Annotated in this window: 59 protein-coding genes (1 of these 59 running past the window's edge); 42 read left to right on the top strand and 17 right to left on the bottom strand. The window is 60.9% G+C overall.

All coding sequences use genetic code 11. The features are described 5' to 3' along the window. Positions 1-104: 104 nt before the first annotated feature. The 6 genes from rapA2 (at position 105) to G9X67_RS25940 (ending at position 6,145) form a co-directional block, all read left to right on the top strand. The gene (gene rapA2, locus G9X67_RS25965) at positions 105-815 is read left to right on the top strand and encodes a calcium-binding lectin RapA2 (protein ID WP_138334544.1); all 711 of its coding nucleotides are present in this window, start codon (positions 105-107) and stop codon (positions 813-815) included. 193 nt (positions 816-1,008) lie between these two features. Beyond that, complete coding sequence (locus G9X67_RS25960) at positions 1,009-1,197, top strand: hypothetical protein (protein WP_138334545.1); 189 nt, start codon at positions 1,009-1,011, stop codon at positions 1,195-1,197. 86 nt (positions 1,198-1,283) lie between these two features. Further along, positions 1,284-2,576 carry a LuxR C-terminal-related transcriptional regulator gene (locus G9X67_RS25955; RefSeq protein ID WP_171600005.1) on the top strand — a complete coding sequence of 431 codons (1,293 nt, stop codon included), beginning with the start codon at positions 1,284-1,286 and terminating at the stop codon, positions 2,574-2,576. 304 nt (positions 2,577-2,880) lie between these two features. After that, on the top strand, positions 2,881-4,371 hold the full coding sequence (locus tag G9X67_RS25950) for a DUF4173 domain-containing protein (protein WP_138334548.1): 1,491 nt from the start codon (positions 2,881-2,883) through the stop codon (positions 4,369-4,371). Positions 4,372-4,418: 47 nt separating this feature from the next. Beyond that, positions 4,419-5,123 (top strand): response regulator, encoded by a 705-nt coding sequence (locus tag G9X67_RS25945; RefSeq protein WP_138334549.1) that lies wholly within the window; start codon positions 4,419-4,421, stop codon positions 5,121-5,123. After that, positions 5,123-6,145 (top strand): HAMP domain-containing sensor histidine kinase, encoded by a 1,023-nt coding sequence (locus tag G9X67_RS25940; RefSeq protein WP_138334550.1) that lies wholly within the window; start codon positions 5,123-5,125, stop codon positions 6,143-6,145. Before G9X67_RS25945 ends, G9X67_RS25940 begins: the two co-directional genes overlap by 1 nt. 152 nt (positions 6,146-6,297) lie before the next feature. On the opposite strand, the gene G9X67_RS25935 is transcribed toward G9X67_RS25940, so the two are convergent. From G9X67_RS25935 to otsB, 7 genes are all read right to left on the bottom strand, one after another. Further along, on the bottom strand, positions 6,298-7,062 hold the full coding sequence (locus tag G9X67_RS25935; RefSeq protein ID WP_138334551.1) for an SDR family NAD(P)-dependent oxidoreductase: 765 nt from the start codon (positions 7,060-7,062) through the stop codon (positions 6,298-6,300). Positions 7,063-7,105: 43 nt separating this feature from the next. Beyond that, complete coding sequence (locus tag G9X67_RS25930) at positions 7,106-7,834, bottom strand: SDR family oxidoreductase (RefSeq protein ID WP_138334552.1); 729 nt, start codon at positions 7,832-7,834, stop codon at positions 7,106-7,108. Positions 7,835-7,860: 26 nt separating this feature from the next. Beyond that, positions 7,861-9,120: a sugar ABC transporter permease gene (locus G9X67_RS25925; protein WP_130722804.1), complete on the bottom strand. Its 1,260-nt coding sequence runs from the start codon at positions 9,118-9,120 to the stop codon at positions 7,861-7,863. Next, positions 9,117-9,938 (bottom strand): ATP-binding cassette domain-containing protein, encoded by an 822-nt coding sequence (locus G9X67_RS25920; RefSeq protein ID WP_042954202.1) that lies wholly within the window; start codon positions 9,936-9,938, stop codon positions 9,117-9,119. The genes G9X67_RS25925 and G9X67_RS25920 overlap by 4 nt, the downstream gene beginning before the upstream one ends. 71 nt (positions 9,939-10,009) lie before the next feature. Continuing rightward, entirely contained in the window at positions 10,010-11,083 is a 1,074-nt protein-coding gene (locus G9X67_RS25915) for a sugar ABC transporter substrate-binding protein (protein ID WP_171600004.1), read from the bottom strand. Positions 11,084-11,304: 221 nt separating this feature from the next. Next, positions 11,305-12,189: an AraC family transcriptional regulator gene (locus G9X67_RS25910; protein ID WP_138334554.1), complete on the bottom strand. Its 885-nt coding sequence runs from the start codon at positions 12,187-12,189 to the stop codon at positions 11,305-11,307. 200 nt (positions 12,190-12,389) lie between these two features. Continuing rightward, positions 12,390-13,169 carry a trehalose-phosphatase gene (gene otsB, locus G9X67_RS25905; RefSeq protein WP_171600003.1) on the bottom strand — a complete coding sequence of 260 codons (780 nt, stop codon included), beginning with the start codon at positions 13,167-13,169 and terminating at the stop codon, positions 12,390-12,392. 124 nt (positions 13,170-13,293) lie between these two features. On the opposite strand from otsB, the gene G9X67_RS25900 reads away from it, so the two are divergent. From G9X67_RS25900 to repC, 5 genes are all read left to right on the top strand, one after another. Continuing rightward, on the top strand, positions 13,294-14,379 hold the full coding sequence (locus G9X67_RS25900) for an ROK family protein (RefSeq protein ID WP_138334733.1): 1,086 nt from the start codon (positions 13,294-13,296) through the stop codon (positions 14,377-14,379). 693 nt (positions 14,380-15,072) lie between these two features. After that, positions 15,073-15,390 carry a hypothetical protein gene (locus G9X67_RS25895; protein WP_138334556.1) on the top strand — a complete coding sequence of 106 codons (318 nt, stop codon included), beginning with the start codon at positions 15,073-15,075 and terminating at the stop codon, positions 15,388-15,390. 291 nt (positions 15,391-15,681) lie between these two features. Next, a complete protein-coding gene (repA, locus tag G9X67_RS25890) occupies positions 15,682-16,899 on the top strand; it encodes a plasmid partitioning protein RepA (RefSeq protein WP_017958286.1) in 1,218 nt (405 codons plus the stop codon). Next, positions 16,896-17,909 (top strand): plasmid partitioning protein RepB, encoded by a 1,014-nt coding sequence (gene repB / locus G9X67_RS25885; protein ID WP_138334557.1) that lies wholly within the window; start codon positions 16,896-16,898, stop codon positions 17,907-17,909. The genes repA and repB overlap by 4 nt, the downstream gene beginning before the upstream one ends. Positions 17,910-18,083: 174 nt before the next feature. Then, positions 18,084-19,364 carry a plasmid replication protein RepC gene (gene repC, locus G9X67_RS25880; protein WP_138334558.1) on the top strand — a complete coding sequence of 427 codons (1,281 nt, stop codon included), beginning with the start codon at positions 18,084-18,086 and terminating at the stop codon, positions 19,362-19,364. Between the two features lie 29 nt (positions 19,365-19,393). Here the strand turns inward: repC and G9X67_RS25875 are convergent, their stop codons facing one another. Then, positions 19,394-19,720 carry a type II toxin-antitoxin system RelE/ParE family toxin gene (locus G9X67_RS25875; protein ID WP_138334559.1) on the bottom strand — a complete coding sequence of 109 codons (327 nt, stop codon included), beginning with the start codon at positions 19,718-19,720 and terminating at the stop codon, positions 19,394-19,396. Further along, positions 19,720-20,001 carry a type II toxin-antitoxin system Phd/YefM family antitoxin gene (locus G9X67_RS25870; protein WP_138334560.1) on the bottom strand — a complete coding sequence of 94 codons (282 nt, stop codon included), beginning with the start codon at positions 19,999-20,001 and terminating at the stop codon, positions 19,720-19,722. The genes G9X67_RS25875 and G9X67_RS25870 overlap by 1 nt, the downstream gene beginning before the upstream one ends. Before the next feature lie 220 nt (positions 20,002-20,221). On the opposite strand from G9X67_RS25870, the gene G9X67_RS25865 reads away from it, so the two are divergent. From G9X67_RS25865 to G9X67_RS25790, 16 genes are all read left to right on the top strand, one after another. Beyond that, positions 20,222-21,214, top strand: coding sequence for an LLM class flavin-dependent oxidoreductase (locus tag G9X67_RS25865; RefSeq protein WP_138334561.1), 993 nt, complete (start codon positions 20,222-20,224; stop codon positions 21,212-21,214). Between the two features lie 24 nt (positions 21,215-21,238). Continuing rightward, positions 21,239-22,588, top strand: a complete 1,350-nt coding sequence (locus G9X67_RS25860) for an LLM class flavin-dependent oxidoreductase (protein ID WP_138334562.1) — start codon at positions 21,239-21,241, stop codon at positions 22,586-22,588. Positions 22,589-22,605: 17 nt separating this feature from the next. Further along, the gene (locus G9X67_RS25855; protein ID WP_138334563.1) at positions 22,606-23,805 is read left to right on the top strand and encodes a M20 aminoacylase family protein; all 1,200 of its coding nucleotides are present in this window, start codon (positions 22,606-22,608) and stop codon (positions 23,803-23,805) included. Beyond that, complete coding sequence (locus G9X67_RS25850; RefSeq protein WP_171600002.1) at positions 23,802-24,359, top strand: GNAT family N-acetyltransferase; 558 nt, start codon at positions 23,802-23,804, stop codon at positions 24,357-24,359. The genes G9X67_RS25855 and G9X67_RS25850 overlap by 4 nt, the downstream gene beginning before the upstream one ends. Before the next feature lie 37 nt (positions 24,360-24,396). Further along, positions 24,397-26,172, top strand: coding sequence for an amino acid ABC transporter permease/ATP-binding protein (locus tag G9X67_RS35330; RefSeq protein ID WP_171600001.1), 1,776 nt, complete (start codon positions 24,397-24,399; stop codon positions 26,170-26,172). 92 nt (positions 26,173-26,264) lie between these two features. After that, positions 26,265-27,209 carry an ABC transporter substrate-binding protein gene (locus G9X67_RS25840; RefSeq protein ID WP_171600000.1) on the top strand — a complete coding sequence of 315 codons (945 nt, stop codon included), beginning with the start codon at positions 26,265-26,267 and terminating at the stop codon, positions 27,207-27,209. A gap of 68 nt (positions 27,210-27,277) precedes the next feature. Next, positions 27,278-28,213, top strand: coding sequence for an ABC transporter substrate-binding protein (locus G9X67_RS25835; protein ID WP_138334567.1), 936 nt, complete (start codon positions 27,278-27,280; stop codon positions 28,211-28,213). A 30-nt stretch (positions 28,214-28,243) separates the two neighbouring features. Continuing rightward, positions 28,244-29,278 (top strand): LLM class flavin-dependent oxidoreductase, encoded by a 1,035-nt coding sequence (locus G9X67_RS25830; RefSeq protein WP_138334568.1) that lies wholly within the window; start codon positions 28,244-28,246, stop codon positions 29,276-29,278. Between the two features lie 55 nt (positions 29,279-29,333). Continuing rightward, positions 29,334-29,930, top strand: a complete 597-nt coding sequence (locus G9X67_RS25825; RefSeq protein WP_171599999.1) for a DsbA family protein — start codon at positions 29,334-29,336, stop codon at positions 29,928-29,930. Between the two features lie 176 nt (positions 29,931-30,106). Continuing rightward, positions 30,107-30,667, top strand: a complete 561-nt coding sequence (gene msuE, locus G9X67_RS25820) for an FMN reductase (RefSeq protein WP_171599998.1) — start codon at positions 30,107-30,109, stop codon at positions 30,665-30,667. Positions 30,668-30,679: 12 nt separating this feature from the next. Next, positions 30,680-30,877, top strand: a complete 198-nt coding sequence (locus tag G9X67_RS25815) for a hypothetical protein (RefSeq protein WP_138334570.1) — start codon at positions 30,680-30,682, stop codon at positions 30,875-30,877. 33 nt (positions 30,878-30,910) lie between these two features. Further along, complete coding sequence (locus G9X67_RS25810) at positions 30,911-31,087, top strand: hypothetical protein (RefSeq protein ID WP_171599997.1); 177 nt, start codon at positions 30,911-30,913, stop codon at positions 31,085-31,087. Positions 31,088-31,097: 10 nt separating this feature from the next. After that, on the top strand, positions 31,098-31,250 hold the full coding sequence (locus tag G9X67_RS25805) for a hypothetical protein (protein ID WP_171599974.1): 153 nt from the start codon (positions 31,098-31,100) through the stop codon (positions 31,248-31,250). A gap of 70 nt (positions 31,251-31,320) precedes the next feature. Continuing rightward, positions 31,321-31,902: an alpha/beta fold hydrolase gene (locus G9X67_RS25800; RefSeq protein WP_138334571.1), complete on the top strand. Its 582-nt coding sequence runs from the start codon at positions 31,321-31,323 to the stop codon at positions 31,900-31,902. Between the two features lie 11 nt (positions 31,903-31,913). Then, positions 31,914-32,222 (top strand): hypothetical protein, encoded by a 309-nt coding sequence (locus G9X67_RS25795; RefSeq protein WP_164053364.1) that lies wholly within the window; start codon positions 31,914-31,916, stop codon positions 32,220-32,222. A gap of 3 nt (positions 32,223-32,225) precedes the next feature. Then, positions 32,226-32,993: a gamma-glutamylcyclotransferase gene (locus tag G9X67_RS25790; RefSeq protein ID WP_138334573.1), complete on the top strand. Its 768-nt coding sequence runs from the start codon at positions 32,226-32,228 to the stop codon at positions 32,991-32,993. Between the two features lie 24 nt (positions 32,994-33,017). Here G9X67_RS25790 and G9X67_RS25785 read toward each other — a convergent pair whose 3' ends face one another. Genes G9X67_RS25785 through tauA form a run of 3 tightly spaced genes read right to left on the bottom strand, consistent with a single transcriptional unit; the run spans position 33,018 to position 35,727 of the window. Continuing rightward, positions 33,018-33,872, bottom strand: coding sequence for an ABC transporter permease subunit (locus G9X67_RS25785; protein WP_138334574.1), 855 nt, complete (start codon positions 33,870-33,872; stop codon positions 33,018-33,020). Further along, positions 33,869-34,657, bottom strand: coding sequence for an ABC transporter ATP-binding protein (locus G9X67_RS25780; protein ID WP_027682951.1), 789 nt, complete (start codon positions 34,655-34,657; stop codon positions 33,869-33,871). Before G9X67_RS25780 ends, G9X67_RS25785 begins: the two co-directional genes overlap by 4 nt. A 56-nt stretch (positions 34,658-34,713) precedes the next feature. Next, entirely contained in the window at positions 34,714-35,727 is a 1,014-nt protein-coding gene (tauA, locus tag G9X67_RS25775) for a taurine ABC transporter substrate-binding protein (protein ID WP_171599996.1), read from the bottom strand. A 217-nt stretch (positions 35,728-35,944) separates the two neighbouring features. Here tauA and G9X67_RS25770 point away from each other — a divergent pair, with 217 nt between their 5' ends. From G9X67_RS25770 to G9X67_RS25710, 13 genes are all read left to right on the top strand, one after another. Next, complete coding sequence (locus G9X67_RS25770; protein WP_171599995.1) at positions 35,945-37,306, top strand: FAD/NAD(P)-binding protein; 1,362 nt, start codon at positions 35,945-35,947, stop codon at positions 37,304-37,306. Positions 37,307-37,492: 186 nt separating this feature from the next. Further along, positions 37,493-38,185 (top strand): GntR family transcriptional regulator, encoded by a 693-nt coding sequence (locus G9X67_RS25765; protein ID WP_171599994.1) that lies wholly within the window; start codon positions 37,493-37,495, stop codon positions 38,183-38,185. A gap of 407 nt (positions 38,186-38,592) precedes the next feature. Further along, complete coding sequence (locus G9X67_RS25760) at positions 38,593-39,195, top strand: amino acid synthesis family protein (RefSeq protein WP_011654276.1); 603 nt, start codon at positions 38,593-38,595, stop codon at positions 39,193-39,195. Between the two features lie 15 nt (positions 39,196-39,210). Next, on the top strand, positions 39,211-40,056 hold the full coding sequence (locus G9X67_RS25755) for an alpha/beta fold hydrolase (RefSeq protein WP_138334578.1): 846 nt from the start codon (positions 39,211-39,213) through the stop codon (positions 40,054-40,056). Beyond that, complete coding sequence (locus tag G9X67_RS25750; RefSeq protein WP_138334579.1) at positions 40,053-40,988, top strand: flavin reductase family protein; 936 nt, start codon at positions 40,053-40,055, stop codon at positions 40,986-40,988. Before G9X67_RS25755 ends, G9X67_RS25750 begins: the two co-directional genes overlap by 4 nt. Beyond that, the gene (locus G9X67_RS25745; protein WP_171599993.1) at positions 40,985-42,025 is read left to right on the top strand and encodes an LLM class flavin-dependent oxidoreductase; all 1,041 of its coding nucleotides are present in this window, start codon (positions 40,985-40,987) and stop codon (positions 42,023-42,025) included. Before G9X67_RS25750 ends, G9X67_RS25745 begins: the two co-directional genes overlap by 4 nt. 4 nt (positions 42,026-42,029) lie before the next feature. Beyond that, entirely contained in the window at positions 42,030-43,493 is a 1,464-nt protein-coding gene (locus G9X67_RS25740; protein WP_138390203.1) for an aldehyde dehydrogenase, read from the top strand. Between the two features lie 5 nt (positions 43,494-43,498). Next, positions 43,499-43,822 carry an NIPSNAP family protein gene (locus G9X67_RS25735; protein WP_003538302.1) on the top strand — a complete coding sequence of 108 codons (324 nt, stop codon included), beginning with the start codon at positions 43,499-43,501 and terminating at the stop codon, positions 43,820-43,822. Positions 43,823-43,870: 48 nt separating this feature from the next. Further along, positions 43,871-44,881 carry an ABC transporter substrate-binding protein gene (locus G9X67_RS25730; protein ID WP_011654281.1) on the top strand — a complete coding sequence of 337 codons (1,011 nt, stop codon included), beginning with the start codon at positions 43,871-43,873 and terminating at the stop codon, positions 44,879-44,881. 113 nt (positions 44,882-44,994) lie between these two features. Then, the gene (locus G9X67_RS25725; RefSeq protein WP_171599992.1) at positions 44,995-45,867 is read left to right on the top strand and encodes an ABC transporter permease; all 873 of its coding nucleotides are present in this window, start codon (positions 44,995-44,997) and stop codon (positions 45,865-45,867) included. A gap of 1 nt (position 45,868) precedes the next feature. Further along, the gene (locus G9X67_RS25720; protein WP_171599991.1) at positions 45,869-46,669 is read left to right on the top strand and encodes an ABC transporter permease; all 801 of its coding nucleotides are present in this window, start codon (positions 45,869-45,871) and stop codon (positions 46,667-46,669) included. After that, positions 46,666-47,745, top strand: coding sequence for an ABC transporter ATP-binding protein (locus G9X67_RS25715; RefSeq protein WP_011654284.1), 1,080 nt, complete (start codon positions 46,666-46,668; stop codon positions 47,743-47,745). The genes G9X67_RS25720 and G9X67_RS25715 overlap by 4 nt, the downstream gene beginning before the upstream one ends. Positions 47,746-47,755: 10 nt before the next feature. After that, the gene (locus G9X67_RS25710) at positions 47,756-49,210 is read left to right on the top strand and encodes an NAD-dependent succinate-semialdehyde dehydrogenase (RefSeq protein ID WP_138334583.1); all 1,455 of its coding nucleotides are present in this window, start codon (positions 47,756-47,758) and stop codon (positions 49,208-49,210) included. 56 nt (positions 49,211-49,266) lie between these two features. Here the strand turns inward: G9X67_RS25710 and G9X67_RS25705 are convergent, their stop codons facing one another. The 5 genes from G9X67_RS25705 to G9X67_RS25685 all read right to left on the bottom strand — a co-directional run bounded on the left by G9X67_RS25705 (position 49,267) and on the right by G9X67_RS25685 (position 53,965). Further along, positions 49,267-49,578 carry a RidA family protein gene (locus G9X67_RS25705; protein WP_246799956.1) on the bottom strand — a complete coding sequence of 104 codons (312 nt, stop codon included), beginning with the start codon at positions 49,576-49,578 and terminating at the stop codon, positions 49,267-49,269. Between the two features lie 60 nt (positions 49,579-49,638). Beyond that, complete coding sequence (locus G9X67_RS25700; protein WP_017958323.1) at positions 49,639-50,460, bottom strand: ABC transporter permease; 822 nt, start codon at positions 50,458-50,460, stop codon at positions 49,639-49,641. Further along, a complete protein-coding gene (locus G9X67_RS25695; protein WP_138390219.1) occupies positions 50,460-51,716 on the bottom strand; it encodes an ABC transporter permease in 1,257 nt (418 codons plus the stop codon). The genes G9X67_RS25700 and G9X67_RS25695 overlap by 1 nt, the downstream gene beginning before the upstream one ends. A 68-nt stretch (positions 51,717-51,784) precedes the next feature. Then, positions 51,785-52,834: an ABC transporter substrate-binding protein gene (locus tag G9X67_RS25690; RefSeq protein WP_138334585.1), complete on the bottom strand. Its 1,050-nt coding sequence runs from the start codon at positions 52,832-52,834 to the stop codon at positions 51,785-51,787. A 48-nt stretch (positions 52,835-52,882) separates the two neighbouring features. Next, a complete protein-coding gene (locus G9X67_RS25685) occupies positions 52,883-53,965 on the bottom strand; it encodes an ABC transporter ATP-binding protein (RefSeq protein WP_138334586.1) in 1,083 nt (360 codons plus the stop codon). A gap of 241 nt (positions 53,966-54,206) precedes the next feature. On the opposite strand from G9X67_RS25685, the gene G9X67_RS25680 reads away from it, so the two are divergent. Further along, positions 54,207-55,604, top strand: coding sequence for a PLP-dependent aminotransferase family protein (locus G9X67_RS25680; protein WP_138334587.1), 1,398 nt, complete (start codon positions 54,207-54,209; stop codon positions 55,602-55,604). A gap of 3 nt (positions 55,605-55,607) precedes the next feature. Beyond that, positions 55,608-55,924 carry the 5' end (the start) of an FAD-binding oxidoreductase gene (locus G9X67_RS25675; protein ID WP_171599990.1) on the top strand. Its footprint extends 976 nt past the window's final position, so the window shows 317 of its 1,293 coding nt (coding positions 1-317); the start codon lies at positions 55,608-55,610; its stop codon lies beyond the right edge, outside the window.

Here is a 55,924-nt window from a genome sequence, read left to right as displayed (position 1 = left end):
CTTCTGTTAAATAGGCCATTGACTTGTAGTATTAATAGGTTGTTAAAGGAGCCGCTCGCTGAGGTCGAAATTGACCCGCTAATAAACAATTTGAGGAGAGAGCAATGGCTTCGCCGATACATGCAACTGATGATAGTGCAACATTTCAAGAAACCGACGTTATTTCCGGAAATCTGCTTTCCAACGATTCCTCCGACAACGGCCACCTGTTCCTGCGCGCCTTCGACGGCGCAAGCGTAGGCGCCAAGAGCGGCAACAGCCAGGTTACCCAAATCCAGGGCGATTACGGCACCTTCTTCGTCAAGCCGGACGGCAGCTACACCTATGTCCTGAGCGACGCTGCCAAGATCGGTTTCGCCAACGGCGAATCGTTCCAGGAGAAGGTTTCCTACAAGATCTCCGACGGCAGCGGTCATACCGACGTCGGCCTGTTCACCCTGAACATCCAGGGCGTCACCCAGGTAAAGCCGATCGCTGTTGACGACCACTACAGCTTCAACGAAGGCGACGCCATCGGCGGCAACGTTCTGGACAACGACATTGCCGGCGACAATGGTCACCTCTTCCTCCGCCAGTTCGACGGCACGAATGTCAGCGCTAAGAGCGGCCCCGACGCTGTTACCGACATCGTCGGCGACTATGGCGTCTTCCACGTCAAGCCGAATGGCGAATTCACCTATGAGCTGACGGATGACCTGGCTGCTGGCCAGACCGTCACGGAAACCGTCCAGTATTACAAGATCTCCGATGGCGAAGGCCACACGGACGCTGGCGTTCTGACGCTCAACATCACGGGCACCGACGCTCTCGTTTGATCAGCAGTCATAGATCAGTGAGACATGACGCCCGCCGCGCAATCGGCGGGCGTCTTCGTATATCGGCCTGATTGACGCAAGTCCGCCGGGGGGAGCCAATCATATTCCGATGGTCTGCAAAACGGCATAATTCTTTTTAGCTAGTTCTTATAAATGCCGGCGTGGCGTAGTCTTGATATTCGGAGGACACGCCGTGACCGAACACATCGAACCCAGGCAAGTCGAAACAGACGATCTGACGAAAGTCTGGTCCGTGACGGAGTTCTGCGCTCGTCACCGCATAGATTCCGAGGAACAAGCGCTGCTGCTCAAACTCTTTGGGCCGTTCGCGACCGCCTCCGAATTGCTTCACAATGCCAAGCGCGCGCCAAGGTTCAGATGAGGCCTCCTCCATTTCTTCAACGATCTTCTCACAAATCCCGGCAAGTCATTCGGTGAACGAGACGGCGCAAGATATCGCCTGATCGGGTGACGCTCGCTATTTTGCCTCTCCTTAGACATTTAGGCAGTAATCGAAATGGTGCGATCGTTGCATTTGGCGGAACCATCGTCGTGAAAACGAGCGGCGCTGATATGGATCATGTCGATATCGTTGATGCTGTCTATCAGGCGGCGGTCCGTTCAGAACTATGGCCGGATACGCTGTGCGCGATCGTTGATTACGTCGGTGCCGTCGCCGGAAATATTGTCTATCAGGCGCCCGATGGCCGCGGCAGCTTTCTGATCCCCGGCCGTATGCGCGAAGATTTGAATGCGCTCTATCTACAGCATTACACGAGCAACCCCTATGCCCGCGCATTCGAGAAGGTAAAGCCGGGCGAGATTGCAGTCGGCAATAGGTTGATCGATGCAGAGGCCGTAAGGCATTCCGCGTTTTACGCCGATATCTGCAAGCCTCAAAACATCTTCAATCAGCTCTTCCTGCCGCATGCCAGCCTGCACGAGCGGGGAGGTATCGGCGGTGTCGCTCTGTTCCTGTCTCGTCAGCAAGACGAGCACGCCGCGGAAGCGGCAGCACGGTTAGGGCGGCTGAGCCCGCACATGGCGCGGGCGATCGATCTTTCCTTTCAGGTAAACCGGATCGCCCGCGCACCCGAATTGCCGCAACGGCTGATCGATGCAATCGCGGATGCGGCTGTGCTGATCGATGGTCGGGGTGCGGTCCTTCTCTTGAATGCGGCAGCCGAAGCACTGCTCAAGCAGGCCGACGGCATTTTTCTCAGCCGATCCGAGAGGCCCTCGCTTGCCGCCCATATTTCGAAGACATCCAGCCGGCTGGCGAACGCCATTCGTCAGGCTTTGCTGATAGCCGATGGCGAAGACACGCCTTTCGACGGGGCATTGTCGATCTCCCGGCCATCGGGTTTGCCGCCCTATCTGGTGATGATCACGCCGCTTGCACCGACAGCGGTTTCGATATGGGATGCGGTTGATAGTGGAGCGCGCGTGCTCATTCATATCGTCGATCCGGAAGCGAAGACGCGTCGGCAAGCGCAACAACTGCAACACATCTTTGGCCTGACCGAAGCCGAAACCCGGGTCGCCGCACTGATCGGCAGCGGAATGAATCTGCCCGAGATTGCCCGGGTTCTTGGAATTTCGTCCAACACGGTAAAAACCCACACCGGCCGATGCTTTGGCAAAACGGGGGTGCGATCCCAGGCGGCTCTCGCCAGGCTGATTGCCTCGATCCCGATCGCCGGAAACAGGCCGGCGACGCCGTCCCGCACGAATGGAAAGAGCCGTCCGCGGCAATCGTAAATTCTACTAGGCTATCTTCACGCGATGATCTGGAGAGGCCTGCTGCATGACCTCATAGGTCCGGGTGATTTTCCTGAATTGCTGCTCACTCTCTGCACAAAATCTGCAATCCGGCGCGGCATTCTTCCGCCATGAGCAAGAACGACATCCCCCTCGCGCCACGCCGTCCGGCTTTGCCGGATCGCCTCCGCAATGACGGATGGTGGCTGACGGAGGCGAGCTGGCCTCGAGGGACCGCCTCCGAGGAGACCCCAGCAACCATGCTCATCGTGATCGAAAAGCGGCATCTACGAGAGGAGCACCAATGGACACAACCGACACGCTGACAGAAGCAATGCCGATCAGGCGTGGCAGTGGCCGGATTACCGCGCTGTTTGCACTGGTGGCGCTGTCTGATTTTCTGATCTTTGGTGAGATGCCCGGGATAAATCTTTTCCTGTTTGCACTCGCCGTCTGCACCGGCATTCTACTTTCGGCCGGGAAGATCCGAGCGCCGTCAATGGCTGCTCTCCTGTTTGGTTTTTCGGTTCTGGCCTCGGCACCTCTGCTGGAAGCGCCCTCATTCACCGGCATCGCCCTTTGCTTCAGCGCGCTGATAGTGGTTGCTCTCGTCGGCGGCAGGCTTATGCCTCGCAGTCTGATCGGTCTGCCGCTGGTGTTTCTCCGTTTCACTCTTGTCATTCCCTTGCGGCTTGCCGACGATATTAGGAAATATCTTAAGACGCCGGCCAAACGTTTCTCCTTCACTGTCGTTTGGCAGGGCGTCGGTCTCTGGATCATGCCTCTCGTTCTCGCCGCAATCTTCGTGTTCCTTTTTGCGGCTGCGAACCCGCTGATCGAGATCGCGCTGCGCAGTATCCGTTTTGCCGTTCTGCTGCAGTTTCTCGACCTTTGGCGGATCGGCTTCTGGATGATGATCGCTACTGTGGTCTGGGCGATGTTGCGGCCGCGCCTGAAGCGGCGCGCTGCGAGGTCGCAAGCCAGCAGGGCGTTCGTCATCGTGCCGACCAGAAATGCACCGTTCGGCCAGGCCTCGCTGCTGCGGTCGCTGCTCCTCTTCAACGCGGTCTTTGCGGTGCAGACGCTTCTCGATCTCGTCTATCTCTGGGGCGGCGCAGATCTGCCCGATCACATGAGCCACGCCGAATATGCTCATCGCGGCGCCTATCCGCTGATTGCGACGGCGCTTCTGGCCGCCGGTTTCGTTCTTCTCGCCATGCGGCGCGGCGGCCCCGGCGATCAAAGTTCGCTGATCCGCGGCCTCGTCCATGCCTGGATCGTCCAGAATGTCCTTCTCTGCCTGTCCTCGATGCTGCGGCTCGGGCTTTACGTCGAGGCCTATTCGCTGACGGAACTGCGCGTCGCCGCCGGTCTCTGGATGGGCCTCGTTGCCATCGGCCTTGTCTTGATCCTGCTGCGCATTCTGCTCAATCGATCCAACGAGTGGCTGATCGCCACGAACCTCGCTTCCCTGATTGCGGTGCTCTACATCAGCGCCTTCATCGATTTCCCTGATGCCATCGCCCGCTTCAATGTCGTCCACAGCCAGGAGATCAGCCAGGAAGGTCCGCCGCTCGACCTCGATTATCTCTCCTCGCTCGGTCCTTCCGTCATTCCGGCGCTCGACCTCTACCTCCTCAAGTTGCCGGATCACCTGATCGAAAAGAGGAGCCAAGCGGTGACAGTTCGGTACTACCTCGCCAGGAATTTTGAGAGGCGCCGGCTGGACTGGCGGAGCTGGACCTTCCGGGCGGCGCGGCTGGAGAGTTATCTTCTGGCTCCCATTGCAAGATAGAACGAGAACGATAACAACAGGCACGATAAACCAACGCAGGACCGGTGATGGCGCCCCGCATTCTCGTCGTCGATGACGAACCCCACATCCGCGACGTGATCTGCTTCGCCCTTGAGCGCGGCGGCCTGGCCTGGATGGCCGCCCGCAACGGCACCGAGGCGATGGCGGCCTTCCGCCGTGGCAACATCGATCTCATCATCCTCGATATCGGCATGCCCGACATGGACGGCCTGGAAGTCTGTCGCCAGATCCGCAAGACGTCGGGATTGCCGATCCTGTTTCTTTCGGCGCGTGACGAGGAGATCGACAAGATACTGGGTCTCGAAATCGGTGGAGACGACTATGTCACCAAACCATTCAGCCCGCGCGAACTCGTGGCTAGGGTCAAGGCGATTTTGAAGCGCAGCAGCAATGAAGTGGGGCCCGACAGACGCCACGCCACCCTTGTCGCCGGTGAACTCAGCCTGGATCGGCGTGGCAGGACGGTCATGTTTGGCGAGAGCACCATCGCAATGACAGCGCTCGAATTCGCAATCCTGGACGCATTGTTGTCACGCCCCGATATGGTCTTCAGCCGCGAACAGCTGATGGAGGCGGCCTATGGCGCCGGAACCTATGTCGCTGACCGGACGATCGACAGCCATATCCGCAACATTAGGGCCAAATTCCTGGTGGCCGGCGGTTCCGCGATCATTGCAACCGTTCACGGGATCGGCTTCAAACTCGGCATCGAAAGCGGGAGGAAGGGCTGATGCCGGCACCGAAAGTCAGGACGAAATGGCGGCCGACGCTGGCGCTGATCGTCTATGTGGTGCTTCTCGCGGTCATGGCGCTGCCGATCCTGATCGTTATCTGGTTTCGTGCCGTGGAGGCGAGTTCGAACCGGATGGCACCGGCGGAGATCGGCGCCCTCGCGGTCGCCTTCCTGCTGACGCTCGGCGTTGCTTATGTGCTGACGCGCACCATCACCGGGCCTATCGACGCTTTGATCGCCCGGACGGAGGAGATCGCCCGCGGTGGCAAGGGAGCAATCCGGCCGCTGGAAAGCTATGGAACGTACGAGATCGCTTTGCTGTCGCAAAGCTTCCTCGATCTTGCCGGAAAACTGGTCGATCGCACCGAATATGTCCGTTCCTTTGCCGCTCATGTCTCCCACGAACTGAAATCGCCGCTGACGGCGATCCGCGGGGCGGCGGAGCTTCTGCGTGACGATGATGCCGAAAGGCCGATGACGAAGGCGCAGCGTTTGCACTTTCTCGACAACATCGTCGCCGATGCAGTCCGGCTCGACGCATTGTTGCAGCGGTTGAGAGAGCTTGCGCAGGCGGAAACGCCCGTGGCCGAGGGCAGAAGCAGCGTCACCGACATCTTATCCTCACTGCGCGGGCAGTTTCCCGCCCTCCATATTTCCGGCGCAGGCGATACGGAAATTTCGGTTGCTCTTCCCCAGGAAGCAGCCGGCATCGCCTTTGCCAACCTTGCCGAAAACGCTCTTCAGCACGGCGCCACGCTGTTGGAACTCAGAGTATCGGCCGATGGCCGAACAGCCGTCATTCTTATCCGTGACGACGGCAGCGGTATCTCCGAGGCAAATCGTCAACGCATCTTTCAGCCGTTCTTCTCAACCCGCCGCGAACAGGGCGGCACCGGCATGGGCCTCGGTATCGTCCGCGCCATGCTGAGCTCCCATGGCGGTACGATCCGCCTGCTGCAGACGACCGGCGCAGGCACCGAGTTCGAAATCACCATGCCCGTGCAAATCTTATCCGGCTGAGATCGCACAGATGCGATGTGCGGCGGAACTGGCTGAGGGGCCGCAATTTGTCTTCGAGGCCCACTCCACGATTATATACGCAGGAGGGAGAGAAATTCCCTCCCCCGACCAAGCGGCTGCGAGCCACCCTCCCCCAATCTCGTATTCGCGTCTCACCGCGTCGTATAACCGCCGTCGATAACCAGCACTTCGCCGGTGACATAACTTGCCGCCGCCGAGCAGAGGAACAGGGCAGCACCCGCCACCTCCTCCGGCTGCCCGACGCGTCCCATCGGGGTCATGCTGCGCCAGGTCGGGAACCAGTCGGGATTTTCGATGCCGCCGCGCGACAGATCGGTTTCGATATAGCCCGGCGCGATGGCGTTGACGCGGATATTCTCGGCGGCGACCTCGCTGGCGAGGCTCTTCGTCATCATATGGACCGCCGCCTTGGAGGTGTTATAGGCGACCTGGTTCTGCGGAATATTAGAAACGATGCCCGAGATCGAGCCGATATTGAGGATGACGCCGCCGCCCTGGCGCCGCATCGGTGCGAGTGCGGCGCGGCAAGTGCGGAAGACGGTGTCGACATTGACGGTCATGATCTCCCGCCAGATGGCATCGGAGAACTCGCCGCTGTCGCCATGAATGGCGATGCCGGCATTGTTGACGAGGATGTCGAGCCGCCCCGCCCGTGAGAGGGTCTCAGTGACGAGTTCGTCGGCAGCAATTTCATTCATCAAGTCGGCAGCGATGAAATCGCAATCGACGCCGGCTTTGGAGAGCCGGTCTTCCGCCGCTGAATTACGGGTTCGTCCGGTGATGATGATCTTGGCGCCCGCCTCGCCGAGCGCCTCGGCGATCGCAAGCCCGATGCCGCGCGTGCCGCCGGTGATCAGCGCCACCTGTCCGTTCAGGCGAAATCTGTCGAAGATCATGTCCGTTTCCTCTCGGCGGTTGTTGAAGGCGATCGCACTTGCGTCAGATGTCGGCGCTCTGCGGCAGGATAACGAGATCGCGGATCGTAATGTTGCGTGGGCGCGTCAGCATGAAAAGCACGGCTTCGGCCACTTCGTTCGCCTCCATCAGGCCGCCCGCGGCGAGCGCCTCATCCAGCTTCTCCTGCGGCCAGTCGCTGAGAAGGGCGGTGACCACGGGGCCAGGAGCGACAGCGCCGACACGCAAGCCATGCTTGGCCACCTGCCGCCTCAGCGTATGGACGAATGCCTGGACCGCATGTTTCGAGGCGGTGTAGATCGGCTCCCAGACGACCGGGATCATGCCGGCAACGGAACTCGTCAGGATGATATCGCCGGTCTTGCGCTCGACCATATGCGGCAGAACCGCATGCACCGAACGGAATGCGGCGTTGATGTTCAGATTGAGCATCCGGTCCCAGGCATCAGGGTCGCCACCCAATACCTCACCGCCGATATAAGAGCCGGCATTGGCGTGGAAGATATCGAGTTGGCCCGCTTTTTCGAGAATTTGCGGCATCATCCCTTCGACGCTTTTCGGATCGGTGAGATCGATGACCAACGGAATGGCGCTCGCGTCGAGTTTCGAGCAGATCTCCTTCAAGGCTTCCTCGTTGCGGTCGACCAGCACGACCCGAGCGCCCGCGGCAAGCAAAGCCTTGGCGCATTCAAGGCCGATACCCGACGCCGCTCCGGTGACGGCCGCGACTTTTCCAGACAGATCCTGTCCCATTTTCTTCCTCTGTTTTCCTGGTTGGTTTAGGCCCGGCCGTGCGAGATCCGCGATCGGCGTGCCAGCGAGTCGACGATGACGGCGACGGCAAGGACGGCGCCCGTGATCATGTATCGAAGCGACGATGACAGATCGAGAAGCGTCAGCCCGCTGGCAATCGACTGAATGACGATGATGCCGAGAAGGGCTGAATAGGCACTGCCGCGCCCGCCGAACAGGCTCGTGCCGCCGATAACCGCTGCGGCGATGGCGTTGAGATTGACGTCGCCTGTGCCGGCCTGCTGACTTGCCGTCGCCAGCCGTGCGGCGGAAAGCACGCCGCCGGTTGCCGCAAGCAGAGCGCACATGACGAAGGCGCTCGTATAGATGCGCGAGACGTTGATGCCCGAGCGGCGCGCTGCTTCCCTGTTGCCGCCGACGGCATGCATGGAGCGTCCCCATTTGGTGCGCGTCAGCGCATAATTCATGGCGGCGGTGAGCCCGACGAAAAGGCCGAACATCCACGGAATGCCGCGCGACTGGTTGAGATAGAACGCGACAGCCTCCAGGGCGAGTGTGATGATGACGGCGCGCAGAAGCAGCCCACGGGCCGATTTCGCCGACAGGCCTGCCGCCCGCCGGCGCGCCGAGGTGCGGTAGCTGGCGAAGAAAAAGGCAATGCCGGCGAGCGCCACCAGCAGATAGGCGACCGGGTCCGGCATGACCATGATCTGGCCGAAACTCACGAGCCAGGAACCATAGGGAAGATTGATCGAACCGGTCGCTCCGAGGATATAGAGCTGCAGGCCGAGAACCGCGAGCAACCCCGACAGCGTCGACACGAAACTCGGCATGCCGAAGCGGTTGAAGACAAACGCGTAGAGCGAGCCGATCAGTGCGCCGACAATCATTGCGGCGAGGACTGCCAGGACCACTGGCCAACCCTGGTTGACCCAGAAGACGCCGACCAATGCCGAGGCGAAGCCGCTGACGGAGCCGACGGATAGGTCGATCTCACCCACCATCAGGATACAGACGATACCCAGCGAGATGACACCGACCGTCGAGCAGTCGAACAGCATGTTGACGAGGTTGCTGCTGGAGAGAAACACGGGATTGAGTGCCTGGAACACCGTCCAGATGATCGCCAGGCCGACAATGACCGGCAGCGAACCGAGATCGCCGGAGCGGATGCGATCCCAAAAGGCCTGGATCGAGCCGCCGAAACTATCGTCATGGCGTACTCTCTCGTCACGCCGGTCGAGCAGCGCCGGTGCCGCCGGATCATTCTCGATAGTCTTCATCATGGCCTTCCCTCCTCGTTCGGTTGGCTTTGCGCCTGGCGGCGCGACGCACGGCGGGAGACGGAATTGTTGGATGCACCGGTGATGGCGCTGACGAGCTGCTCGTTGGACGCGTCGGGCAGCATGGTGCCATTGTTGCGGCCGAGGCGAAGGACGACAATGCGATCGGCAACGGCGCGCACATCCTCCATATTGTGGCTGATCATGATGACAGCGAGGCCGCGTTCCCGCACACGCTCGATGAGGTCAAGCACTTCGGCAGTCTGAGCAACGCCAAGCGCTGCTGTGGGCTCATCGAGCATGATCAGTTTCGGCTCGAGCAGCAGCGATCGGGCGATCGCTACCGTCTGGCGCTGTCCGCCGGACAGTGAGGCGACGGGCTCGCGCACACTTGGAATGCGGGCCGAAAGCTCGTTCAAAAGCTGCCAGGCGCGGATCTCCATGGCGACCTCATCGAGCTGATAGGGACTGAGCTCTTTGCCGAGAAAGATATTGGCGACGACGTCGAGATTTTCGCAAAGTGCCAAATCCTGGAACACCGTTGCAATGCCGAGCCCGAGAGCAGCACTTGGGCTCGGCAGGTTCACCGGCTTGCCCTCGAACAGGATCGTGCCCGAGCTTGGCTGGTGCACGCCAGCCAGGATCTTGACCAGCGTCGATTTGCCGGCGCCGTTGTCGCCCACGAGCGCCACGACCTCACCGGCATGCACATCCAGTTCGATATCGGTGAGCGCCGACACCGCCCCGAAGTTCTTCGATATTCCGCGCAGGCTGAGGACAGGCTGACGGGAAGGGTCAGGAATATGAGAGGTTTCAGACATTGCCTGGCCTTTCGAAAAAGCGAAAATCGGAAGCGCGGCCGGTGGCCCAGCCGCGCTTTCTCTTGGCTCGATTACTTGGTGATGCCGAGCTTCTTGCAGCCGTCGGCATAGCGGCCGGTGCACAACTCCTCGGCGGTGTTGATCTTCTTGTCGATGATCTCGGCCTTGAGGTTTTCGGCAGTGACGACGGCAGGGACGAAAAGCTGCGCCGGTGTGTCGTAGAGCGTCATTTCGGCCTTCGGTGTTTCTCCGGCCAGGAGCTTCACCGCGACGTCGGCAGCGGCAGCGGCGACGATTTCGCTCGGCTTGGAAATCGTATTGTACTGATCCCCCGCGATGATCAGCTGCAGTGCAGCGATCGTCGCATCATTGCCGGTCACCGGCGGCACGGGATCGACACCCGCTGCCTTGAAGGCTGCGATGGCGCCACCACCGGTGCCATCATTGGCGGCGACCACGCCGACGATCTGCTTGCCGAAGCGGGTGATCTGGCCGCCCGCCCATTGCTGGGCGTTCGCGGGCTGCCAGTTCGGTGTGTCGAATTCGGCAAGCGTCTTGTATCCGCCGTTCGCCAGACCCTCGTGAATGCCGTCCTTGATCAGCCCGGCAGCCGCATCGGTCGGTGAACCGTTGATCTGCAGAATGCCGCCGCCATCGGTCGGCACCTTCTGCGCCTTCAGATGCTGGACAAGCGATTCCGCAATCGCCTTGCCGATCGCCTTGTTGTCGAAGGAGACATAGAAATCGGCCTTGCCCTTCGGGATAGGACGGTCATAGGCAATGACCTTGACACCCTGGCTCTGTGCAAGCTGGACGAGCGATGCGGCCGCCGCCGAATCCACCGGGTCCAGCACGATGACCTTGGCGCCTTGCGTGATCGCCGAATTGAACTGTTGCTGCTGTTTGGCGATATCGGCATCGGCGTTCTGATAGAGAACCTTGCACGACGCGCAAAGCTTCTTCATTTCCGCGACAAAGCCCGGATGGTCGTGCTCTTCGTAGCGGGTCGAGCCCTGGTCGGGCATGAGGAATGCCACTGTCGCATCCGCAACGGCCGTTTGCGCAAAGGCGGAAGTACCGCCCAACAAGGACAGGACAAATACCGCGGCGCCTACCGCCTTTGTTGAGAATTTCATCATTTCCATCTCCTCCCATTGAAAAAATTGTGTAGATTCGTGATTGCACTGTTCTGCTGTGGCCGTTCGGCTGAAGGAACGGTCGCGCTTGTCCCGACGGTTTGGCGTTTTTGAGGACAAGCATCTCCGATCGCGAGCCGCTCATCGCGTGCCCGCGTTCAAGTCAGTGTCAGTTTTTGTTCCTCCTCCTTGTCCTCCCTCGTCCCTTGGATCGTGCTCGTTCGGCTCCTCTAGGCCGCCTTTGCCACGTTGATATTGTCACCCAACAACCGTCGGAAACGGGAAGGCGTCATGCCTTTTTCCGCGAGAAACTGCCGGTTGAAGTTGGACAGATTGTTGAAGCCGACCTCGAAGCAGATATCGATGATCGATGCGTGCTCATCGCTCATCAGGATCTGGCAGGCGAGATTGATGCGCAGGCGTTTCACATACTGTACCAGCGACATGCCGGTATGACGGCGGAATGCGCGCGAAAAGGCGCCGGTCGACTGTTCGGCGATCGCCGCGAGATCGGCTTCGTCGAAGGATTTTGTCAGGTTCTCTCTGATATAGGCGAGCGCCTTGTTGATGCCGGCCGACATGTAGCCCGACGGATCGGGCAGATAGCTCGGACTGGCAAGGAGCTGGGCATCGTGCGCCCGACTGAGCAGGCCGATGATCATCATGAAGAGCTCGATGCGGCGCACACCGTGGGCCTGCTGCACCTCATTCATCAAAGGAGCAACCTGCCGGCTGGTATCGGCGCCGAAGAGCACACCGCGGCGGGAGGCTTCGAGAACAGGTTCGAAGGGGCCGAGTTCGGCCAGCACCTTCATCGTATCGCTGATGAAGCCCTCGCTGAACTGGATGAGCTGGCATCGAAGCGGAATGCTTGAGCCCTTCGGGACATCGCTGATCCAGTTGTGGGGAAGATTGGGACCAGCAAGAACGAGATTACCAGGCTCGAATTCGCCGATGAAGTCGCCGACGAAATACCGTCCTGTCGTCGCCACGACGAGATGAAGTTCGTATTCCGGGTGAAAATGCCAGCGAACCGTATGGTATGGATAACCGTGCGCCTTCGTCGCGAAAGATTCGCCCGGCCTGATCTGAATGACTTCCAAGTCAGGTTCCATTGTCTCCTCCTCCGAGGACGGTTCCAGGCCCGCCAGCCAAATTCCCTTTTTGGCTTTATTGTTGAAGGGAGTGTAGTGGGCTCTTGTCACGCCCGCCACCACGATTCCCGGCTAAAACCGATACTTTTTTGACAATTGACGCTGCGCAGCCGGCGTAAAGACGACAGCAATCCGCATTGCACATCGTTCAAGAGCGTTCCTCAGGCGGCCAAGGCGGCAATGACGTTTCTAACCAGCGCAGAGGAGGACAGCCGGCTCGTGGCGCAGCTCGGGGAGCCGATCGCACCGACACGGACGGAAACGCCGCCGCGGGCATTGGCGACCGCAAACATCGACTCGTCGGTCAGATCATCGCCGATGGTAATCGGGGAGCGGTTCTTGAACGGGTCGGACTGGAAAAACCGCTCCAGCGCATCGCCCTTGCTCGACCGTGCCGGACGCAGTTCGAATACCATCTTGCCGAGCTGCAATGCCCAGTTCGGCCCGGCGAGCTCCGCATAGTAGTGCATGCGGTCTTCGAGCACCTTTTCATACTCGGGCGCGAGCCGGTAATGGGCGGCAACGGCCGCACCTTTATCCTCGATCAAGACTCCAGGATAGTGCTCGGCTTCCGCGGTTAGCGCATGCTTCAGCGCCTGAAATTCAGGTGTCGCCTCGATCGTCTGCATTCCAGCGGCGTTCCTGATTTCCGCGCCGTGCAGGCCTGCTGTCGGAAATGCAAAGGGCTTGAACAGCTCGTCTGCATAGGCAAGTGATCGTCCTGTGACCAGCGCCAGGGCACCGCCGAGCTTGTTCGACAGGCGATGAAGTTGTCCGGGAAGCGCCTCTGGGACCTCGATCGCATCCGGCGTGGGCGCAAGATTGAGCAGCGTCCCGTCGATATCGAGAAACATCGCCCAGTGATCCGGCTCTTCCAAGACCAGTGAAAGCATTTCCTGAGTAGCGTCGTCGTCCTGCACGGCATTCTCCAAACTCTGCAACCATGGAACCTAGGTCGCCGGCCGACAAGGACAAGGTGGCTTTTCAGACTCCGGAACATCCAGAGGCTAGTCCGCGTTGTATCTCGCCGCCCGTTCGAGCACTCGCGCCGTAGAAGGTACATTGATGGCCAAAAGCAGTTCCGATCCCCGTGATGAGGTCAATGCCCCGCTGGCACATGGCGCTCTAAACCTGCCATTGGTGACGATCGACGACTACAACAACGAACTGCGTGACAAGGATGGTTTCGTTGGCGACAACGCAAACAAAAAGACGTTCCAACAGAAGCTCGACGATTGGAGAAAACGCATCCGCAAGGTCGGAGACGACCCAATCGGCAAGACCGCGACGGAGAAACTCTCCAAGAAAAAAATCGATGCTATTTTGAAGGGCGATGATTTGGAGGCGGCGGCGTTGGTCATGGGGGCAGTCGAGGACTTTGCGCAAGACTTTGCCGATGTGATCGGAAAGTTTCTGAAGGACAAACGCTGGGGAAAGACAGAACGTATCGTCGTTGGCGGCGGCTTCCGTCGGAGCCACTTTGGCGAATTGGCGATCGCCAGGACCATGGTCATTCTCAAAGCGGCCGGCGTCGACGTCGAAGTCGTGCCGATCGTTCACCACCCCGATGAGGCCGGGCTGATCGGCGCGGTCCACCTGATGCCGCGCTGGATGTTCAAAGGTCACGAGGCGATCCTGGCCGTCGATATCGGCGGCACGAACGTTCGCGCCGGCGTCGTTCAATTCGGAAAGGACGATGTGCCGAATTTTGCGGATGCAAGCGTCTGGGAATCCGCCATCTGGCGTCATGCCGACGATGAGCCAAGCCGGACTGCGACCATCGAGAAGTTGGCCGCGATGTTGCGGGATCTGATCGGCAAGGCCGAGAAGGCCAATCTCAAGCCGGCACCCATCATCGGGATCGCATGCCCCGGCATCATCAAAGCCGATGGCTCCATCGAACGCGGCGGACAGAACCTGCCGGGCGGAAACTGGGAGAGCGACAGCTTCAACCTTCCCGCCGCACTGATGAAGGCCATTCCGGAGATCGGTGACGACAGCACATTCGTGATGATGCACAACGACGCCGTCGTGCAGGGATTGTCGCAGATCCCTTTTATGAACGACGTGTCGAGATGGGCAGTGCTGACCATCGGCACGGGGTTGGGCAATGCGCATTTTACGAATCGCGAGGCAACGAAGGCGCGATAGTGGAATGCCTGCCTCGTGCAACTCTGCAGGCAGGAACGCGGGCTCGGCCGCCGCCGTGCCGCATTATGGTAAATAGCAGGTAAACAAGAAGGAATTCCGTAGACGGAAGCGAACTCGCCAATAGATTCCGCTAGGAAAGATGGCCGCTTTGCGAAACATGGAGGTGAGATCTGGTCGATCGGGCTGGCAACAATGTCTGCGAACGCACGATCGTTACCAGCACTGTCGATGATACCCGCCGAAACCTGATTCGCCTAGCATGCGCTGTTCTCATCGTCGCGGTTAAGGACGCCCCGGGATGTAGGCAACCTTATTCGCGCTCAACTGCGGCATGTGATTAGACTGGTGCCATCGACCTGGCCTGGCGATTATCGGATCTCCGGACAAGCGAACCGCAACCCCTTGACGCCAGCCGCCCCTCTGCATTCCACCGACTTAGATCGGCATGAAAATTCCGGCTGCAGCTCCCCTCCCCCGATGGTCCGCAGCAGCAACGCGCCCCTATAGTAAGACCCACATCGGAGTCTCGGAATTCTGCGATGCCGCATGATCCGAGACAGCCCGGTTCGCCGGTGCCGGCAAGATAGGCCCCTTCATGGCAGGCCGCTTCTGCGCGCCACTCTTCGGTCCCCGCGCGCGGAAGCGATCCGAGACGGCGAGCGTCGCTGCCGAAGGCGCATTTCAGAGCGGCGCTTGCAGATGGAGGTCTCCCCTCCCCTTTCCCGCGTCGCATCGGAAAAGATGGTGATAACGCCGACGGGCGGTTCTCGGCAGGTTCAAATTGCGCTTATCTCTACGGCTTCACGCAATCGATGCGCAGACGAAAGATGGATGATGAACTTCAAGGGAATAAGCGCTCCGCTCAATGCCGGCCGTCTCGAACAAATGCTCGGCCTTGCTCAGCCACGCCGCGTTGCCGAAACCCAAGACGCAAAAGACAAGGCCTCCGGCAGCGAATCCGTCCGCGGGCTGGAAGCGGAAAATCTGTGCCGTTCGTCTGCCTATAAATGAGAAACGGATTGCCTGATCCGGCATGCCCAAGCGGCGGATGTTGTCCTCCAGTGAGTCGGTAATGGAGTTCTGCCGTATTGAAATATGCTGAGATGCGCTGAGGGTGGCCGTCGATGGATGCGGACACGGCGGCATTGTCAGCTGACAATTGAGCTAAGATTCCGGAATTCCACGTGATTTTTTCATCGAATCCAGTTTGTTATCCATTGGCTAACCAAGAAATCGCTTGACGGAATCGGCAGACTCACGATCATTTGCGCAAAATGACCCGATTTATCAGGATTTGCGTGAATGCCGACCAAGGCCGCGATTGTTGAGAAAGCCAAGAGAGCGAGTCGAGTATCGATCGACGAGACGATCGCGCAGGACTCGACGATGCTCAGCAGCCAATTGCAAGTGCTGTTCGAGCGGTTGTTTTCGCCCGATGCCCGCAAATCGCTACGGCGGTTCAGCAGCACCGAGACTGCCAAGCTGCTCGGCGTTACCGACAGCTATGTTCGTCACCTCGCCGCCCAGGTGGAAAGCATCAATCCGGAAAAGACGGCGGCCGGTCGACGGGTGTTCTCGCTTGAGGAAATTCATGCAATGCGCCACCATCTTGGGCGCACCAAACCCTCCTATCTGCCGATGCGCCGGCCGGGTGACCATCTCCAGGTGATTGCCGTCACCAATTTTAAAGGCGGCTCCGGCAAGACGACGACATCAATCCACCTGGCGCAGTTCCTGGCTCTTCGCGGCTACCGCGTGCTCGCCGTCGACCTCGATCCGCAGGCCTCGATGTCGGCGATGCTCGGATATCAGCCCGAATTCGACGTCGGCGAAAACGAGACGCTTTACGGTGCCATCAAATATGACGAAACGCGACGCGACGTAGCCGACATCGTCCGCCAGACTTATTTTCCGGGGCTCGATCTCATTCCCGGCAATCTCGAACTGCACGAGTTCGAACACGATACTCCAAAGGCACTCGCCGACACCAACCGCGACGACAAGGACATGTTCTTCATGCGGGTCGGCAATGCGCTGCATTCGCTGGAGCAGAGCTACGACGTCGTCATCATCGATTGCCCGCCGACCCTCGGCTTCCTGACACTGTCTGCTCTCTGCGCGGCAACGTCCGTCCTCATCACCGTCCATCCGCAGATGCTCGACGTCGCGTCGATGAACCAGTTCCTGACGATGACCTCCGACCTTCTGGCCGTGGTCAAGCAGGCAGGCGGCAATCTCGATTATGACTGGATGCGTTATCTGATCACCCGCTATGAGGCCAATGATGGACCGCAGGCGCAGATCGTCGCCTTCCTGCGCAGTCTGTTCGGCGAGCGCGTGCTGACCTCGATGATGGTCAAGTCGACAGCGGTCTCGGATGCGGGCCTGTCCAAGCAGACAATCTACGAGGCGGGACGCGAGACGATGCATCGCCAGACCTATGACCGCGGGGTGGAATCCGTCGACAGCGTCAATGCCGAGGTCGAGCAACTCATTCGCAGCGCATGGAGCAGGACATGAGCCCAAAAGGACGCGACATCCTGAAGAGCATGGTCGGTGCCGTCGAGCCAACACGGCCGGAGGTGCCGAGCGTGCAACAACCGCATCGGCCATCGGGAGCGGTCAAGGCGATGAACCTGTCGCTTGGACGGCTGGGAGAGGAAGCAGCCGCCGCCAAGGCGCTGCGCGAATCGCTGGCTTCCGGTGACAAGGTGCTGGAGATCGATCCGGCTGCCGTCGAAATGTCCTTCATCCGCGACCGTATCCCGGTCGACAAGGATGCCGAGTTCGAGCGATTGAAGCAGTCCATCCAGGAAAGCGGACAGCAGGTTCCGATCCTGGTGCGGCCGGACCCGGCAAGGGCCGGGCACTACCAAGCCGCCTATGGCCACAGACGCCTGCGGGCGGCCGCAGAGATCGGGGTTCCTGTTAAGGCCGTCGTGCGGAAGCTCACAGATGAAGAGTTGATCCTCGCGCAGGGTCAGGAGAACGGCCCCCGTGTCGACTTGAGCTTTATCGAGCGGGCCCTGTTTGCACGCCGCATGGATGAACATGGCTTCAGCCGCGACATGATTGCCAAGGCGCTGGCGACAGACAAGCCGGAAACGTCAAGGCTGCTGCAGGTGGCTCAGACGATTGATCCCGAGATCATTCTTGCCATCGGGCCGGCCCCCAAGGTCGGCCGCCCGCGCTGGTTGGCATTTGCGGAGAAATTCAGGGAGACGGGCGGGCAGAAAAAGGCGCAGGCAGCCATCAGTGCCGCTGGTTTCGGGACGTTGGAGACCAACAGCCGCTTCGATGTCATCTGGAAGGCACTGGAGGAGAAGAGCGCACCGCAGCGGGCCGAGCAGACGCTCCGGACCCAAGGGGGGGCGCCGCTTGCTTTGGTGGCCCGCTCCGGCAAAACCTTTCGCATCACCGTCAAATCGGCGGCGTTTTCGGAATTCCTGGCTCAGCGGTTGATAGGCCTCGCCGCCGAGTTCGAAGAGGAAATGAGGGAAAATGAGGCAGTTAGACCGGTTGTCAGCTGACAATCCGGATAGGAGATAACGCGCAAAAGAAAAAAGCCCCCGAACGTCACCGTCACGGAAGCTTTCCTCGTAGTCTTGAACACCTCCGAGAATCGCACTTCCGAGAATCGCTGTCAAGAGTTTTTGGCGCCGTTTTGGCGAGCGGATTTCTTTTGCCTTGTTGAGGTGGAAGATATGGAAACCGGAAGTGTGACGACGCCCTTCGGGCGGCGGTCGATGACGCTTGGCATGCTCGCAAACCAGGTCATGGCCGGGGAGATCAAACCGGATCAGTCGGTCGATAAGTGGAAATTGTTTCGCGCGCTGTGCGAAGCAAAGCCGCTGCTTGGCATCGGCGATCGGGCGCTTGCCGTGCTCAACGCGCTTTTGAGCTTTTATCCGAAGAATGAGCTGGCCCAGGAAAACGGCTTGATCGTATTCCCGTCTAATATCCAGCTTTCGCTCAGAACGCATGGCATGGCCGAACAGACCGTCCGGCGCCATCTTGCCGCGCTCGTCGAGGCAGGTCTTCTGCTGCGCAAGGATAGCCCCAACGGCAAGCGTTACGTCCGCAGGGACAGGGCAGGGGAGGTCGACGAGGCGTTCGGCTTCTCGCTGGCGCCGCTGCTTGCCCGTGCCGAGGAGATCGAACAGCTCGCGGCCGAGGTGATGGCTGAGCGGCTGCATGTCCAGCGTCTGCGTGAACGCATCACCCTTTGCCGCCGTGACATTGCCAAACTGATCGAAGCGGCCGTCGAAGAAGAGATCTCTGGGGATTGGCAAGGCCTATACCGCGAATTCCGGGACCTGATCGAAGGCCTGCCGCGATCGCCGACGACAGCGCAGCTTGAACTGTTGCTGGATGAATTGAAGGCCCTGCGCGCAGATATTCTTAACCGGCTGGAAATTCGGGTTAAATCAACAGAACAGCGCGGCAATGCCGTTTATATCGAGCGTCACATACAGAATTCAAATCCCGAATCCATCTCTGAACTTGAACCAAGCTTCGAAACGAAGCAGGGCGCGATAGCTGAGCAAGACAATGACCGAGGGGCCGTGACGCCAGAGAAGGGGAGGGGTGAGGAAGAGCAAAGTCGACGGCCGGAGGTCCGCAATGATGGTAGCGGACTGAAATCCTTCCCGCTCGGATTGGTTCTGCAGGCCTGCCCGGAAATTCTTGCCTATGGGCCGGATGGCGTAATCCGCAACTGGCGCGATCTGATGGCCGCAGCCGTCATCGTTCGATCGATGCTGGGCGTCAGTCCGTCGGCCTATGAGAATGCGGCCAATGTGATGGGTCCGGAAAACGCCGCGACGGTGATGGCATGCATCCTGGAGCGTGGCGGCCACATCAATTCGGCCGGTGGCTATCTTCGTGGGCTGACGCGGCGAAGCGAAAAGGGCGAATTCGCGATCGGCCCGATGCTGATGGCACTTCTGCGGGCAAATGCGCCGGCCGGGCGGAAGGTTGGATAGTGTTCAACCTTCCTGTGGGCAGCGTATGGCTAAGCGCGGATAAGCCTTCGCTCCAGAAAACTCTGCATGTCGCGACGTCCGTCTACGACGCAGTAGACGACGACGTCCGTGCCCAGGATCCGATAGATCATGCGCCACGGCTTATGGTGCAGTTCCCGATATTCGGAAATTCCGATACCCACCAACTCCTTCGGAATATTTCCGCGGGCGGGGAATTCTTCAAGCTCGGCGCAGGCACTCTCGATTTCCGTCAGAATGCGCTCTGCCGTCTCGGCGCCGTCGCGGCTAGCGATGAAGCGATAGAGATCCTCAATGTCGTGTTCCGCGTCCTCAGCGAAAAGAACACGATATGGCATCAGGATTGGCTGTCCGCCAGACGTTTGCGGATGCGCGCGAAGGATTCCGCAGCGGGGCGCAGTTTGCCCTCCTCGACTTGCCGGTTGGTGAGCGCCAGCACCTTCAGGAGCGCCAGTGTCTCCTGTGTTTCTTCATATTGGCCGACGTCCTGAAGGATGGCTTTCGCCTCTCCGTGAAGCGTAATGACGACCGGCTGCGGATTATCCTTCAATGTCCGGATGATCTCCGGCGCATGCGCCTTGAGATAGCTGATCGGCTTGACCTGTCCTGACAGCTTCATGCGGCTACTCCCTTTCGACCAGAATATAGACCACAAAGTGGTCGATTGAAAGAAGCCTTTCGATGCCGGCGGCACACATTCCCGGCATCCGATTTCCCATCTTGGCTGCGGCCGCTTTTTTCACTCAACGCGTTCGAAAGAGAATGCCATTTCTTATAATGAAGTTTGTCTACTGATTTTATAGACTAAACTTTGCAACCAAGGATCGGATCGTGGTGCCATGACCTACCTCCTCAGTCTTCTCGACAAAAGCCCGATCGAACAGGGTCTAACGGCCGCGGATGCACTGCGGGCGACGGTCAAGATTGCCGCCCGGGCCGAGGAACTTGGTTATCACCGTTTCTGGGTCGCCGAGCATCATAACATGTCCAATCTGGCGAGCTCCGCGCCGGAGGTACTGATAGCCTATCTTCTCGCCAGGACCTCGAGGATCCGCATCGGCTCCGGCGGCGTCATGCTACAGCACTACAGCGCGTATAAGGTTGCCGAGACCTTCAATCTTCTGGCATCGCTTGCGCCCGGCCGCGTCGATCTCGGTGTCGGCAAAGCGCCGGGCGGATTTCCGCTCTCGACGCGCGCCCTGCAGCTTGCCGTCGATCCGGCCAGGAAGCCGGATTTCGCGAGCCAGCTTTCCGATCTCAACATCTATCTCGCCGCCGACCCGAATTACGACGGCGCGCAGGCAACACCTTTCCCGCCGACTGCTCCCGAACGTTTCCTGCTTGGCGCCAGCCTCGAAAGCGCCGAGCTCGCTGCCGAGAAGGGCTGGGAACTCGTTTTCGCCGGTCATTTGAACGGCGATCCTGACAATCTGCGCAGAACCTTTGAGGCTTATGAGCGGGCATCCGGCGGCAAGCGCCCGATCCTGGCGCTCGCAGCCTTTGCCGCCGAAAGCGAGGACTATGCCCGCGAGCGCGTCGGCAGGTTGCGCATCGTCAAGGTGTTCCTGCCGAACGGCCAGACCGTCAATGTCGGCAGCGAGGAGCAGGCGGCCGAATTTGCCCGCCAGGCCGGCGTCACCGATTACCGCATCGAGGAAAAGGTGCCGAGCGTGCTGCATGGCACGGCGGAGCAGATCCGCAAGGAACTGGACGAACTTCACCGCCGCTACGGGGTCAAGGAGTTCGTGCTCGACACGCCGGCACTTTCGGTTGCCGAGCGCCTGGCTTCCATCGAGCTGCTCGCCAAGGAGCGGCTTTCCCTCGTCGCCTGACCGTTTCCAAGGAGGATTGATCCCATGGCTCAAAAACACGTCACGTTCGGCATCATGCTGCAGGGTCCCGGCGGTCACATGAATGCCTGGAAGCATCCAAGCGGACCGGCGGATGCCAGCGTCAATTTCGATTTCTTCGTCAAGACGGCGCGCAAGGCCGAGGCGGCCGGCATCGCTTTCGCCTTCGTTGCCGACGGGCTCTACATCAACGAGCAGTCGATCCCGCATTTCCTCAACCGGTTCGAGCCGATCGCCATTCTCTCGGCGCTCGCCGCCTCGACCTCGAAGATCGGCCTCGTCGGCACGGTCTCGACCTCTTACAGCGATCCCTTCACCATCGCCCGCCAGTTCGCCTCGATCGATCTCATCAGCGGCGGCCGGGCAGGGTGGAATGCGGTGACCTCGCCGCTCGAAGGCTCGGGGCGGAATTACAGCCGCGAACATCCCGAACACGAGCTGCGCTACGAGATTGCCGAGGACTATATCGATGCGATCAAGGGCCTGTGGGATTCCTGGGACGACGACGCCTTCGTCCGCAACCGTGAGACCGGCGTCTTTGTCGATAAGACGAAGATGCATCGCCTCAACCATAAGGGCCGCTTCTTCCGCGTCGAGGGGCCGCTCAACATCGGCCGTTCCAAGCAGGGCCAACCCGTCGTTTTCCAGGCGGGGGCCTCGGATTCCGGCATTCGGCTCGCCGGCAAACATGCCGACGCGGTCTTCACCAATGGCGGGCCGTTCGAGGAGGCGCAGGCCTTCTACCGCCAGCTCAAGGACAGCGTGATTGCCCATGGCCGCAGTGCCGCGGAAGTCGGTATTTATCCGGGTATCGGACCGATCGTCGGTGTGACGCAGGAAGAGGCGGACGCCAAGTATCAGGCGATCCGCACCCTCGTCACCATAGAAGAGGCGCTGCTCTATCTCGGCCGCTTCTTCGATCATCACGATTTCAGCGTCTATCCGCTCGACGAGCCGTTCCCCGAACTCGGCGATATCGGCAGGAACAATTTCCGCGCCACCACCGACCGCATCAAGAAGACGGCGCGGGAGAAGGGCTTGACGCTCCGGCAAGTGGCGCTCGATTCGGCAACGCCACGCACGGCCTTCATCGGCACGGCCGGTCATATCGCCGACGAGATCATCCGCTGGGTGGATCATGGTGCTGCCGACGGCTTCATCCTCGGTTTCCCTGTCATCGCCGAAGGCTTCGATGATTTCTCCACATACGTTCTGCCGATACTCACGGAGCGCGGCTATTTCGATCCGGCCCTGAAGGGCGAGACGTTGCGCGACCATCTGGGTCTGCCCTTCCGCGAAAGCCGCTATGCGGCGTGCGCGGAGCAGGTCGAGCGCGGAAAGGCTGTCGGCGCCTGAGGCGCCGACGAACCGTCATGAACATCATCGCTCAGAACCCGCGCAGCAACGATCCGGTCGAGAAGGGTATCGCCGCCTATCTCGACGAGATCATCGCGCTTCGCCACGATCTGCATCAATATCCGGAGCTTGCGTTCCAGGAGCTCAGGACCAGCAAGCTCGTGGCATCCCGCCTTTCCTCCTGGGGCTATGAGGTGGCGACGGGCATCGCCGGAACCGGCATCGTCGCCACCCTCAGGCGCGGCGAGGGCAAAAAGCGGATCGGCATCCGCGCCGACATGGACGCGCTGCCGATCGAGGAGGCGACCGGTCTTGCCTATGCCAGCAGCAATCCCGGCGTCATGCATGCCTGCGGCCATGACGGGCATACGTCGATCCTGATCGCCGCCGCCCGTTATCTCGCTGAGAGCGGCAATTTCAGCGGCACGCTGAGGCTGATCTTCCAGCCCGCCGAGGAAATTGGCGCCGGCGCCCGCAAGATGATCTCGGAAGGCCTGTTCGAGCGTTTTCCTGTCGATGCAGTCTTCGGGCTGCACAATTGGCCGGGTGTGCCGGCAGGACAATTCGGCTTCGTCGCCGGCTCCGCCATGGCTTCGGTCGACAAGGCGATCATCAAGATCATCGGCAAGGGCGGCCATGGCGCCGAACCGCACCGGACCGTCGATCCGGTGCTGGCTTCCGCCTCCTTCATTACCGCGCTGCAGAGCGTCGTCTCGCGCAATGTCGATCCGCAGGAGATGGCGGTCGCCACCGTCGGCTCGATCCATGCCGGCTCCGCCTCGAACGTCATCCCTGAGAGCGTCGAGATGAAGCTCACCATGCGGGCCTTCAGCGAGACGGTTCGCGAGCTGTTGCGAGAGCGCATTCCCGCCCTTGCCCGCGCCCAGGCCGAAAGCTTCGGCGCCGAGGCGGATGTGAATTACCGTCTCGGCTTTCCGGCGCTAATCAACCATGCGGCGGAGACGGCCTTTGCCCGTGACGTCGCCTATGACGCACTCGGCCCCGCGGCGATCGAGAAGGATTTCCGGCCGAGAACCGCGAGCGAGGATTTCGCCTTCATGCTGCAGGCAAATCCCGGCAGCTACCTCTTCGTCGGGAATGGCGACAGCGCTCCTCTTCACAGCGCCCACTACAATTTCAACGACGCGATCATCGCGCCGGCCGCCCGCTACTGGGTGCGGCTCGCCGAAACCTTTCTCACTGATGACAACGGGTGATGAACGATATGAGCGATACGTTTCTCTATACCAGCCCTCTCGACCCGCGCGCCAAACCGCTGATCGATGAATTGATCTACGAGTATGACAGCCGCTACGGCAACTATTTCAATGCCGAGGGCGCTGCGGCCGAGCTAAACCGCTATCCTCCTGAAGCCTTTGCGCCGCCTGACGGCAATTTTCTCCTGTTGATCCGTGATGGCGAGACCATCGGCGGCGGCGCCTTCAAGAACTATGACGAACGCACGGCCGAGTTCAAACGCATCTGGACGCGCTCCGATCTGCGCCGTCAGGGCCTTGCCCGCAAGGTGCTGGTGGAACTGGAGGCCCAGGCCGCCCGCCAGGGCTATGCCCGCATCTACCTGACGACCGGTTTTCGCCAGCCCGAAGCCGTCGGCCTCTATCTGAACTACGGCTACACCGCTCTCTTCGACATCTCAGCCGATCCAGAGATCTACAAGAGCCTGCCCTTCGAGAAGGACATCAGCCATCTCGTTGAGCCTGCTCTCGAAGACGCCGAACCGCACCTGCGCGTGGCCGGCGCAAATTTCTGAAAACGGCAAAGACCGACAATTACAAAAGGGAAGCACAATGGCACTGACGACGGATTTCGCCGGCATCGACCCCGGCAGCAGGACGGCAGGATCGAAGGATTATTCCCGTTACCGCATCGTGCCGGCGCGTCATCCGGGCCGCCTGGCAGGCACGATCTTTGCCGCCGTCGTCATCATCGCCGTGCTCTATTCCATCTTCACCAATCCGCGCTGGGGTTGGGGCGTCTTTGCTGAATGGTTCTTTGCCGAACCAGTGCTCGTCGGTCTCGGCAGGACGCTGCTTTTGACCGTGCTTGCCGCCATATCCGGTTCCATCCTCGGAACGGCTCTGGCGCTCGCCCGCGTTTCCAAGTCGCCGCTGCTCTCCGGTCTTTCCTGGGGCTATATCTGGCTGCTGCGCTCGATTCCGGTCATCGTGCTGCTGCTGATCCTGAACAATCTCGGCTATCTCTACGAGACGATCAAGATTGGCATTCCCTTCACCGATACCGTTTTCCTCGACTATCCCACAGTGCAATTGCTGACGCCCTTTGCCGCCGCCTTTCTCGGCCTGACGCTCAACCAATCGGCCTTCTTCGCCGAGATCGTGCGCGGCGGCATCCTCGCTGTGGATCACGGACAGTTGGAGGCCGCCGCAGCACTCGGTCTGCCGCGCCGCCGCCAGGCCTTCCGCATCGTGCTGCCGCAGGCCATGCGCTCGATCCTGCCGACCGGCTTCAACGAACTCATCGGATTGGCGAAGAGCACCTCCATGGTCTACGTTCTGGCGTTGCCGGAGCTCTTCTACACGGTTCAGGTGATCTACCGCCGCAATCTCGAAGTCATTCCGCTGCTGATGGTCGCGACCATCTGGTATCTGATCATCATGACGGTGCTGTCGATCGCTCAGCGCTATATCGAGCGCTACTTCTCCAAGGGTGCCGTGCGCAACCCGACGCCGTTGCCCTTCCAGGCATTTTTCGAGCGTTTCCGCCGTCCGCTGCCTGTCCTCGATACGGCGACCGACACCGTGCGCAAGATCGGTTTCCGCGATGCTGCGACGCTGCGGGCAGCAGGCGGCGCGGTGCGCATCCACGGTATCTCCAAAAGCTTCGGCTCGCTGAAAGTGCTCGATGATGTCGAGCTCAGCCTTCCCGCAGGCAGCGTGACCACCATCCTCGGTCCGTCCGGCTCGGGCAAGTCGACGCTTCTGCGCACCATCAACCACCTGGAGCGTGTCGATGAGGGTTTCATCTCGGTGGACGGCGATTTCGTCGGCTACAGCAGGAAGGGCGACACGCTCTACGAGCTCAAGGAGAAGGATATCCTCAAACGCCGCGCCGATATCGGCATGGTCTTCCAGAGCTTCAATCTCTTCCCGCATCTGACCGTGCTCGAAAACCTCATCGAGGCACCGATCCAGGTTCGCGGCATCGGCCGTGAGGACGCCGTGCAGCTGGCGCAGGAGCTGCTGGCACGCATCGGCCTCAGCGACAAGATCAATGCCTATCCGCGCCAGCTTTCCGGCGGCCAGCAGCAGCGTGTCGCGATCGCCCGCGCACTGGCGCTCCGCCCGAAGGTGCTGCTCTTCGACGAGCCGACCTCGGCGCTCGATCCGGAGCTCGTCGGCGAAGTGCTCGACGTCATCAAGGAACTTGCCCGCACCGGCACGACGCTCGTCATCGTTACCCATGAGGTCGGTTTTGCCCGCGAAGTCGCCGACACGGTCGTCTTCATGGACAGCGGCCGCATCCTGGAGGCTGGGCCGCCGGCCCGCATCTTCGCACAAGCGGAACATCCCCGTACGCGGGAATTCCTCGCCAAGGTTCTCTAGCGCCTGATAGCGCTGGCGAAATGCCGGGCCGCGACGGGCTGCTCCGGCCGAATAACAATAACCACAACCTAAAGATGAAATGGAGAAGGGGCATGACATTTACAGATAGGGCAAGGCTTCTGATAGCGGGAGCCGTCACCATTATCGCGATCGGTTTCGGTTCCGCTCAGGCGCAGCAGAAGTTCGATCTCAGCCCCGAGCAGCCGAACCGGCTGCGGGTGGAAAAGAACGAGAAGCGCATTGCCGAAGTCAAGGACTTCAAGTTCGTCGAAAGTGGTGTCTTCACCGTCGGCATCAGCTCGAGCGGCAATCTGCCGCTGCATGATTATGCCTCCGATTCTAAGACGGTTATCGGTTACGACGTCGATCTGGCGCAGGCCATTGCCGACAGCCTGGGCCTGAAGCTCGAATTGGTTTCTGTTGCCTGGGCCGATTGGCCGTTGGGGCTGACCTCCGGAAAGTTCGACGCGGTGATCTCCAACGTGACGGTCACGGAAGAGCGCAAGGAGAAATTCGATTTCTCGACCTACCGCAAGGACGAGCTTGGCTTCTACGTCAAGTCCGACAGCCCGATCACCTCGATCAAGCAGCCGAAGGATATTGCCGGCCTGAAGGTCATCACTGATGCCGGCACCAACCAGGAGAAAATCCTGCTGGAATGGGACCGCCAGAACGTCGCCGCCGGCCTGAAGCCCATCGAGGTGCAATATTATGACGACGACGCGGTCAAGGATCTCGCCGTCCAGTCCGGCAGAGCCGACACCGTCTTCAGCGTGAACGCGACGCAGGCCTATTCGGCGGGGATCAACGGCAAGACCAAGCTTGTCGGCACCGTCAGCGGCGGTTGGCCGATCACGGCCGAAATTGCCGTCACCACACGCAAGGGCAGCGGCCTGGCAGCGCCCTTGACCGATGTCGTCAACGACCTGATCGCCAGCGGCGCCTACCGGAAGATCCTCGATACGTGGAACCTCGGTCCGGAGGCGATCGACAAGGCCCAGACCAATCCGCCCGGCCTACCGAAGAGCGGCTCCTGATCGATCCCTATTGGGCCGGCGGCATTGCTGCCGGCCATTCCTGCCTGACAATTTGGAGATTAAAGACGATGATTGCCCTTCCGGCATTCCGGACCCTGCTGATCGCCGCCATGGCGTCGGCCCTTTCCTTTGGCGCAGCTCAAGCGGCCGAGGATTTCGACCTTAGCCCGGAACAGCCGGGCCGGCTTCACGCCGCCAGGAACGATGCGGCCATTGCCGCAATCCCGAAGGATTTCAAATTCGTTACACCCGGCAAGTTCACCATCGCCGTCAGTCCCGGCGGCCCGCCGCTTGCCACCTATGCCACGGATGCGAAGACCGTGGTCGGGGCAGATCCCGATTATGCCTATGCCATCGCCGACAGCCTCGGCCTGACGCTGGAGATCGTGCCGGTCGCCTGGATCGACTGGCCGCTCGGCCTCGCCTCGGGCAAGTATGATGCCGTCATCTCCAATGTCGGGGTCACCGAGCAGCGCAAGGAAAAATTCGATTTCTCTACCTACCGACAGGGCCTGCACGGTTTCTTCGTAAAATCCGACAGTCCCATCACCTCGATCAAGGAGCCCAAGGATGCGGCAGGCCTCAGGATCATTGTCGGGGCCGGCACCAACCAGGAGCGTATCCTGGTGAAGTGGAGCGACGAGGATGTCGCCGCGGGCCTGAAGCCGATCGAACTACAATATTACGACGACGAGGCGGCAAGCCTTCTCGCGCTGCGGTCCGGCCGGGCCGATGTCATCGTCCAACCGCATGCACAGCTCGTCTTCATCGCCGCGCGCGACAAGAACATCAAGCGCGTCGGCACGCTGAGCGCCGGCTGGCCGGATCGCTCGGATGTCGCGATTACCACCCGCAAGGGAAGTGGGCTGGCCGATGCGCTGACTGTCGCCACCAACGGCCTGATCAAGGATGGCACCTACGCAAAAATCCTCGACCACTTGCATCTTTCCGAGGAGGCCTTGCCGGCATCCGAGACCAACCCGCCCGGCCTGCCGAAATACTGATCATCGGATGGCACGAGTGGAAGGGACGACATGAGCGGCCGCAACATATCCATCAGCCATATCGGCTTCCTCACCCCCGGCAATTATCCCGACGACAATCCGTTGTCGGGATTGGAGCAGACGCTTGAGCAACTGCAATATGGCGAAGATCTGGGCTTCGACAGCGCCTGGGTCCGCCAGCGGCACCTGGAGCCTGGAATCTCTTCCGCGAGCGCCTTCCTGGCGGCGGCGACGCAGCGAACCAGCCGGATCGAGCTCGGAACCGCAGTCATTCCGATCGGTTATGAAAGCCCTTATCGGCTGGCCGAAGACCTCGCCACCGTCGATATTCTGTCGCGTGGGCGGCTGAATATCGGCGTCAGCGCCGGACGGCCATTGCATGCAGACCTGATCGCCCCGCTTGTCTTCGACGGCGACTGGACGGGCTACGATTTCTCGCATGAACGCGTGCTGCGCTTTGCCGACAATCTGCGCGGCACTTATCTCGGCGACGAGCAGACCTTGATCAAGACGCCCTTCGGCCCGCAGCGGCCACGCCTGCAGCCTTATGCCAAGGGACTGATCGACCGGATCTGGTATGGCGGCGGGTCGCAGCGCTCGGCCGAATGGGCCGGCCGCAATGGTTTCAACCTGTTGACCGGCAATGTGATCACGGGTGAGGGGACCGATGATTTCTTCACCGCGCAATCGCGGCTGATCGAAACCTATCGCGCCGCCGGCACGCAGCGCCGGGTCGCGCTGGGCCGCGTCATCGTGCCTTTCGACAGCGCCGATGCGGCAACGCGCCGCCGGTATCGAGACTATGCCGATGGCCGCCAAGAGCGGACGCTTTCGCCGCAGGGCGAGCGGCGCACCCTGTTCGCCCGTGATATTGTCGGCACATCGGACGAGATATTGGCGCAGCTTTTTGCCGATCCGATTCTGCCCGAGGTCGGTGAGTTGAGGCTGGAGCTCCCTTACGAGTTCGAGCGCGAGGAGTATCGACAGATTCTCCACGACTTCGTGACAACAATCGCACCGGAGCTCGGATGGAAAGCGCCATCCGAAGTTAGATCCGCCTCCTGAAAATGCCGTCGCCCATTCGACGCCAGAACAATCACCTCGCAGGGAACATGCATCAGTGACGAAATCAGTAGAGTACTTCTTTTCTATCGGCTCGCCTTGGTCCTACATCGGCTTCGACGCCTTCGCCGAACTTGCGGCGAAGAACGACGTCGTCATCACGCCCTATCTGACGACGGTGGTCGAGGAAAATGGTGGTATCTTTTCGCGCAACCGCCCGGAGATCCGGCGCGCCTACTGGACGCGGGACCTCAAGCGCTGGGCGCGCGTGCGCGGCAAGGAACTGCGGCTCGAACATCGCCCGGATTTGAGTGATCCGACGCCGGCGTCCCTCTTCGTGATTGCGGCCTATCTCGACGGACAAGATTGGATCGGCGTTGCCCGTGCCCTGCAGCATGCCTTCTGGAGCGAGGCGAGGGATATCGGCAAGCCCGATGTGCGCGAGGCGATCGTGACAGCAGCGGGTTTCGATGGCGCGGCACTCCTCAGGCGACAAGCCGATGACGATGTCCAGAACAAATGGTCGGCGGACCGCGTGCATGCCCGCGACAGCGGCGTCTTCGGCTTTCCCACCTATGTCTATGATGGCGAGATCTATTGGGGACAGGACAATTTGCCCTTCCTTGAACGTCATCTTCATGGCGACAAGCCTTAGGCTTGGAATTGCAGCGTCCGGAGGTCGCAGATGTCGACGGCGATCGCCATGCAGCCTATGCGTGCCGGAACGGCGTCGAACGTTTTTTTCAACCAGGCGAAGAAGGAGAGACGCACGTTCCTTTAATCTATCAATTTTGTAGACAATAATTGGGCGACGCAAAGAGAGGAAAAACCATGTCAGGTTTCAAACTCGTCGGCATCGCTGGCAGCTTCAACCGTCCATCGAAGACATTGGCACTCGTCCGGCACGTCGCCGAACGTGCGAGCATTCGCTATGGATTTACCAGCAGGACCTATGATCTGCATAATGTCGGTCCGTCGCTAGGCAGCGCCTTGTGGCGCAAGAATCTCGACGCGCAGGCCAGGCATGTCATCGACGAGATCGTGCAGGCCGATGCCCTGATCATCGGCTCGCCGACTTACAAGGGCTCTTATCCCGGCCATTTCAAACACCTCATCGACCTGATCGACCCCCACGAACTTCGGGGCAAGCCGATCATCATCACGGCGACCGGAGGCGGCGACCGGCATGCTTTGATGGTCGAGCATCAGCTTCGGCCGCTGTTTGGTTTTTTCATGGCCCACACCCTACCGACTGCCGTCTATGCGTCCGATCGCGATTTCACAGACTATGCGGTTTCATCCGACGCGCTTTTGGCCCGCATCAACGACGTGATCGGCGAATTGGCGGCCTTCTTTCCGGGCGCAAACCCGGCCCTGGCGGCCGCCGAGTAGGGAGTCGCCGCGATGGTTCGATCTCAGGAAGCGACGATCACCGATGCGGAAAGGCCAGGGCCAGGCGATCAATTGTGGAGCGTCTTCGAATTCGCCCGACGATATCGTCTCGCCAAACGCGAGGAGAACCGCCTGCTGATGCTCTACGGACCAACGGCATCGCTTCACGTTCTTCTCGCCAATGCACAACGTCATTCGCTGATTTCTTAGCTGAAGAATAGCAGGTCCTGACAGGAGGTTCGCATGAAGCTTGATTTTCACTTCTGGCTGAAGCGCGCAATCGGCCGGTTCCTCGGCCTGAAGCCGCCCGCTGCACGGGAGCCTGTAAACGGATTGTCCGCGCGGGACGACGAGCGCGACCGGTCCGCGCGCGAATACGAACTCCATTATTGGGGCACCATGCCCGGCCTTTGGTATTGAGGAGGACGGCGTGATGGCGATTGTCGTTGAGACCGACCTGCGTCGGCACGGTGCGAGAAGAGCGGAAGGCAGCGTCATGTCGTATTTCAGGCATGCGGCCGGAATCTGCACGATCGTCAGCTCCTTCACTTTCCTGTTCGCCCTGGTGATCGGGTGGATCTGATGAGTGATGTCCGATGTTTGCCCCGACCGGGAAAAAGACCGGCGCGCAGCTTCAGAGAGGATGCCGTCAGATGATCGATGTACTTATTCTTCCAGGGCTTTTCGGCTCGGGAGAAGGGCATTGGCAACAGCACTGGCTGCAGGATCAGCCGGGCAGTCGTTGCGTCGCTCAAGATGACTGGGATCATCCGAACCTTGACAACTGGCTGCTGCGATTGGAAGGCGCGCTTGAAGAGGCCGGCGAGGCCTATCTGGTTGCCCATAGTCTCGGGTGCCTGCTTGCCGCCCGCTTGGCCGGGCGAAGTGCTGCGCGTCGCGTCAAAGGAGCATTGCTCGTTGCTCCATGCGATCTGCCGGTCACGGAAAACCTGCATCCCGGGCATATCTCGTTTGGCGCCATGCCGACGGCGCCTTTGCCTTTTCCAAGCATCGTCGTCGGCAGCATGAACGATGCTTACATGACGGTCGATCGGTTGACCCTGTTCGGTCGCCTGTGGAACGCCGAGACCAGGAATATCGGCCTTGCCGGGCACATCAATGTCGCCAGCGGCTTTGGCCGCTGGCGCAACGGCTACCGATTGCTGGAGGGCTTGAAGACGCAAACGCGCGGTCGAAGGCATGTCGTTTCCATGCCCCCGGCTTTTGCAATGTGAGTGGAATCGCAATGTCCGACATTGTCGCCGACCTGCTGCGCCTTAGCGAAGATCCGAATGCCGACCCGAGGACCAGGCGCCGCCAAACCATGGAGCGGCTGGTGCAGACGCTGCTCGCCATGGCCGATGCCCAAATGGGATCGGAAGATCCGCAGCATCGCCATTCCATCATTCATTTGACGACGATCATCCGCGAGATGACGGGAAGGATCGCAGAGGCCGATGATGCGACATTTTCGGCAATCGTCAGGGAGGCCGCGATGCTGATACGCAGCCTGCAGCGGCGCCAGGCCGATGCGGCCAGATTTACTGTGCACTGACGCATGATGGATATCCGGGAGCATAAGCTGGTGACGGTCCGGGGAAGCAAACTTTTGATGACCGGATCAAGAATGGCTCTGACAGACGAGCTCGTAACGCTGAGCCTTCGCCCCGCGATCGATGTGGGCCCAGATCCACATCGAAAACCGCTGACCGAAGCGGAGGTGGAGATGCTCGCCAACCGGCTTCTCCATGAGTCTACCGGCGCCCCGCTTTGGATCTTCGCCTATGGATCATTGATATGGAAGCCGGACTTCGATGCCGTCGAATCGCAGCATGGCGCTACAAGAGGGTGGCATCGCTCCTTCTGCCTGCAGATGACCCGCTGGCGGGGAACGCGGGCCGAGCCGGGTCTGATGATGGCACTTGATCGTGGCGGGCGTTGCAACGGCATTGTCTTCAGGCTTGCCGATGATGATCGCCTTGGCCAGATTCGGCGGTTGATCCGCCGTGAAGTCGGCACGATCGAAGACGCAGCGACGGTTCGCTGGATCCCGGTCGCGACCGCGCAAGGGCTGGTGCGCGCGCTGGTCTTTTGGGCTGGCCCGAAGGGCGAGCGCGTTTCCCGCAAATTGCCGCTGGAGACGGTGGCGCAGGTGCTTGCGAGAGCCTGCGGACACATGGGCTCCTGCGCCGAATATCTGTATCTGACGGTGAAACATCTGGAGGAACGTGGCATCCGGGACCGCAATTTATGGCGGCTTCAGAAGCTGGTCGCGGCCGAGCTTGTCGCCATACACGGGCTGAACGCGGCGGCAGGAAGCCATTGAATATGGCTCCCTCTGGCCATCTGGTCAGAGCTTGCCCTTCCAGGGCACGAGGAACGCCTCCAGAAAACGGATCGCGGCCGAGAAGGTGAACGCGCAGATCGCGATGATGCCGATGCCGACGAAGACGACGTCGGTCGCCAGGAACTGTGAAGCCGACATGATCATGAAACCGATCCCGCGCGTGGACGCGATCAATTCAGCCGCAACCAGCGTGCCCCAGCCGACACCGAGTGCAATCCGGATGCCGGTAAGGATCTCCGGCAGGGCGGACGGCAGGACGATGTCCAGAAAGAGCTGCAGCCGGCTCGCGCCCAGCGAACGCGCGGCATTGACGCGCTCGATCGGCAGCGAACGGACGCCGGCCTGGGCTGAAAGGCAGATCGGTGCGAACATCGCAAGCACCAGCAGCGTGATCTTCGACGTCTCGCCGATACCGAGCCAGATGATCATCAGCGGCAGGTAGGAGAGCGGCGGAAGCGGCCAGTAGAACTCGATCGGCGCGTCGAGCACCCCTTTTGCCCAGCGGTTCAGGCCAATGAGCAATCCGAGCGGAATGCCGGCCGAGATGGCGATGAGGGCGGCGACCACGATGCGGAACAGGCTCGCAAAAACATGCTCGGAGAGCGACGCGCCGGCGTAACCGTCGCGATAGATGGCGCCGATTTGTGTCAGCACCTCGTCCGGGCGCGGCAGGAACAGGTGTGGAACGACACCGAGCGCGGATACGAGCCACCACAGCAGCAGTATGGCCAGCGCCGTGGCAATGCTGATGGCCACCGTCGATTTCTCACCGGCTCCGAAGCTTGCCATTTTTACCAGCTTGACCTGGCGGTCCTCTCTACCCGCTGCAATCGGCGGGGCCTGCACTATATCGCTCATGCGGCGCTCCTGAGGTCTTCGGTGCTGTGCAGAATGGCGCGGATCTCCTCGCGCAGCTCGGCAAATTGCGGCGACGCCTTGATCGATCGGGCGTCGCCGGTTTCGGCGAAGCGGCGAACGAAATCCAGATCGAAGCGTGCCACGACGCGTCCCGGTCGAGGTGACATGACCAGGACCTGTGTGCCCAGGAACAAGGCCTCTTCGATCGAGTGCGTGATGAAGAAAACCTTCTTTGCCGTTTTATCCCAGATGGAAACCAGCAGTTCCTGCATCTGCTCGCGCGTCAGGCTGTCGAGCGCGCCGAACGGCTCGTCCATCAGCAGGATGTCGGGATTTGTCGCCAGAGCCCGCGCGATGCCGACACGCTGGCGCATGCCGCCGGACAGCTCATAGGGAAAAGCGCCGGCGAATTCGTCAAGGCCGACGAGCCGGAGCAGCTCCAGGGCGCGCGCTTCGCGCTCCTTGCGCTTGACCCCGGCGAATTTCAAACCGAGCGCGACATTGTCGACCACCGATTTCCAGGGCAGCAGTGAGTCCTTCTGGAAGACGACGCCACGGTCTGCGCCGGGTTGTTCGACCGCGCGACCATCGAGCGTGATCCGGCCATCCGAAAGCGGAAGGAAACCGGCAATCGCGTTGAGGAGGGTTGATTTTCCGCATCCTGACGCCCCGAGTGCGACGACGAAGCCTCGTTCGGGAATATCGAAGGAAACGCGATCGAGCGCGTGAACGGTTCGTCCGTCGCGGGCTGCGAAGAAAACGCTGGCGTGATCGACTTTAAGCATGTTGCCGCTCGCAGGTTTGACACCGGCGCGGCAAGCCGCGCCGGTGTCGGGGAGGATCAGTTGCTGACGCCGGTGAGGGCATCTGCAGTGACGAAGGCGCCGTAATTCGCCAGCACGTCGGAAACCTTGCCCTGTTCCTTCAGAAACGATGCCGTGTCCTTGAGGATCTTGCCGGCACCTGCCTTTTCGCCGCCGCCAAGCCAGGCATCCGATGCCTGAACCTCAGGCGTCAGCAGCGTCAGGTTCTTCAGGGCCGAGGCCTGCTGTTCAGCTGTTCCGCCGAGAAGCTTGGCAAGCGACTTGGCGTTGTCGCTGTCGGGACCCCAGGCGGATTTGTCCGATGCGAAGGATGCGTAGTATTTGGTGATGACCGAGGCGAAGCCCTTCAGAAATTGCGGGTTGTCGGCGGCAAATTTCGAGGTCGCGACCCAGGCGGAGAATGTCGGCGCACCCTTGTCTGCCACCTCTTTGGAGGTCACCAGGACCTTCCCGTTTTTCTTCAGTTCGGTGAGTGCCGGATCCCAGACGAAGCCGCCGTCGATGTCGCCGCGATTATAGCTGGCGACGATCTCAGGCTGAGGGATTGCGAAGACCTGAACGTCCTTTTCGGTCAGGCCCAGCGATTTGATCAGCGCCAGCAGCTGATAGTGGTCCGTGGACACCGGCGCGGCCGCAAGCTTCTTGCCCTTCAGATCATTCAGGCTTTCGATGCCGGAGCCGTTACGGACGACGAGAGCCTCGTCGACGCCCGAGATGGAGGCGAGGTAAAAGGCCTTGACCTCGAGCCCGCGTGATACTGCAGCCGCAAACGGGCTGGAGCCGACATAGCCCACCTGGACATCGCCGGATGCAATCGCCGCAAAGATTTCGGCGCCCGAATTGAACCTGCGGAAGTCGACGTCATATCCCGTCTCCTTGGCGAATTCGCCATTGGCGATCGCCACGGAAGACGGCAAAGCATCGGTTTGATAGGCGACGACGACTTTCTTGTCCGCCGCTTCAGCGACAACCGCCGTTGCAAGAGTGCCGACGCCGACGGCGATTGCGGTAACCAAATTCTTGAAATTCATCTTGAGCCCCTTTGTTCAGGGCCGCACGGCCCTTGATCTCACCCTCAAAAGCGTAATCGTTGGGGAGGGGCTAGCGGGAGAAATAACAAACTATATTTATAGACTATAGAGATAATTGTTTTCGTGATTCTGCCGCTCGTGCGATCCGCAAGGACCGGCGAGCGACACGAGGCTTGAATGGCGAAATGTCTCGATGACGTTCTGAGCTTCAGGGAGAATGCATTTGACATATGATGTTATCGTGGTCGGTTCCGGTTTTTCAGCGATAGCGGTTACCTGCAATCTCATCGAGCAGCTTCCCGCTTCGGCGAAGGTCGCCGTCGTCGGCGACGATCCTGGTTTCGGCCGCGGGACGGCGTACCGGACGGAGCTCTATCTCCATCGCCTCAATGTTCCCGCCGGCCGCATGAGCCTGCTGCCGCATCAACCCGACGACTTTGTCGACTGGCTGAAAGGCCATGGTCGCCTGATGCAGGCAGGCGATTTCGCCTCGCGCAGCGATTACGGTCTTTATGTCCGCGATACGCTTGCGCGGCTGCTTCGAAAGCGGGAGGGCCGTTGCAGGGTCGATTTCATCAAGGCTAAGGCGGCGGGATGCGTTGAACGTTATAGCAGCACGCTGGCCTTCCATCTCGGCAATGGTGACGAGATTGCCGGGAAGAACGTCGTGCTCTGCCTCGGCGTCGGGAACGCGACCCTGCCGGTCGCTCCGGATGGCGTCCCACCATCGCTGCGATCGCGGATCATCGAGAACCCGTGGCGGCTTTCTTGGCTGAGGCGCGTCGCACCGTCCGATGCGGTGTGCATCCTCGGATCCGGCCTGACGATGATTGATCAGGTCCTCGCGCTTCGCGCCCATGGCCACCGCGGCAGGATCGATGTGCTTTCGCGGCGCGGGCTCGCACCGCTCGGACATGCGCGGAAGCCGCCAGCGCTCCTGCCGATCGACGTCGAGAAGCTTCCGGAGACGATCAGCGGCATATTGAAGACCTTGCGGGGAAAGAGCAGGACGGTTGCCGACTGGCGAGCCGTGATGGACGGCCTGAGGCCTGCAACGCAGGCTCTCTGGCAACGGCTTTCGGGCGAGGAACGTGCACGATTCCTCAGGCATGCGCTTCCCTGGTGGAACATCCACCGTCACCGGGTCGCGCCCGACGTATTCGACAGGTTTGAGAAACTGGTCTTAGGCGGAACCGTTCGTTTCCATGCGGGCTTCCTGAAATCGCTCGGGGCCGAGGAGGGTCGGCTCGTTGCCAGCTACAGGGTCAGAGCGACGCGCGAGATCGCCGAGATCCGGGCGGACTGGCTCGTCAACTGCACGGGAATGGAGCGGGCCGGGATCAGTCATTCACCGCTTTTGAAGGAAATGAACCGCTTTGAGTTGATCGCCCCCGATCCTCTCGGCCTCGGGATCCAGGTGGATGCCGCTTCCGAGGTGATAGCCCCGTCCCGGATATCGCCTGCTCGACTGTTTGCGGTCGGCGCCCTGACAGCGGGACAATTCTGGGAGATCACCGCCGTTCCGGATATAGGGGTGCAGGCCAAGGCCGTGGTCGAGGAGATTGTTTCAAGAGGTTAGCTCCCGACGTGCAGGTGGTAGAGCGTCCTTTGCGTGCCTGAAAGACGCGCGGTACGGCAGGTGGCACGGTGCTTGTTGAATTGCCGGGCGCCGACAGCTACAGTATCTGGTACGCCATAATACGATTCTTGCATTCGGCTGCCGCGGCGGAAGTTGAGCGTGCAAAGTCCAACACTGAGGTACAGAATGAGCGGTGCTCTGAAGGACGCAATTCGAGTCGAGCGTCCGACAAAGACCTTGCGGGAATTGGCGCTCGACAAGGTCCGCGAAGCCATCGTCAATGGATATTTCCGTCCCGGAGATCGCCTTGTCGAGCGTGACCTCTGCGCCCAGCTCGGCGTCAGCCGAACGGTCGTGCGAGAGGTTCTAAGACATTTGGAATCGGAAGGGCTTGTCGCCAATCTGCCGAACAAGGGGCCGATCGTCGCGCAGCTCGACATCGAGGAAGCCAAACAGATCTATGAGATCCGTGGCGCGCTGGAAGGCATGGCGGCGCGGCTGTGCGCGGAGCGCCGCAGCCCCGAGATCGTCGCCGCGCTGGAGGAATCTCTGGCTGGGATACGCAATAGTTACCGCGACAACGACATGTCGGCTGTGCTGACGAACACCTCTTCCTTCTATCATACGCTGTTTACGATGGTTGACAGGAACGTTGCCTGGGGTGTCGTCAATCTCCTCACCGTGCGCATAAACCACCTGCGCTCGATGACAATCAAGACGGAGAGGCGCGGCATCGAAGGGCCTCTGCAGATGTCGAAGATCGTCGACGCCATCCGCCTTGGTGACGGCGAGGGGGCTTACCGGGCCGCGATGGATCACGTCGCCGCGGCAAGCGCGATTGCCGAAGCGGTGCTGTCCGCCAAGAAGCCTGCCGACTAGGCACGAGCAGGCCCCTGCCGCTTCTCCGCAGGCCCTGGCAATGCGCTCACCTCGGCTGTCGAAGTCACTCCATTTGCGATGATGTTCCGCGCAATTCAGCGCAATCCATACTCCGCGCTTGACACCTAACTTTGTCCAATGTGATGGTATGCCATATTAAATAATATATAAGGCGGTACCATGAACTGGGACGACCGTGACTTCTGGACTCGGCCTGCCTCCGCGGGGCGCCGCCATGTCGTTTGTCAGCTGACAACGCGCTGACCAGAAGCGCTTTCCGAAGGGTCGAGAGCGCACGCCCAAACTGAAGATCTCCGCCTCGGCCTGAACCGCGTTCTCGCAGGAACCAACTTGACACTCATATATTATGGTATACCATAATACGATATTGAGAAATGAGGTGCTTGATGGCCATTCAAATTCGCAAGACGGGACTGCAGATCGAAACGACGCTGATCGAAGGCGGCAAGGCCGCGGCGGTTCCGCTGAAGCTGTTTACCGCCTTCGCGGTCGTGAAGAATCCCTGGGCGGGCCGCGGCTTTGTCGACGACCTCAAGCCCGAAATTCACGCAGGCGCTCCGGTGCTCGGCGAGTTGCTGACCAAGATGATCATCGATGCGGTCGGGTCCGGCGATGCTGTCGAAGGATATGGAAAATCCGCTGTCGTCGGCCTGGACGGCGAGATCGAACACGGGTCCGCGCTCATCCACACGCTGCGCTTCGGCAATTTTTATCGCCAGGCCGTCGGCGCCAAGTCCTATCTCGCCTTCTGTAACACACGCGGTCCTGCCAACGCGCCGATCATGATCCCGCTGATGGACAAGAACGATGAAGGCCGCCGTTCGCACTACCTGACCATCCAGACGTCGATCCCCGACGCGCCTGCTGCCGACGAGATCGTCGTGGCTCTCGGTGCTTCGATAGGCGGGCGCCCGCATCACCGCATCGGCGACCGCTACCAGGATCTGAAAGACTTGGGGCAGGACGTTGCCAATCCTGCGGGCGTTTGAGGGAGCGGCTCTGAGATGCTGACAGCCGGATCGACCACACGCACCGCTGCAGCAACAAACGCCGCTGGTGCCTTGCCCCGAAAGAAGACGACAAGTGGAACGGCCTATCACGAGGCCGGCAGCGGTGAGCCGCTGGTTCTTATTCACGGCGTCGGCATGCGGCTCGAAGCCTGGGCTCCGCAGATCGCATTCCTGTCTGCAGGCCATCGCGTCATCGCTGTCGATATGCCGGGACATGGCGAGAGCGCAAAGCTGCCGGCGGGCAGTCGGCTCGAGGAGTTCGTCACTTGGTTCGGACGCTTTCTCGACGAGATGGCAATCGACACGGCAAATGTTGCCGGGCACTCGATGGGCGCACTGGTTTCAGGAGGGGCGGCCGCGACCTTTGGCGAGCGTATCAGCCGTGTCGCCTACCTCAACGGTGTCTACAAGCGTGACCCTGAAGCAAAGGCCGCCGTGCTTTCGCGCGCCGCGGCCATTCCGGTATCGGGCGTCGACAAGGAAGGTCCTCTGGCCCGCTGGTTCGGCGATGACGCGGACAGCATCACTGCGCGTGAATTGACGCGAAAATGGTTGAACCTCGTCGATCCCCAGGGATATGCCGTCGCTTACGCCGCCTTCGCGGGAGGAGACGAGACCTACGCTGACGGCTGGAAAGACGTGGCTGGTCCGGCCCTGTTTCTGACGGGGTCCGATGATCCGAACTCGACGCCCTTGATGGCAACGCAAATGGCAGAGCTTGCGCCGCGGGGCTACGCTCGCATCGTCGAAGGTCATCGTCATATGGTGAACCTGACCGCGCCTGATATCGTCAATTCGCTGCTCGCTGAGTGGCTGTCGTTCGGGGAGGATGAACGATGACAATCCAGACTGTCGACCCAAGAGCACTGCGAGATGCATTCGGGGCCTTTCCGACCGGGGTGACTGTCGTCACCGCCTGTGACGGGGATGGAAATCCGATCGGCTTCACGGCGAACTCCTTCACCTCGGTCTCGCTCAATCCACCGCTTCTCCTCGTCTGCCTTGCCAAGACATCGCGCAATTTCGCCATCATGACCGGAGCGCAGCATTTTGCAATCAACGTGCTTTCGGAAACGCAGAAAGACGTGTCGAACACCTTTGCGCGACCGGTCGAGGATAGATTCGCGGCGGTCGAGTGGGCGAGGGGATCGGCAGGCTGCCCGATATTCTCAAGCGTGGCGGCCTGGTTCGAATGTGCCATGGAAGAGGTCATCGAGGCTGGCGACCACGTCATCTTGATGGGGCGCATCGAAGCTTTCGACAATAGCGGCCGCAACGGTCTCGGCTATGCGCGTGGCGGTTATTTCACGCCGACGCTCGCAAGCAAGGCAGTGTCCGCGGCAAGCGAAGGCAATATGGAACTTGCGGCCGTTGTCGAGCGCCGCGGGGAGGTTCTGCTGCTCGGCGAGGATGTGCTCTCCCTGCCAAGTGTCGACGCCCATGACGGCAGCCCGACCGAGGCACTGCAAAAATACCTGGAGACATCAACCGGGCTGAAGGTCAGCATCGGCTTTCTCTATTCGGTTTATGAGGGCAAGAGCGACGGCAAGCAGCACATCGTCTATCACGCCGTTGCCGGAGATGGCGAGCCTGCCGTCGGCAGGTTCCTGAAGCCTGACGCATTGGTTGCGGCAAAGTTCAAGACCAGTTCGACAGCCGATATCGTCAACCGTTTTGCGATGGAAAGCTCGATCGGCAATTTCGGCGTCTATTTCGGCGACGAGACCGGCGGCACTGTTCACCCCATTCCAGCCAAGGACGCAAAAGCATGAAGTTCTCCCTCTTCGTCCATATGGAACGGCTCGACGCCAATCAAAGCCATAAGAGTCTCTACGAGGAATTCGTCGCGCTCTGTGAGATCGCCGACAAGGGCGGCATGCACGCGATCTGGACGGGCGAACACCATGGCATGGATTTCACCATTGCGCCTAACCCGTTTGTGACCATTGCCGATCTGGCGCGCCGCACATCGCGGGCACGGCTTGGGACGGGGACGGTGATTGCCCCCTTCTGGCATCCGATCAAACTCGCCGGCGAGGCGGCCATGGCCGACATCATCTGCGATGGACGACTCGACATCGGTATCGCGCGCGGGGCCTATTCTTTCGAATACGAGCGTCTGCTGCCCGGTCTCGATGCCTGGGGTGCTGGCCAGCGCATGCGCGAGCTCATCCCGGCGGTCAAGGGCATATGGGCTGGCGACTACGCGCATGACGGGGAATTCTTCAAGTTCCCGTCGACCACGTCGGCGCCGAAACCGATGCAGCAGCCGAACCCGCCCATATGGGTGGCGGCGCGCGATCCGAACTCGCACGAATTTGCCGTCGCCAACGGCTGCAACGTTCAGGTGACGCCCCTCTGGCAGGGCGACGACGAGGTTCAGTCGTTGATGGAGCGCTTCAACGATGCATGCGCCAAGAACCCTGAGATCGAGCGGCCCAAGATCATGTTGCTGCGCCATACCTATGTCGGCTCGTCGGAGGACGATGTCGCCCAGGCCGCCCATGAACTCAGCGTCTACTACAATTATTTCTTCGCCTGGTTCAAAAATGAGAAGCCGGTTACCCAGGGTCTGATCGAACGGATCCCGGACGAACAGATCAGAGCAAACGCGATGCTGTCGGACCAGGTCATGCGCACCAACAATGTCGTTGGCGACGCTGAGACCGTCATCGCCCGGCTCAAGGAGTATGAAGCGCTCGGCTACGACGAATATTCCTTCTGGATCGACACCGGCATGAGCTTCGAGCGCAAGAAGGCGTCGCTCGAGCGCTTCATCACCGAGGTCATGCCGGCATTTCAGGAGTAAGACCATGCGACGTTTCCAGCACTATATCGATGGCGAATTTTCAGATGGCGAGGCCAGCTATCCGAGCATCGATCCAGCCTCCGGCGCGGTCTGGGCTGATATGCCCGAAGCGCGTGAGGCCGATGTCGATCGGGCCGTAAACGCGGCCGACAGGGCGCTTTACGACGGCCCATGGCCGAAACTGACGGCCACCCAACGCGGCAAGCTGCTTTACAAGCTGGCCGACCTCGTTGCTGCCAACGCGCACGTGCTCGCTGAACTGGAGACACGCGACACCGGCAAGATCATCCGCGAAACCTCGGCGCAGATCGCTTATGTCGCCGAATACTATCGCTACTATGCCGGCATCGCCGACAAGATCGAAGGTGCCTATCTGCCGATCGACAAGCCCGACATGGATGTCTGGCTTCGTCGCGAGCCGATCGGCGTCGTTGCGATGGTCGTGCCATGGAACAGCCAGCTCTTCCTGTCCGCGGTGAAGATCGGCCCGGCGCTGGCGGCCGGCTGCACGATGGTGGTCAAGGCCTCGGAAGACGGGCCGGCGCCGCTTCTCGAATTTGCACGGCTCGTGCACGAGGCAGGCTTTCCCGCCGGCGTGGTCAACATCATCACGGGTTTCGGCGCCTCCTGTGGCGCCGCCCTCGGCCGCCATCCGAAGGTCGCGCACGTCGCCTTCACCGGCGGACCCGAAACCGCCCGGCACGTCGTTCGCAACTCGGCCGAAAACCTCGCCTCCACCTCGCTTGAACTTGGCGGCAAGTCGCCGTTCATCGTCTTTGCCGATGCGGACCTCGAAAGTGCGGCAAATGCCCAGGTCGCAGGCATCTTCGCCGCGACAGGGCAGAGCTGCGTTGCCGGATCGCGCCTCATCGTCGAACGCAGCGTCAAGGATAGATTCGTCGCCCTGCTACGCGAGAAGGCGGAGGCGATCCGGATCGGTGCTCCGCTCGATATGGCGACAGAAGTCGGCCCGCTTGCCACCAGGCGCCAGCAGGACAATATCGGCGCCCTCGTCGCCAAGTCGATCGAAAGCGGCGCCCGGCTCGTGACGGGAGGACGCAAGATCGACGGCGAAGGCTATTATTTCCCGCCGACGATTCTCGACTGCGACGATGTCGCCTCGCCCTCGCTGATCGAGGAATTCTTCGGGCCGGTCCTGTCCGTCGTGTCGTTCGAGACGGAGGCCGAGGCGCTGCGGCTCGCCAACGATACCCGTTATGGCCTGGCTTCCGGCGTCTTCACCCAGAACCTCACCCGGGCGCACCGGCTGATGAAGGGGCTGCGTGCCGGGATCGTCTGGGTCAACACCTACCGCGCCGTCTCGCCGATCGCGCCGTTCGGCGGTTTCGGCCTGTCAGGCCATGGCAGGGAGGGCGGCATGGCCGCGGCGCTCGACTATACCCGTACCAAGACGATCTGGCTCAGGACATCGGACGATCCGATCCCCGATCCCTTCGTGATGAGGTAGCGCCGATGTTTTACGAAATCCGGACCTACCGGCTGAAGAACGGCACCATCCCGCAATATCTCAAGGTCGTCGAGGAAGAGGGGATCGAGATCCAGAAGAGCCATCTCGGTACGCTCGTCGGTTACTTCTTTTCGGAGATCGGGACGATCAACGAGATCGTTCACATCTGGGCCTTTGCGAGCTTGGACGACCGGGAGGCGAGGCGCCAGAGGCTTCTGGCCGATCCCCGGTGGCAGGCCTTCCTGCCCAAGATCCGCGATCTGATCGAGGTGGCGGAAAACAAGATTATGAAGCCAGCCAACTTTTCTCCCAGGAGCGAGGCGCACTGACGGCATAAGGCATACCCGTAGGACAAACCAGAACAGGGATAAGGGAACATGAAAACAACATTTGCTGTCGCGGCGGTTGCCGCATTCGTGGCTGTGTCCGTACCGGCACACGCCGACAACATGGTCTTTTCGAGCTGGGGAGGAACGACCCAGGACGCGCAGAAGGCCGCATGGGCCAGCCCGTTCACGGAGAAGACCGGTATCACCGTCGTACAGGACGGACCGACGGACTACGGCAAGCTCAAGGCGATGGTCGAGGCCGGTCAGGTTACCTGGGACGTTGTCGACGTCGAAGGCGACTATGCCGCCCAGGCCGGCAAGAATGGCCAGCTCGAGAAACTCGATTTCTCCGTCATCGACAAGTCCAAGCTCGATCCTCGCTTCGTGACCGATTATTCGGTCGGCAGCTTCTATTATTCCTTCGTGATCGGCTGCAATGCCGATGCCGTCAGCGCCTGCCCGAAGACATGGGCTGACCTGTTCGACACGGCAAAGTTTCCGGGAAAGCGCACATTCTACAAGTGGTCGGCTCCCGGCGTGATCGAAGCGGCGCTGCTTGCCGACGGCGTGGCCGCCGACAAGCTCTATCCGCTTGATCTCGACCGCGCTTTCAAGAAGCTCGATACGATCAAATCGGATATCGTGTGGTGGTCGGGCGGCGCACAGTCGCAGCAGCTTCTGGCATCCGCCGAGGCTCCCTTCGGCAGTATCTGGAATGGCCGCATGACCGCGCTTGCGGCGAGCGGCATCAAGACCGAGACCTCATGGGAACAGAACATCACCGCTGCGGATTCGCTCGTCGTGCCGAAGGGTTCGCCGAACGTGGAAGCCGCGATGAAGTTCATTGCAATGGCGACTTCGGCCGAACCGCAGGCCGCCCTTGCAAAAGCCACCGGATATGCGCCAATCAACGTTGACTCGGCCAAGCTGATGGATCCGGAAACGGCCAAGACCCTGCCGGATCAGCAGACGGCCAGCCAGGTGAATGCCGACATGAACTACTGGGCGGACAATCGCGATGCCATCGGCGAGAAGTGGTACGCCTGGCAGGCGAAATAGCCTGAAACTTGCGATGAACGGGCACGGCGAATGTTCGCCGTGCCTCCCGCAGCGTCGGTGCCCGTTTGTTGGACCTCGACGCCTGCGGAAATTGACGGGTGGGAAGGACTGTCATGTCGACATATAGCGATGCCTCCGGCGCAATTGCGCCCCTGCCGAAGGCGCGCAGGGCAACAGGGTTTGGCGGGGTCCTTCCGGCTCTGGCCTTCGTGGCGATCTTTTTCATCGCGCCCGTGGCGGTGCTCTTGTTGCGAAGCGTGCTGGAACCCGTGCCGGGCCTTGGAAACTATGCGCAGCTGATCGGGTCCGCGACTTATCTCAAGATTTTCGCCAACACCTTCATCGTCTCGGGTCTCGTCACTGTGATTTCGCTGCTGATCGGATTTCCCGTTGCCTGGGCGCTGGCAATCATGCCCGGGCGCCTGACCTCGGTGATCTTTGCGATCCTGCTCCTGTCGATGTGGACCAACCTGCTTGCCCGCACCTATGCCTGGATGGTGCTGCTGCAGCGAACGGGGCTCATCAACAAGATGCTGATCGGAATGGGGCTGATCGACAAACCTTTGGCGCTGGTCAACAACCTGACCGGGGTCACGATCGGCATGACCTATATCATGCTGCCCTTCATCATCCTGCCGCTCTACGGCGTGATCAAGAAGATCGACCCGTCGACGCTGCAGGCGGCAGCACTTTGCGGCGCCAACCGGTGGCAGTGCCTGACCCGTGTTCTGCTGCCCTTGGCCATGCCGGGCATGGCGGCTGGCGCCCTCATGGTCTTCGTCATGTCGCTTGGTTATTTCGTTACGCCGTCGCTTCTCGGCGGCACCGCGAACATGATGCTCGCAGAGCTGATCGCGCAATTCGTGCAGTCGCTGGTCAACTGGGGCATGGGAGGTGCTGCGGCGCTGGTTCTCCTCGTGGTGACCCTGTTGCTTTATGCCGTGCAGTTGCGCTTCGTCGGCAACCAGAACCCGGGAGGGCGTTGACATGTTGCTCAATTTCGACCGCCTCGGCTGGTGGAAATACATCCTGCTGGCGATCACGCTTCTGACTGCGGCCTTCCTGCTGCTGCCGATCGTCTTTATCGCCGCCCTGTCTTTCGGCTCCTCGCAGTGGCTGATCTTTCCGCCGCCGGGCTGGACGTTTCAATGGTATGGCGAGCTCTTTGCCGATCCGCGCTGGCTGGAATCGGCCTGGACGAGCTTCAAGATCGCGGTCATCGTGACGATCCTGTCGGTGCTGCTCGGGCTTGTGACCTCCTTCGGGCTGGTGCGCGGTTCGTTCCTGTTCCGCGATGCGCTGAAAGCGCTGTTCCTGACGCCGATGATCCTTCCTGTCGTGGTTCTTGCGGTTGCCCTTTATGCCTTTTTCCTGAGGATCGGCCTGGGCGGCACGTTGGCGGGTTTCGTCATTTCGCACCTCGTTCTGGCACTGCCCTTCTCGATCCTGTCCATATCCAGTGCGCTGGAAGGTTTCGACAAGTCGATCGAAGATGCGGCGGTTCTGTGCGGCGCCTCGCCTCTGGAAGCAAAGATCAGGGTCACCCTGCCGGCGATCAGCCATGGGCTGTTTTCGGCGGCCGTCTTCTCCTTCCTGACATCCTGGGATGAGGTGGTGGTGGCGATCTTCATGTCCAGCCCGACCCTGCAGACGCTGCCCGTGAAGGTATGGGCGACGCTGCGGCAGGACCTGACGCCGGTTGTCGCTGCGGCGTCGACCCTTCTCATCCTTTTGACGATCCTCTTGATGGCGCTTGTTGCCGTCGTGCGTAAGGTGCTGAAACAATGAAAGAACCATTCCTTCAGATCCGCGGAATACGCAAGGAATACGGCCCGGTGGTCGCCGTCCACGACGTCAATCTCGACGTTCGGCGCGGGGAGTTCCTGACCTTTCTCGGACCGTCCGGATCCGGGAAAAGCACGACCCTCTACATCCTGGCCGGTTTTGAAACTCCGACGAAAGGCGACATCACGCTGGAGGGCAAGACCCTGCTCGCCACGCCGTCGCACAAGCGCAACATCGGCATGGTGTTCCAGCGTTACACCCTGTTTCCGCACCTGACGGTGGGCGAAAACATCGCATTCCCGCTGAAGGTCAGGCGCAAGTCCAAGGCCGAGGTCGACAGCAAGGTGAAGGAGATGCTGCGCCTCGTCAGGCTCGAAGGCTTCGAGGATCGCAAGCCCGCACAAATGTCCGGCGGCCAGCAGCAGCGTGTCGCCCTTGCCAGAGCCCTTGCCTATGATCCGCCGGTGCTTCTGATGGACGAGCCGCTGTCGGCGCTCGACAAGAAGCTGCGCGAGGAAATCCAGCATGAGATACGCCGGATCCACCAGCAGACCGAAGTGACGATTCTCTATGTCACGCACGACCAGGAGGAGGCGCTGCGGCTCTCCGACCGCATCGCCGTCTTTTCCAAGGGTGTCATCGATCAGATCGGGACAGGCCCGGAACTCTACGCCAATCCGCGGACCCGCTTCGTGGCCGAATTCATCGGCGACAGCGACTTCATTTCATGCGACCTGCTGTCGTCTTCCGATGGGCAGGCCACCATTTCGCTTGGCGGCGGGAGCGTCTTCAATCATATTCCGGTGCATGGAAAAGGAACATCCGGGACGAGGGCTGCCCTGATGCTGAGGCCGGAGCGCATTCGGTTGTCGCGAAACCAGGCGGCGGGAGCGGGTCTTGCCGCAACGGTCAGCGACATTACCTTCCTCGGCAACAATATTCACGTCTCGACCGAGACGGCGACAGGCGAGGCGCTGGCGGTTCGCCTGCCGTTCGGTCACGAGGCTATCGCGGGGCTCAGCCGTGGCGATATAGTCCATCTGAATTTCGACCCCGGTGCCGCTCACGTATTCTGTTGAAAGTTGTCATATGAAGCTCAATGATCCCTCGCTGTTCCGTCAGGCATGCCCCATCGCCGATCGCTGGATCGAAGCGGAAGGCCGCAAGGCGGCGACGGTCCGCAATCCGGCGACGGGCGAGCCGCTGGGGGTGGTCCCTGACCTCGGCGCCGCGGAAACGGAAGATGCCATCCGCGCCGCCGTGATTGCCCAGAAGCTTTGGGCGAAGAAGACCGCCGGGGAGCGCGCCGCCGTTCTGAAGGCATGGCACCGCCTGATGATCGAAAACCGCGACGATCTGGCGATGATCCTGACGCTGGAGCAGGGAAAACCCCTGGCCGAGGCCAAAGGGGAGATCACCTATGGTGCGAGCTTCATCGAATGGTTCGCCGAAGAGGCGAGACGCATCAACGGCGAGGTCGTACCGGGACATCAGCCGGACAAGCGGATCCTCGTCCTGCGCCAGCCCGCAGGCGTGGTGGCGGCGATCACGCCCTGGAACTTTCCGAACGCGATGATCACCCGCAAGATCGGCCCCGCGCTTGCCGCCGGCTGTGCCGTCGTTCTCAAGCCGGCGCTGCAGACGCCATTCTCCGCCATTGCAATCGCCGTTCTCGGTGAGCGTGCCGGCCTGCCGCCGGGGCTTCTCAACATCGTCACGGGTGACGCAGCGGCGATTGGCGGGGTGCTGACGGCAAGCCGTGATGTTCGCGTCCTGACATTCACTGGCTCCACCCGGACGGGCGAGCTGCTTTATAGGCAATGCGCGCCGACGATCAAAAAGCTCGGCCTCGAACTTGGCGGCAATGCACCCTTTATCGTGTTCGACGATGCCGATCTCGACGCTGCGGTCGAAGGCGCGCTCATCGCCAAGTTCCGCAACAACGGCCAGACCTGCGTCTGCGCCAATCGACTATATGTCCAGGACGGAGTCTACGAGGCGTTTGCCGCCAAGCTCGCCGCGGCGGTTTCGGACTTGAAGGTCGGCAACGGTCTCGACCGTGACGTCGTGCTTGGCCCGCTGATCGACGACAACGCCGTCGCCAAGGTCGAAAGCCATATCCGCGATGCCGTCGCAAAGGGTGCCGGGATCGTCTTAGGCGGCAAACGCCACGCGCTCGGCGGCCATTTCTTCGAGCCGACGATCCTGCGCGACGTCGCTACCGGCATGCAGGTCGCCCGCGAGGAAACCTTCGGGCCGCTCGCACCGCTTTTTCGCTTCCGCGACGAGCAGGATGTCATCGAACAAGCAAACGACACCGAGTTCGGGCTTGCTTCGTATTTTTACGCCCGCGATCTGTCGCGGGTATTTCGCGTCGCCGAAGCGCTCGAATATGGGATGGTCGGCGTCAATACCGGTCTCGTCTCGACGGCTGAGGCTCCGTTCGGCGGCGTGAAAATGTCGGGTCTCGGTCGCGAAGGGTCGCGGCACGGATTGGACGAATATACGGAACTTAAATATGTATGCCTCGGCGGCATTGCCTGACTTGGTCGATGCTTGCGGTTTATCCGCGCTGGCGAGATGACGACAGGCGCGGACCGTCAGTTCCCGACCGCTGCGATGATGCCGATTTCGACGGCGAATTCCGATGCGGCGAGCCTTGCTTCGACCGTGGCGCGCGCCGGCGCATGACCTGAAGGCACCCATTCGTCCCAGACGGCATTCATGTCTTCGAATCTGGACATATCAGTAAGCCAGATCGTCGCGCTGAGGATCCGTGTCGGATTGCTGCCTGCGCCTTCCAGAAGCCGGGTGATCCGCGCCAGGATGTTGGTCGTCTGTTCGCGGACGGAGGCGCCCGGCACATCGATGGCGACCTGGCCTGCGAGAAAGACAAAGCCGCCATAGGTCACGGCCTAGCTCATCCGCTTTCCGGTTTCGTAGCGTTCGATCTGCATGCTCAACCCCCTGAATTAATCTCTATGCGCAATCTTCTGACGTTCGGCACGCCGCTGCAGCCATTGAATCGTGGCAAGGAACAGCGTCGAAAACAGGATGAGGAGCGTGGCGACGGCGGCGATCGTCGGGCTCAGCGTTTCGCGCACGCCGCTCCACATCTGGCGCGGCAGCGTGCGCTCCTCTGAGCCGGCGATGAAGAGCGCAATCACCACTTCGTCGAACGACGTCACGAAGGCAAAGAGCGCGCCCGACGCCACCCCCGGCGCGATGACGGGCAGCATGATGCGCAATGTCGCTTCGACCGGGGCGGCGCCGAGACTGGATGCCGCCCGCATCAGATTGTGATCGAAGCTTGCGAGTGTCGCGGTCACGGTGATCACCACGAAGGGGGCGCCGATCGCCGTATGCGCCAGCACCAGCCCGGTCAGGCTGTTGAGCAGCCCGACCGCCGCGAAGGCATAATAGATACCGACCGCCGAAACGATGACCGGCACGATCATCGGCGAAATCAGAATGGCGGTCAGCGTTGCCCGCGCCGGGCAGGAGGGCCGGCTGAGGCCGATCGCGGCCAGCGTGCCGAGAAAGGTCGACAGAAGCGTGGCGAAGACGGCGACGATGATGCTGTTCTTCAGCGCTAGCTGCCAGACGTTGGAATCGAAGAACTCGCGATACCAGCGGAGCGACAGGCCGGGCATGGGATAGGTGAAGAACGGCTCGGCATTGAAGGAGAGCGGCACGATCGCCACGATCGGCGCGATTAGGAACAGGATTACGAGGCCGCCAGCCAGCCACAAGAGGATCGAAAACAGCCGCGGGAAAGAAAGGAAGTTCGTCATCAACCTATCCTCAGCCTGTCGATGCCGACAATGCGATTGTAGACGGCATAGAGGATCAGCACCGCCACCAGCAGAATCGTGCTCAAAGCCGCCGCCATGCCCCAGTTCGTGACCTGGTTGGAGTAATAGGCGATGAAATAGCTCACCATCTGGTCTCCCGGCCCGCCGACCAGAGCCGGCGTGATGTAGTAGCCAAGCGCCAGGATGAAGACGAGCAGCCCGCCGGCGCTAACACCAGGCATGCTCATCGGCAGGTATATGCGGAAGAAGGCCGACATCGGCGGTGCGCCAAGTGACGAGGCGGCACGCAGATAGACCGGAGGTATGCCCTTCATGACGCTGTAGATCGGCAGCAGCATGAAGGGCAGCAGAATATGGGTCATGGCGATCAGCACGCCGATGCGATTGTAGATCAGGTCGAGGGGATGTGCGGGGTCGATGAGGCCCAGCCAGATGAGCGCCGAGTTGATGACGCCGCGTCCCTGCAGCAGGACGACCCAGGCGCTGGTGCGGACCAGGAGAGAGGTCCAGAACGGCAGGAGCACCAGGATCAGCAGCGTATTGGCAACCGCCCCTTTCGACCGGGCGATCAGCGCGGCGAGGGGATAGCCGAGGAACAGGCAGATCACCGTGACCGAAGCGCTGACGACGAATGTGCGGATCAGCACATCGACATGCACTGCATTCTCCGCCGAGACCCTGCCGATGGCGCCTGAGGCGTCGCGCTCCAGGTCGAGCGAGGCGAGCAGGTAATAGTCGGTGAAGGGCGGCGACGCATTCTTGATGAGCGTCCAGTAGTGCGGCGTCTCCCACTTGGAATCGATGGCGACAAAAGCGGCCTTGTAGGGCGGCTTCGCGTTGCGGATCGTGCGCGCAGTTTTCAGCAGCATCGAGCGCATGCCCGTCTCGTAATAGTTGAGACGCTTGGCCACTTCGGCGATCTGGTCGCGCGGCGATTGCTTCAGATCGGTGGCAAAGGCAGCAAACAGCGCTTCGTCGGGCGGGGATTTTTCATCCCAGCCGGAAAGGGCCGACATCGTGTAGGGCAGGGCGGCGGAAGCCGCCCTGTTGTCGACCGCGCGTGTCAACAACAGAGCAATGGGCAGGACGAAAACGAGCAGCAGGAAGATCAACAGAGGCGCGACCAGGAGCAGCGCTCTCAGCTGCGCCTTGCTTTTCGCACTGCCGAGGCTTTTCACCCGCGTGCGGGCGGCAATCATAGAGCCGTCGCTTTCATTCATTGTCGCGATCACCATCGCTCATGCCTTCCTGCGGTAGAGAAGGGGGCGTCGGAGCCAGGGAGACACTCGCCCGCCCGAAGAGGTTACTGTGCGAGCCACTTGTTGAAGCGTTCGGTCAACTCTTCATCATGGTCGGCCCAGAACTCGGAGGAGACGACAAAGGCGGTCTTCGTGTTCTCAGGCGCGGTCGGCAGATCGACAAGAATATCCGCCGGAACCTTGGCGATGGCCGCTTTCAGGGTCGGGCCATAGGAAATATATTTGGACTGCTGCGCCATCACGTCGGGATTGACGGTGAAGGCGACGAATTTGTCCGCCAGTTCCTTGTTCTTCGAGCCTTTCGGCTCGGCCCAGAGATTGAAGTCCATTCCCTGGCCGTCCCAGACGATCTTGAAGTTCTTGCCGCTGTTCTTGACGGCATCGTAGATACGGCCGTTCCATGCCGTGGTCATCACGACTTCGCCGTCGGCGAGAAGCTGCGGCGGCTGTGCACCGGCCGTCCACCAGACCTTCACATCCTTCTTGATCGTGTCGAGCTTCTTGAAGGCGCGGTCGACGCCCTCCGGCGTCCCGAGCACGTCGTAGACCTCGGCGGGTTTGACGCCGTCGGCAATCAGCGCGAATTCCAGCGTGGTCTTCGGCGACTTGCGCAAGGCGCGCGGCCCGGGGAACTTGGTCGTATCGAACAGATCGGCCATGGTGGTCGGCCCGCCATTCGGGAACTTGGCGGCATCATAGGCATAGATGGTGCCGAAGACGATCGTCGCGACCGCACAATCCATCGCGGCGCCGTCGATGAAGGCGTCCTTGCCGCCAAGCTTCGAATAGTCGATCGGCTCAAGCCAGCCTTCGTCGCAGCCTTGCAGCGCATGGCTGGGTTCGACATCGACGACATCCCAAGTCACCTGGCCGGTTTCGACCATGCCCTTCAGCTTGGCGGTCGAGCCGTCCCATTCATCCTGGAGAATCTTGGTGCCGGTTTCCTTGGCGAAGGGCTTGAAAAAGGCCTCCTCCTGGCTCTTCGTATAGGCGCCGCCCCAGGATGTGATGGTCAGCGTATCCTCGGCAAATGCCGCTCCTGCGATGGCAAGAGTCATGACGGAACTGAGAAGCATGCAGTTTAAACGCATCATGGTGGTTCCCCTTTTTGTTGCTGCGTTTGCGAAAGAATGAGCGCCCGGTCAGGAGAGCGCGAGCGCGCGGCAATCCTCCGGCGCCCAGCCGATGACGGCAGTGGAGTCTAGCGATTGAACCGGAATGTCCTGAGCCGCGGCGACTTTGATGAAGATGTCGTCACAGCCGCAGGCCGAGACGCGCAACCTGACATGGTCGCCGTGATAGATGATTTCCTTGAGCGTCGCGGTGAACCGGTTGGGAATCTCCGCTGCGGGCGCCAGCTGAATCCGCTCGGGCCGCAAGACCAGCGTTGCCCGCGCGCCTTCCTTCAACCCCTCTCCGGCATGGCCGGTGATGATCGAACCATCGGGGGCGCGAATCCGGCAGACGGCATTTTCGATCACGACGACTTCGCCCGATATCGCATTGTTCTCGCCGATGAAGGTTGCGACGAAGGGGTTTGCCGGCGTCTCGTAAAGCTCATGCGGCGGCGCGATCTGCTGCAGGATGCCGTCATTGAACACGCCGACCCGATCCGACATGGTCAGCGCCTCGCTCTGGTCGTGGGTGACGTAGACGACATTGATGCCGAGGCGGGCATGCAGGTGCTTGATTTCGAGCTGCATATGTTCGCGAAGCTGCTTGTCGAGCGCACCGAGTGGCTCGTCCATCAGCACGAGCTGCGGCTCGAAGACGAGAGCCCGGGCGAGCGCGATGCGCTGCTGCTGTCCGCCGGAAAGCTGGTTGGGTCGCCGCGTTTCGAAGCTCGCCATGCGCACCATGTCGAGGGCGCGGCGCACCCGTTCGGTGATCTCAGCCTTGCCCAGCCGGCGCATTTTCAGTGGGAAGGCGACGTTTTCGCCGACGGTCATATGCGGGAACAGCGCGTAATTCTGGAAGACGACACCGATATTGCGGCGGTGCGGCGGGACACTGTCGATCCTGTTGTCGGCAAGCGTGATCGTCCCGTCGGTCGGCGCTTCGAAACCGGCCAGCATCATCAGCGTCGTGGTCTTGCCGGATCCGGAGGGGCCGAGAAGGGTCAGAAACTCGCCTTTGGCGACGTTGAGGTCCAGGCCGCGCACGACAAAGCTGACGCCGTCATAGGATTTACGCACGCCCTCGAAAGCAATGAAGCGCTCGCTCATGAAGTCCTCCTGTTTTGCATCGGCCGGGTCCCTGCCTCTTTGTCTCGATGCCAGGCCATATTGTCTCGGCCTACTTCGGCTTGTCAAGCCACACAAATAATTTTGTGTGGTGGTGGCGGCAGGCTCTCGAAAACACTGGGAAAGCGTGGTATGTCGCACGTAAGCGAGCTGAATCGCAGCGCCTCGGGGATTGATGTGTGCGTCCGGCTTATGGAATTTACGCCGCTGTTACGGGAATTGTATGTCTGAAAGATCGGAAGTGACCCGGACAAATCAGGAGCGGGAAATGCGGATACCCGCCTATCTGGAGCTCGCAAGCGAGCTCGAGGCGAAGATCCGCTCGGGCGCCTTGCCTCCCGGCAGTCAGCTCCCGCCGCAGCGCGACCTGGCGCGAGAGCGGTCGCTCAACGTCTCCACCGTCACGCGCGCCTACCGCGAATTGCAAAACCTCAACCTTGTAATGGGCAGCACCCGGCGCGGCACGATCGTCATCGGCGACGGCGCCATGCCGCGGGTTGACCGGGCAGCGAGCCCGACCGGTGTCATAGACCTGACGGTCAACCGGCCGGCCGTCGACGATTTCCAACAGCGCCTCGCCCAATCCCTGCCGGACCTTTCATCGGACCGGCGCTTCCGCCAGATGCAGGAGTATCAGCCGCCGGAAGGTCCTGCCTGGGCGCGCCACGCCGCGCGAAAATGGATATCGCTCAACGGCTTCGATCCGTCCGAAGACGATATCGTCGTCACCAGTGGTGCCCAGCATGCTTTACTGGCGGGGATCAGCAGCCTGATAGAGCCCGGCGACACCATCGTCTGCGATAGGCTGACCTACTACGGCCTGATCGCGCTTGCCCAGATGTTCCGCTTCCGCATCATCGGCATCGGAAGTGACGATCAGGGGATGTCGGCGGCGGAGCTCGACGATATCTGCCGCCGGGAGAGCGTGCGCGCCGTCTTCACGGTTCCCTCGATGCACAATCCGACCGTCGTCACCATGAGCGAGGCTCGCCGGCGGGAATTGGTCGACGTCGCGGAGAAGCACGATCTCGTCATCATCGAGGACGATGTCTATGGACCGATGCTCGGGACCCGCGCAAGCGCCCTGATCACGCTTGCTCCAACCAGAACCTACCATATATCGGCACTCTCCAAGGCGCTGGCGCCGGGTCTGCGCGTCGGCTATCTCTTGTGCCCGCCCGGCCGGGCGCTGCTGTCTGCCGAGGCGGTCCGCACAACCGCCTGGATGCCCTCTCCGCTACCGCTGCTGCTTGCGACCCGCTGGCTGGAAGACGGCACGGCCGAAGCGATCCTGAAGGCCCAGCTTGCGGAGCTGCGCGCGCGCCATGCGATCGTCACGACGATCCTTGCCGGCCATTCGTTCTCCGCCGATCCGCGCTGCATGTTTTTATGGCTGAGGTTGCCGGCCCCTTGGCGATGCGAGGATTTTGCCGCCAATCTGCGTGCCCATGGCGTTGCCGTCATGGCCGCCACCGCCTTTGCCTGTGACCGCCAGCCGGTCGAGCATGCCGTTCGCGTCAATGTCGGCTGCGCATCGTCGCGGGACGAACTTGCAACGGCGCTACGCATCATCGCCGCCACGCTGAACGATCGTCCCCGCGCTCTGGCGGGCCTGGTCTAGCCGATGAACAAGCCGTTGCCGGAGCTTCAGCCCTTGCCCGACGCCGAGCGTCGGCATGTGGCCGTTGTCGGTGCAGGACTGGTCGGCCTCTGTTCGGCCCTCTGGCTGCAAAGAATGGGGCATCGGATCACGATTGTCGATCCGGCGCCGCCCTTGGGCGATACATCCTACAGGCAGGCCTGTTCCTATGGGAACGCCTGCACCTTTGCCCCGCACGGCGTCGTTCCCGTCGCGACGTCAGGCGTCATCTGGCGAGTGCCTGGCATGCTACTCAATCCCCTCGGTCCGCTGGCGATCGTCTGGAGATACCTGCCGCAACT

Origin of the sequence: Rhizobium sp. WYCCWR 11152 (genome assembly GCF_013087615.1) — a bacterium.
Lineage (GTDB): Bacteria > Pseudomonadota > Alphaproteobacteria > Rhizobiales > Rhizobiaceae > Rhizobium > Rhizobium indicum.
The sequence above is the reverse complement of the archived record's forward strand: the minus strand, read 5'-3'. Positions and strand labels throughout refer to the sequence as shown.

What these genes read in the sequence shown, in the direction of transcription:
- rapA2 (WP_138334544.1), top strand. Translation starts at nt 105, where the DNA reads ATGGCTTCGCCGATACATGCAACTGATGATAGTGCAACATTTCAAGAA.
- G9X67_RS25950 (WP_138334548.1), top strand. Translation starts at nt 2,881, where the DNA reads ATGGACACAACCGACACGCTGACAGAAGCAATGCCGATCAGGCGTGGC.
- G9X67_RS25945 (WP_138334549.1), top strand. Translation starts at nt 4,419, where the DNA reads ATGGCGCCCCGCATTCTCGTCGTCGATGACGAACCCCACATCCGCGAC.
- G9X67_RS25940 (WP_138334550.1), top strand. Translation starts at nt 5,123, where the DNA reads ATGCCGGCACCGAAAGTCAGGACGAAATGGCGGCCGACGCTGGCGCTG.
- G9X67_RS25935 (WP_138334551.1), bottom strand. Translation starts at nt 7,062, where the DNA reads ATGATCTTCGACAGATTTCGCCTGAACGGACAGGTGGCGCTGATCACC.
- G9X67_RS25930 (WP_138334552.1), bottom strand. Translation starts at nt 7,834, where the DNA reads ATGGGACAGGATCTGTCTGGAAAAGTCGCGGCCGTCACCGGAGCGGCG.
- G9X67_RS25925 (WP_130722804.1), bottom strand. Translation starts at nt 9,120, where the DNA reads ATGATGAAGACTATCGAGAATGATCCGGCGGCACCGGCGCTGCTCGAC.
- G9X67_RS25920 (WP_042954202.1), bottom strand. Translation starts at nt 9,938, where the DNA reads ATGTCTGAAACCTCTCATATTCCTGACCCTTCCCGTCAGCCTGTCCTC.
- G9X67_RS25915 (WP_171600004.1), bottom strand. Translation starts at nt 11,083, where the DNA reads ATGGAAATGATGAAATTCTCAACAAAGGCGGTAGGCGCCGCGGTATTT.
- G9X67_RS25910 (WP_138334554.1), bottom strand. Translation starts at nt 12,189, where the DNA reads ATGGAACCTGACTTGGAAGTCATTCAGATCAGGCCGGGCGAATCTTTC.
- G9X67_RS25900 (WP_138334733.1), top strand. Translation starts at nt 13,294, where the DNA reads ATGGCCAAAAGCAGTTCCGATCCCCGTGATGAGGTCAATGCCCCGCTG.
- repA (WP_017958286.1), top strand. Translation starts at nt 15,682, where the DNA reads ATGCCGACCAAGGCCGCGATTGTTGAGAAAGCCAAGAGAGCGAGTCGA.
- repB (WP_138334557.1), top strand. Translation starts at nt 16,896, where the DNA reads ATGAGCCCAAAAGGACGCGACATCCTGAAGAGCATGGTCGGTGCCGTC.
- repC (WP_138334558.1), top strand. Translation starts at nt 18,084, where the DNA reads ATGGAAACCGGAAGTGTGACGACGCCCTTCGGGCGGCGGTCGATGACG.
- G9X67_RS25875 (WP_138334559.1), bottom strand. Translation starts at nt 19,720, where the DNA reads ATGCCATATCGTGTTCTTTTCGCTGAGGACGCGGAACACGACATTGAG.
- G9X67_RS25870 (WP_138334560.1), bottom strand. Translation starts at nt 20,001, where the DNA reads ATGAAGCTGTCAGGACAGGTCAAGCCGATCAGCTATCTCAAGGCGCAT.
- G9X67_RS25865 (WP_138334561.1), top strand. Translation starts at nt 20,222, where the DNA reads ATGACCTACCTCCTCAGTCTTCTCGACAAAAGCCCGATCGAACAGGGT.
- G9X67_RS25860 (WP_138334562.1), top strand. Translation starts at nt 21,239, where the DNA reads ATGGCTCAAAAACACGTCACGTTCGGCATCATGCTGCAGGGTCCCGGC.
- G9X67_RS25855 (WP_138334563.1), top strand. Translation starts at nt 22,606, where the DNA reads ATGAACATCATCGCTCAGAACCCGCGCAGCAACGATCCGGTCGAGAAG.
- G9X67_RS35330 (WP_171600001.1), top strand. Translation starts at nt 24,397, where the DNA reads ATGGCACTGACGACGGATTTCGCCGGCATCGACCCCGGCAGCAGGACG.
- G9X67_RS25840 (WP_171600000.1), top strand. Translation starts at nt 26,265, where the DNA reads ATGACATTTACAGATAGGGCAAGGCTTCTGATAGCGGGAGCCGTCACC.
- G9X67_RS25835 (WP_138334567.1), top strand. Translation starts at nt 27,278, where the DNA reads ATGATTGCCCTTCCGGCATTCCGGACCCTGCTGATCGCCGCCATGGCG.
- G9X67_RS25830 (WP_138334568.1), top strand. Translation starts at nt 28,244, where the DNA reads ATGAGCGGCCGCAACATATCCATCAGCCATATCGGCTTCCTCACCCCC.
- msuE (WP_171599998.1), top strand. Translation starts at nt 30,107, where the DNA reads ATGTCAGGTTTCAAACTCGTCGGCATCGCTGGCAGCTTCAACCGTCCA.
- G9X67_RS25815 (WP_138334570.1), top strand. Translation starts at nt 30,680, where the DNA reads ATGGTTCGATCTCAGGAAGCGACGATCACCGATGCGGAAAGGCCAGGG.
- G9X67_RS25810 (WP_171599997.1), top strand. Translation starts at nt 30,911, where the DNA reads ATGAAGCTTGATTTTCACTTCTGGCTGAAGCGCGCAATCGGCCGGTTC.
- G9X67_RS25800 (WP_138334571.1), top strand. Translation starts at nt 31,321, where the DNA reads ATGATCGATGTACTTATTCTTCCAGGGCTTTTCGGCTCGGGAGAAGGG.
- G9X67_RS25795 (WP_164053364.1), top strand. Translation starts at nt 31,914, where the DNA reads ATGTCCGACATTGTCGCCGACCTGCTGCGCCTTAGCGAAGATCCGAAT.
- G9X67_RS25790 (WP_138334573.1), top strand. Translation starts at nt 32,226, where the DNA reads ATGATGGATATCCGGGAGCATAAGCTGGTGACGGTCCGGGGAAGCAAA.
- G9X67_RS25785 (WP_138334574.1), bottom strand. Translation starts at nt 33,872, where the DNA reads ATGAGCGATATAGTGCAGGCCCCGCCGATTGCAGCGGGTAGAGAGGAC.
- G9X67_RS25780 (WP_027682951.1), bottom strand. Translation starts at nt 34,657, where the DNA reads ATGCTTAAAGTCGATCACGCCAGCGTTTTCTTCGCAGCCCGCGACGGA.
- tauA (WP_171599996.1), bottom strand. Translation starts at nt 35,727, where the DNA reads ATGAATTTCAAGAATTTGGTTACCGCAATCGCCGTCGGCGTCGGCACT.
- G9X67_RS25770 (WP_171599995.1), top strand. Translation starts at nt 35,945, where the DNA reads ATGCATTTGACATATGATGTTATCGTGGTCGGTTCCGGTTTTTCAGCG.
- G9X67_RS25765 (WP_171599994.1), top strand. Translation starts at nt 37,493, where the DNA reads ATGAGCGGTGCTCTGAAGGACGCAATTCGAGTCGAGCGTCCGACAAAG.
- G9X67_RS25760 (WP_011654276.1), top strand. Translation starts at nt 38,593, where the DNA reads ATGGCCATTCAAATTCGCAAGACGGGACTGCAGATCGAAACGACGCTG.
- G9X67_RS25755 (WP_138334578.1), top strand. Translation starts at nt 39,211, where the DNA reads ATGCTGACAGCCGGATCGACCACACGCACCGCTGCAGCAACAAACGCC.
- G9X67_RS25750 (WP_138334579.1), top strand. Translation starts at nt 40,053, where the DNA reads ATGACAATCCAGACTGTCGACCCAAGAGCACTGCGAGATGCATTCGGG.
- G9X67_RS25745 (WP_171599993.1), top strand. Translation starts at nt 40,985, where the DNA reads ATGAAGTTCTCCCTCTTCGTCCATATGGAACGGCTCGACGCCAATCAA.
- G9X67_RS25740 (WP_138390203.1), top strand. Translation starts at nt 42,030, where the DNA reads ATGCGACGTTTCCAGCACTATATCGATGGCGAATTTTCAGATGGCGAG.
- G9X67_RS25735 (WP_003538302.1), top strand. Translation starts at nt 43,499, where the DNA reads ATGTTTTACGAAATCCGGACCTACCGGCTGAAGAACGGCACCATCCCG.
- G9X67_RS25730 (WP_011654281.1), top strand. Translation starts at nt 43,871, where the DNA reads ATGAAAACAACATTTGCTGTCGCGGCGGTTGCCGCATTCGTGGCTGTG.
- G9X67_RS25725 (WP_171599992.1), top strand. Translation starts at nt 44,995, where the DNA reads ATGTCGACATATAGCGATGCCTCCGGCGCAATTGCGCCCCTGCCGAAG.
- G9X67_RS25720 (WP_171599991.1), top strand. Translation starts at nt 45,869, where the DNA reads ATGTTGCTCAATTTCGACCGCCTCGGCTGGTGGAAATACATCCTGCTG.
- G9X67_RS25715 (WP_011654284.1), top strand. Translation starts at nt 46,666, where the DNA reads ATGAAAGAACCATTCCTTCAGATCCGCGGAATACGCAAGGAATACGGC.
- G9X67_RS25710 (WP_138334583.1), top strand. Translation starts at nt 47,756, where the DNA reads ATGAAGCTCAATGATCCCTCGCTGTTCCGTCAGGCATGCCCCATCGCC.
- G9X67_RS25700 (WP_017958323.1), bottom strand. Translation starts at nt 50,460, where the DNA reads ATGACGAACTTCCTTTCTTTCCCGCGGCTGTTTTCGATCCTCTTGTGG.
- G9X67_RS25695 (WP_138390219.1), bottom strand. Translation starts at nt 51,716, where the DNA reads ATGGTGATCGCGACAATGAATGAAAGCGACGGCTCTATGATTGCCGCC.
- G9X67_RS25690 (WP_138334585.1), bottom strand. Translation starts at nt 52,834, where the DNA reads ATGATGCGTTTAAACTGCATGCTTCTCAGTTCCGTCATGACTCTTGCC.
- G9X67_RS25685 (WP_138334586.1), bottom strand. Translation starts at nt 53,965, where the DNA reads ATGAGCGAGCGCTTCATTGCTTTCGAGGGCGTGCGTAAATCCTATGAC.
- G9X67_RS25680 (WP_138334587.1), top strand. Translation starts at nt 54,207, where the DNA reads ATGTCTGAAAGATCGGAAGTGACCCGGACAAATCAGGAGCGGGAAATG.